Raw genomic sequence first — 54326 nt, 5'->3', positions numbered from 1 at the left:
CGCGCGACTCGTCTGCGGCGCAGAGGATTCGACTCCAAGCTGTTGGCGCAGCGTCTCGGCCTGTTCATCGAGCTTCGCCCTCTGCTCGTGGTTGCCGAGCCCGCCACCGAGGCTGAAGCCCTCCTTGAGGGCTTCAGCCTGCTGGTCTTGTACCTGTTTGAGCTCACCAGAAAGTCGCTTCCGCTCCTCGTCGGAGAGGTCTCCCGGCTGGCTCATGTCGATCCCCCTGGGGGTGGTGTCTCTGTTGACCCGCGGCCTTTTCGACTCTGCATCGTCATCGCGACGAAGCAGGCGAGGCTGAGGACTACAGTCCCGATGCCTGCGGTGAGAGCAGCTGCGCCGGACTCTCCGAAGCTGAGGGCGATGAGCACTACGCCCCCTGCGGCCAGCGCAAGAAACACCCAGCGCAGAATGCTGAAAGTGCGCAGAATCGAAGTGCTCCGCGGCTCCTCTTCGGCCGTCATCATTCCCCCGCCCGTTTTCAGCAGTTTCTCACAGCGTCGCCGAACCCGATGAAGGTTTCGAAGGCGTTCCATACGAACGTGCTTGCATAGATTCCTCCCGCCAGCAGACTCAGCCCGCCGGTCCTGAGAGCCGAAAGCGCGAGAGCCGTGATGGCAGATACACGCGCGGGGACAGCAGGGCCACGAACACTGCGGACGGCTGAGCAACGCAAGAACCTCAGTCCGAAGTAACTCAAGAATGTCCGGAGTCGCTCTGGAAATCACAAGTGGAGGGGCTGACGGGAATCGAACCCGCGCTGTCTGCTTGGGAAGCAGAAGTTCTACCATTGAACTACAGCCCCGTACCCGCATCCGAGGAGCAGGTGAAGGCCAGCCTACCCGCACGCCGCCCGATGGCCAAAGCAACGCGGCACGGTGGCGGCCTGGCAACTAGGCTGGTGCCGTGCTTCTCAGCGATCGCGACATCAGAGCAGAACTCGCATCCGGCCGCGTCGGCCTCGAGCCGCGCGAAGAGGGGATGATCCAGCCGTCGAGCATCGACGTGCGCCTGGACCGCTACTTCCGGCTGTTCGACAACCACAAGTACCCGTTCATCGACCCGTCGGTCGATCAGCCGGAGCTCACGCGTCTGATCGAGGTCGATCCCGAGGAGCCGTTCATCCTGCACCCCGGCGAGTTCGCACTCGGCGCGACGTTCGAGCAGGTCACCCTCCCGGATGACATCGCCGCCCGTCTCGAGGGCAAGTCCTCGCTCGGGCGCCTCGGGCTCATCACGCACTCGACGGCCGGATTCATCGACCCGGGGTTCACCGGTCACGTGACGCTGGAGCTCGCGAACGTCGCGACCCTGCCGATCAAGCTGTGGCCGGGGATGAAGATCGGGCAGCTCTGCTTCTTCCGGCTGACCTCACCTGCGGAAAGCCCCTACGGGTCCGGCCCCTACGGCAATCGTTACCAGGGGCAGCGCGGACCGACGGCCTCCCGGTCGTTCCAGAACTTCCATCGAACGGACGTCGGCGTGACCGACGTCGGAGCAGTCGGAGGCTGAGATGAGCGACATCAGCGGCACCACCCCGGAAGAACCGATCGAGCCTGAGGAGGGCGGGGTTCCCGAGGAGCCGCTGATTCCGCCCGCGGATGCGGTGATCCCGCCGCCCCCGCCCGACATCCCGATCCCGGACGGTCTGCTGGCCCCGCCCTCATCCGCAGCGATCCCGCCGGCGGACACGGTGATCCCGCCGCCTCCGCCGGAGACGCGCCGTCGCTCCGACCGCCCGCGCCCGACTCCCGCGATCCTCGATGGTGAGCCTCCCGCCGCCGTCGCCGACGACTGGGCCCAGCCGTCGGTCGCGCCTGAGGTTCCGACCTCCGGCGGCTACGGCGGCCTCACGGTGGCGATCTTCGTCTTCCTGTTCGTGCTCCTGATCGCCGCGATCGGGCTCGTGGTGTTCCTGCTCAACACCGTGAGCTTCCCCTGGGCGAGTAGCGACAGTGCGGTGTCGCTCGCCGTCGCCCTGCGGCTCTGAGGTCGCTCAGACCCGCGTCTTCCGCGGTCGCCGGCGCAGCGCGGCCGAAGCGACGGCGACGAGCGTGCCGACGGTCACCCCGATGATCGTCTCGATCGCGCGATCCTGCAGGAGCACGTCGACGGGCGTCGGCGCGGCGAGGTGCACCATGAGCAGTGCGAGCGGGGTGATGAACACCATCGCGATGCCGTAGTTGCGTCCGACGAAGAGTTCGGCGGCGGCCTGCAGCAGCACCACGAGGGCGATGACCGCGAGCGGCGGCAGGTCGAAGACGAGGATCCCGGCCGCGACGAGCACGCCGAGCAGCGTCCCGAGCAGACGCTGGATACCGCGGATCACGCGGGCGTTGAGTTGCGGCCCGCTGACGGCGGCGACTGCGCCGACGGCCGCCCAGTACCAGTGCGAGTCCATGATCAGCAGCCCGGCGAAGCCTGCCCCGATGATGGCGACGCCGACCGACAGGGCCATCTCTCGGGCGATCGGGCCCACGGGCTGCAGGGTCTTCGGCGGCACGTCGTCCGTGCGGCGCGTGAAGACCCCGATGAGCGCGGTGATCGCGAGTCCGAACAGGACGCTCGGTCCGCCGACCAACAGCACATCGCCGAACGAGGCGATCGTGGCCGGGATGGTCGCGCACGCCCCGACCGCGAACACCGGGAACAGCGGCCCCGGCGGGTGCCACCGCATCGTGTACGCGAGCAGGGTGACGGCGGAGGCGATGACGGCGACGACGAGGATGCTGACCGGGGCGGGGACGGCGAGAACCGACAGGGCGGTGCCGACGAGCATCGAGGCGAGGATGATGCCCCCGGCGCTCGCCTGCATCCGAATGCGATCGCGGAACACGTCATGGCGCCCGTACAGCGCGGCGAAGGCGCCGAAGCTCGCGTAGATGCTCAGGTCGAGGCGGCCCAGCATCCACAGCACGAGCAACGGCGCCGCCACGCTGATCGCCGCGCGGAGCGCCACTCGGTGATCACCGCGGTGCGGTTCGACGCGGAGGACGCCGGTCCATACTCTTCCCCGGGATTCCGCCACCGATCCAGCCTACGTCCGATGCCGAACCGCTCCGGCGCCGACTCCGGCTCCGGGTGTGCCGAAGGGCTCAGCCCGCCGTGGCGCCCCGCAGGAGCAGGAGGCGTGCCTTGTCGAGGACGCGGTTCAGGACCGCGGCCGCGGCGTCGGTCTCGTGCGGGTCGAGGTCCGCCCACAGGGGCCCTGTCAGGTCTGCGATCTCCCGGCCGATCTCGGCGACCCGTGCCTCGCCCGTCGGAGTGAGCGCGGAGCCGGCGAGGAGTCCACGGTGGCGCAGGTCCGTGAGGATCGGTCCGACCTCCGTGGCGGGGAGACGATCGGCCAGGAAGGCGTCGAGCTCCCCGGCGCCGTCGAACTGTGCGGTGAGCCTCAGCGAGATCCACTCGCGTTCGCTGAGGTCGTGAGGGGTGAGGACGGTCTGCAGGAGCGCGCTCAGCGCCTTCTCCGTCTGGCCGATGAGCTGGGGTCCGAAGGGGATCACGGCGTTTCCATTTCGTTGGTGTTGGTGTTGGTGTCTTCGCCGATGCCCCAGCTCGCCCCTCTGGCGACGAACGCGCCGAGAAGGGTGACTCCGGCGAAGACCAGCATCAGGAGTCGGGCGGCGTCGACGACGTCGGGCATCGCGAGGTTGACGAGCACCCCGGCCATCGCCGCACTGAACGCGCTCGCGATGATGAAGACCGTGTTCACGGCTGCGGCCGCCTTGGCGCCTTCCTCCTCGCCGGGCGTGCTGCCGAGCGCGGCGACGGTCAGATGGGGGAATCCCAGGCCGATGCCGGCACCGGCGAGGAAGAGAGTGGCGAACCAGAGCGCGATGACGAGCGCGGACGGGCCCTCGTGCTGGAGGAGTCCGTAGCCGGTGAGGCCGGCGGCGACCGTCACCGGGCCGATGGTGATGAGCAGGCGACGGGAGCGGACGCCGGTGGCGTTGGCCGTGAACACCTGCGTGACCGACCACCCGAGTGAGAGCGCGGCGCCGAGCAGGCCGGCCACGAAGGGCATCAGCCCGCCGATCTCCTGCCCGAACAACGGGATGAACGCCTCGGTGCCGATCGCGAAGGCCAGGACGGCGACGGTGATGTACACCCATCCGAGCGAGGACCCCGCGGCGAACGTGACGCGCGGCAGGATGCCGTTGCCCCCTCGCCGCTCGTGACGAAGGAACCACGCACCGAGGACGACACCGACGACGATGGCGACTCCCGTGCCGAAACCGGCGGGGACGATGCTCGCGACACCCACGGCGGCGACGCCACCGGCGAGGAGGACGAGGGATGTCCACGGGACGGACTCGCTCGATCGCATCCGAGTGGTCTGCGGCAGGGCGCGCACGACGACGATGCCGATCAGTGCCGAGACGACGGCCAATTCGATGAACGTCACGCGCCAGGCGTCCAGCTGCGCGAAGACGCCTCCCACCACCGGGCCGACGATGTTGCCGACGCCCCACATGGCCGACACGAGGGCGGCGGCCCGTGCCCAGAGGCGCTCGGGGAGGGTGCGCTGGATGAGTGCATAGCCGAGTCCGGCGAGCAGGCCGCCGCCGAGGCCCTGCACGGCCCGACCGCCGAGCAGTGCCCACATCCACGGACTCGCGGCGCAGAGCAGCGAGCCGAGTCCGAACAGGCCGAGTGCCCACAGGTAGGCCTGCACCGCACCCCGCTGCGTGAGGATCCGGCTGACCATCATCGAGCTGACCACGGAAGCCAGCAGGAAGGTCGTCATCGTCCAGGCGTAGAACTCCGCGCCACCGATGTCTCCGACGATCGTGGGGAGCAGGCTCGTCGTGAGATAGACGTTGCTCGCCTCGAGGAGCACGCCTCCCGCGAGCACGGAGGCGATCGGCGCGTAGCGGCTGCCGAGTAGTTCGCGCCAGCTTCCGGCGGGGTGCGTGCGGTGCGGTGTCTGAGTCATCGGCTGCCCTTCGTGGCGTCGGAGCGGGCGCTGGTCTCGCCCGTCGGCGCCGGTTCTCGGCGGCCGATCGTCACGCTAATACCTCGAGTAAACTCGAGGTCAAGAGGAGGCGGCGATGTCTTTGGAACCCGACGATCTGCTCGCCATCGGCGAGGTCGTCCGGCGCACCGGCGTCCCGGCGACATCCCTGCACTTCTACGAGCAACTGGGGCTGATCTCGTCGACCCGGACCGCAGGGAATCAACGCCGATACCGGCGGCACATGCTGCGGCGGATCTCGTTGATCGTGGTCGCGAAACGCCTCGGTATCCCCCTCACCGATGTGCACGAGGTCTTCCAGAGCCTGCCTGCCGATGAGTCGCCCTCTCAGCGGGACTGGCAGCGGGTCGCAAGGCTGTGGCGTGAGCAGCTCGACATCCGTCGCACCCAGCTCGAGCACCTCCGTCGCGAGATCACCGGCTGCATCGGCTGCGGGTGCCTGTCGCTCAAGGCCTGCCGGTTGCTGAACCCCGAGGATGCGCTCGCCGACGACGGTCCGGGCCCGCGCCGGATCTGAACCTCGTCAGAGGTCTGACGTCAGAGCCCGGATGTCAGGGCCCGGACGTCAGAGGTCGGAGGGCAGCAGGGGGCGCATGAACGTGCGCTCGTAGCGCAGCACGCAGCCGCTCTCATCCCGGATGCGGTCGGCCTCGATGAACTCCGGATCGACCCCGAACCTCGCCCGGTACACCTCGTAGTCGGCGAAGGAGGGGAAGGTGAACAGGGCGAGGGCCTCGTCGCTCGCTCCCTCGGACGGGAGGAAGTAGCCGTGGTGGACACCCCCGTGGCGTCCCACGAGCTCGATCCATGCGCGCGCGAACGACTCGAAGGCGTCGATCTTCTTCGGATCGATCGTGTACGTCACGACACACGTGATCATGCGTCCACCGCCGTGCGCTGTCGTCCTGCGTAGAGCGTCCCCCAGCGGGTGAGCTCGGTCAGCAGCTGCCCGGCGCTCGCACCCAGTTCACTCAGTCGATATTCGACCTTCGGTGGCACCTGGCGGTAGACGGTCCGGGTGATGAGGCCGTCGGCCTCGAGCTCGCGCAGTTGACGCGTGAGCACGCGCGGGGTCGGATCCTGCAGCAGCCGTCCGAGCTCGCCGAAGCGAAGCACCTCATGTTCGCCGAGGAGGGTGAGGATGCTGGGCTTCCAGGCGCCCCCGAGCACCGCGATCGACACTTCGGCATCGCACGATTCGGTCCACTCGCGGACGATCCGTTCCGTCTTCTCTCTCACCTATCGGCCTCCACAGTATCCAAAATGTCAGTACGTATCAGAAATGACCGTACTTGTGGCTCCTGTGTGTACCTTTGCAGACTGAGGGTGTGACCACAACCCCCATCCGTGTTCCGTCCCGTTCGTCCGTCCGCCTCTGGCTCGCGATGGTCCCGCTCCTGCTCGGGATCCTCATCGGCGCTCTCGCGATCAGCAGTGTCTCCACCGCCCTCCCTGCGATCCGGGGCGACCTGGGACTGACCGACATCGAGGGGCTCTGGCTCGTCGACGTGTACGCCCTCTCCCTGGCGGCGACACTGATCCTCGCCTCCCGGATCGGTGACGCGTTCGGACGCAAGAGCATCGTCCTGATCGGCTTGGCGGCCTTCGCCGCACTCAACGCCGTGGGTGGGATGGCCACGAGCGGCCTGCTGCTCATCGTCGTCCGTGCTCTGCTGGGGGTCGCGGAGGCCTTCGTGGTCGCGGGAGTGGTCTCGACGATCGGGGCCAAGTTCCAGGCGCGCGAGCGTGTCCTCGCCTACGGGTTGTGGACGGCGACGTTCGGCACGGGAAGCGCACTCGGTCCGGTGCTCGGTGGGCTGCTGGCCGAGGGGCCGGGATGGCGCTGGCTGATGCTGGGCAGCGTTCCGCTCGCGGTGATCGCCGGAGTGCTGGCCCTGTGGCTCGTTCCGGACTCACGCAGTGCCCTGCTGCCCTCCTGGGATGTGCTGAGCATCCTGTCCTCGATCCTCGCGCTCGGCGCTCTCGTCTTCGCGCTCCACGAGGCCCTCGCCGCGCCCTTCTCGGCCGGGATCGCGGCCCTCATCGCGACGTCGAGCCTGATCTTCTTCGTGCGTCGGCAGCGTCGGCTCCGCGATCCGCTCATCGACATGGAACTCTTCCGGATCCCGGGCTTCAGCCCTGCGATCATCCGCATCGTCGTGAGCAGCGGTGCGTCGGCGGCTTCCGTGCTGTTGGTGAGTCTGCACCTGCAGGACACCCGCGGGCAGAGTGCGGCCGAGGCGGGCATCGCGCTGCTGCCCCAGGCCGCGGCCATCGCGATCGGGGGCGTGCTGGCGCCGCTGGCGCTGCGCGTGCTGTCGGCGAACTCCCTCACGGTGCTGGCGCTCGTCCTGCAGGCCGTGGGGCTGGGGTGGCTCGCGCTCGACCCGGCCGTCGTGGCGATCCCGCTCGTGCTCGTCGGCCTCGGGTTCGGCGTCGGTGCGACACTCGCCGCGACGGCGCTGTTCGAGGCGACGACTGAGGACCAGGCCGGACAGGTGGGAGCGATTCAGGAAATCGGATTCGCGCTCGGAGGCGGGCTCGGGATCGCCGTGTTCGGCACCATCGCCGCCGTCCTCGTCACCGGCGGCTTCGCCGTGGCAGTGCTCGTGGCCGCTGTCGTGGTCGTGGCGGCCGCGGTTCTTCCGGTGGTGCGGCGCGGAGTCCGTCGACGGGACTGAGTCTCATCCGGTGCGATCGACCCGAGGGCATCGACGGCCTCGAGCCCGCCCGTCACCAGTGCGACGACCGCATCGAGGGTCGCATCCGCCGACAGCACGCGGGTGTGGCCGAGCCCTTCGGTGCGGAGCAGGCGGGAGCGCTCGCCGTGGCCTTCGTGCAGACGCAGGGAGTCGGAATCCGGCATCCGTCGGTCATCGCGATCGTGCACGACCAGCAGTGCGGTCTCCGTCGGAAGCGGATGCCGCGCGGCGTCGTAGCGCGCCGAGACCGTGGCCCGGTCCAGACCGAGCCGCCGATGGAATCGCTCCGTGAGCCTCGCGGTCGTCGCGGGATCGAGGCGGAGCTCTCTCGCGAACTCCGCGAGGAAGGCGTCGGGGCCGGCCGCACCGGCGATCGCGGCGACGGCGCCGGTCGGCACGGTCGACCGGGCCACGGTCAACGCGGCGAAGGCGCCGAACGAGTGCCCGACGATTGCGGCGAAGGGTCCGTGCGCGGCGTGCAGCTGCTCGGCGGCGTCCACCCAGTCACGCACATCGGTGCGACCGCCGCCGGAGGCGCCGTGCGCGGGTGCGTCGAACGCGATCACGCGGAACCCCTCCGCGACCAGTTCGCGCACGAGCGGGGCGAACTGCGAGGCTCGGCCGCGCCATCCGTGCAGGAGCAGCACCGCGTGAGGGCCGCCGCCCCACTCGTAGGTGGACACCTCGATGCCTCGCACGTGCAGGGTCCCGCGGCGCGCGTCGTCGAGTGTCGGGGCATCGGCCTCGCGCACCGGCATCCGCGGGGAGGTGGTGAAGAAGAGGCGGTAGGCGAGGTCGCCCGCGAGCGCGGGTGAGACGCGGGCGGCGGCATGGATGGTGCGGGTGAGCAGTGCGGGGAGGGACGGCATGGGAACTCCTTCGCCAAACAATACGAACGATCATACGTATACTAGGCGAACGATCGTTCGTATATTAGAGGCATGTCGATTCATGCGGTGCAGGACGGACGGCGAGCGCGTGGTGATGCCTCGCGCCGCATCGTGCTGGACAGTGCGACCGATCTCGCCTCCGTCGAGGGGCTGGACGGGCTGACCATCGGCCGGCTCGCCGAAGCCTCCGGGTCGAGCAAGAGCAGCATCGCCACGCTCTTCCGGAGCAAGGAGGGCCTGCAGCTCGCCACGGTCGAGGCCGCGCGGGAGATCTTCACCGCGCAGATCGTCGAGCCCGCCCGGGAGCATCCGCGGGGTGTCCACCGCCTCGCCGCGCTGTTGCGCAACTCCCTCGCGTACTCGAAGGAACGGGTCTTCGCCGGTGGGTGCTTCTTCGCCGCCACGGCAGCCGACGTCGACTCGAAGTCCGGGCCTGTGAGCGATGCGGTGCGTGCGGCACTGGTCGACTGGTACGGCTACCTCGAAGCTCAGATCCGCCACGCGGTCGCCGTGGGGGAGATCGATGCCGATGCGGAGATTCTCGCCTTCGAGCTGGTCGCCTTGAACGAGGAGGCCAATGCGCGCTCGCTGCTGATGGACGATGAGCGCCCCTACGCGCTCGCGGCCGCCGCGATCCGCGCTCGCCTCCGTGCTGCCGGCGCGGCGGAGTCCGCGGTGGCGCTCCTCGACCTCTGACGCCGGCCCCAGGCGCACGAGACGCCTCACCCGCTGTCGGATGAGGCGTCTCGTCGATGGTGGCCGGAGCGTCAGGCGTCGCGACCGCGGGTGAAGCCCGCCTCGAAGCCGCGTTCGAACGCGTGCTGCGCCATCCGTCCGGCGCGAGGGTGGCCGTGTCCGTGCGTGTGGGTGTGGGCGTGGCCGTGGCTCTGCGCGTGGGCGTGCCGTTCGCCGTGGCCATCGTCGTGACGGCATCCGTACTCGGCGTCCATGCCCGGGCCGAAGCCCCGGCGGAACGGGCGTCCGAAGCCGTGCCGGGCTCCGCGACCACGCCGGGGGCCGCCGAAGCGGTGCCGACGTCCGCGGGGCAGAGGGGTCTCCTCGTCCCAGCCGAACGCGCGCGCGATCTTCTCCAGCGACGCGAGGGTGGTGGCCATGTCCTCGGGGGATACGGCATCGGCGACCTTCGCGCGGATCTCGTCGACGATGGTGCCGAGGCGATCCTTCGCCGCGCGGCCTTCGTCGGTGAGTGTCCAGCCCTCGCCGTCGGCGGCGATCCAGCCGCGCTCGATCAGGTCGCGCAGCTTGTGCGCCTTGAGTGGGCGATCCGGGGCGACGGTGCCGTCGACGGCATTGAGCATCCGCCAGTCGCGGCGGTTCGCGTGCTCGCGGTCGAAGGCGGTGGCGAACTCGGCCGCCATGAGGCGGTCGGCGGCCTTCAGCCAGTAGCCGAAGGGGCGGCTGGTGTTTTCAGGGTTCTGTGATTCAGAGGTGTTCATGGAAAGTCCTTCATTGTCGGGGTGCACGTGTATGTCACAGTGCATGTGCATGTAGTGTGACATGCAGTAACGATGCATGTCAAGTCGCATGTAAAATCGGAGGGTGACCACCGACAAGAACGAACCCGCGGAATCGGATCCGGCCGAAGCCATCGCGCAGGCGCTGTCCCGCCTACGAGGGCGTCGTCCGGGCGATCGGGGGCACGGCGGGAGAGGCGGTCCCCACGGTCGGCACGGCGGGCCGCAGGGGACTCACGGCGACGACGTGCACGACCACTTCGATCACCACCGCGGCCATCCGGGCATGCCGCCGTGGATGGCCGACCCGTCCGGGCGCCTCGGTGGTCCTGCACGCATGCGGATGCTCGAGGCGCTGGCCGCGGCGGCGACTCCCCTCAGCGTGAGCGATCTCGGCGCTGCGATCGGCGTCGATCAGCCGCGAGCGTCACGGCTCGTCCAGCAGGGCGTCGAGCGCGGCTATGTGCGCCGCGAGGCCGACCCCGACGACGCGCGGCGCACGCGTATCGCACTGACCGACGAAGGCCGCCGCCTCGCCCGCGGCATGCGTGGTGAGCGTCGCGAGATGCTGACGACCGCGCTCACCTCATTCACCGACGAGGAGCGGGTCGAACTCGCTCGGCTGCTCAACAAGCTCGCCGACAACTGGCAGCGCTGAGCCGGTCAGGCCGACGCGAACCTGACCGACGGTCCCGACCGACGGTCCCGACCGACGGTCCCGACCGACGATCCGTGCACAACTCAGGAAGAAATCGGCGACCCGCCGTCTGAACGCCCCTGAAGGTGCGGTTTCGGTCCGTTTCTCCGGAGTTGTGAACGGGGCCTCCCGTCAGCGCGGCGCTTTCACCGGCAGCAGCAGGAGGAAGCCGGCGAGCAGCACGATCACGATGCCCAGGATGCCGAAGGCGGTCTGACTCGTCAGCACGATCAGCAGGGTCCAGGCGCCGGAGGCCATCCAGCTCGCCGCGCGGCCCGTCGTGGCGTACAGGCCGAAGATCTCGCCCTCGCGTCCGGCCGGGGTGACCCTGGCCAGGAACGACCGGGCCGCTGCCTGAGCCGGTCCGACGAATGCGCACAGGATGAGGCCGCCGACCCAGAAGACCATCGACCCGGCGTCCCGCAGGAAGAACACCGCGAGACCCGCGACGATCATCGAGCCGATCGAGGCGAGGATGATCCGCTTCGGTCCGAGTCGATCGTCGAGTCGTCCGGCGGCGATGGTCGAGACTCCGGCGATCAGGTTCGCCGCGATGCCGAAGATGATGATGTCCTGCGTGCCGAAGTTGAAGACGGCCGTCCCGATGATCGCACCGAAGGCGAAGACGCCGCCGAGTCCGTCACGGAACACCGCGCTCGCCAGCAGATACCAGAAGGTGGGCCGGGTCTCCTCGTTGCGGTAGAGACCGGCGACGTCCTTGACCAGGAGGGGGTAGGAGGCGAAGAACCCGACCTTGCGCTCCGGGCGTCCGAGCGAGGGTTCCGGCACGTTGAGGAAGATCGGGATGCTGAAGATGATCGCCCACACCGCGCAGCCGACCGCGATCAACCGGTAGGCGAGTCCGTTGTCTGTGGACATCCCGAACCAGTCGAAGGTGTCCAGCACCACGACGATCACCAGTGCGATGATGCCGCCGAGATAGCCGAAGCCCCATCCGAGACCGGAGATGCGGCCGACGTTCCGAGGGGTGGCGATGCCGATGAGCATCGCGTTGGAGTTCACCGCTGCGATCTCCTGGAACACGGTCGCCGCTGAGATGAGCGCGACGCCCAGCCAGAACAGACTCGGGGCCGGCTCCACGAACCACAGTCCCAGCATGCAGAAGATCAGGGCGCCGGTGCCGATCCCGAGCCAGAGCTTCTGCCGACCCGCGGCATCGGCGCGCTGTCCGAGCACCGGCGCGAGGAGCAGGATGCCGAAGGCCGCGATGGTGGATCCGAGGCCGAGCCCGGATGCGAGGTCCGCCTCCGCCGCGAGTCGGGCCGGATCGTCTTCGCTCAGAGCCGCGATGTCGGCGGGGAGGAAGGACTCGCTGACCAGGTAGAGCGCGGTGAAGACGAACGTCAGGATGACGGTGTTGAACGGTTGAGTCGCCCAGTCCCACAGCGCCCACGAGTAGACCTGCTTCCTGGGGGCGGGGGTCTCGCCGCGCAGATCGAGGCCGACGACGGCGACGGCACCACTGTTGGCGGTCGCTGCGGGCTCGGGGACGCCAGGGCGAGATTCGGGTTCGCTCATGGGGGAAGTCTGGCGGCCTCCGATGAACGTCCGGTGACGGCGCGCCGCGTCGACACGCCCGGTGCGGGATCAGAAGTGCGCCTCCGACGGCCCGCAGCGGCGCGTTTTCGAGCCCGCACCGGTGCGGGTGCCGCGCGGAGGGGGCTCAGTCCGTACGGAGGGGGCGGAGCGTACGGGCGTAGTCCTCCTTCAGGACCGCCAGGTGGAGCCAGGCTTCGATCCGCGTGACGCCGGGCAGCGCGCGCAGGCGTTCGAGGCTCGCATACAGCGCACCGGCCGAGGGCTCGACCAGCGTCGCCACCGCGTCGAACCGCCCGAGCGTTCGTGCGGCGAAGTCCACCCCGCGCCCGCGCCGGAGCTCGTCGATCACGGCCCCGTCGTCGTCTCCGAGCGTCATCCCGACTCCCATCGACAGCTGCCGGTGCGCGAGCCCGCGTGCCTCGACGGCGCTGATCTTGATGACCCCGGCGTCGATCAGTCGCTGCACCCGGGTGGCGACGGCCGAGGGGGAGAGGCGCACCTCCTCACCCAGAGCGCGGAAACTCTCCCGCCCGTCCGCCTGGAGTCGCTCGATCAGGGCTTCGTCGATCACGTCGAGGGTGACGTCACCGTGGTACTCGGAGACGAAGAAGCCCTTGATCACGGTCGAGTAGATGATCGTGCTGATGTCGTGCACGCCGTCGATCGCACGGATGAGCGCGAGCAGATCGTGCAGCTCCGACATCGACCCGACGCGCACCTCGGTGACCACGTCGTGCGAGCCCCCGACCGCCGAGACCAGCACGGTCTCGCTCATGTCGCGCAGGTGCTCGGCGACGTGTTCGACCGTGCCGTCGGTGCGGAGGGAGACGTGGGCGAGCACGTGCTGCCCGAGGAAGACCGGATCGACGGCCGCGACGACCCGGACCGTGCGGTCGGCGAGCATCGTCCGCAACCGCGCCGCGACCGCCGCCCGCGACTGTCCGAGCCGTTCGGCGAGTGAGAGGATGCTGGCACGACCGTCTTCCTGCAGCGCGCGGATGAGTTCGGCGTCGAAATCCATGGTCGCCCTCGATTCGTCAGATTCCCGCGAACGCACGGATCGCCGCGCGCTTGTTCAGTCTAGAAGCGTTTGTGCCGTCGAGAAGGGAAGCATTGCATGGTTTTATGATCAGAAATCCAGTGAATGCTCATTCTCGCTGGAGTTCTGACCTTGCCGACGGCTCCGCACGTCCGTAGCATCCTTCGCTATCCGACATCTTCCGCAAAGGAGCGGGCACCCTCATGACCTCCACACCCAGCACCGGTACCCACAGCCGGGCACGACGCGCCGGCATCGCCGCCTTCGTCGGCACCACGATCGAGTGGTACGACTTCTACGTCTACGCGACCGCGGCGGCGCTCGTCTTCGGTCCCCTCTTCTTCCCGAGCGGCGACCGACTCGCCGAGACCGCAGCGGCCTTCGCGACCTTCGCGGTCGCCTTCCTCGTCCGCCCCCTCGGCGGCATCATCTTCGGCCACATCGGCGACAAGCTCGGACGCCGGGTGTCGCTCGTCATCACGCTGCTGATGATGGGCGCGGCCACGGTGCTCGTGGGCTGCCTGCCGACGTACGAGAACATCGGCATCCTCGCCCCGATCCTCCTGATCCTGCTCCGTGCGGTGCAGGGCCTCGCGGTCGGCGGCGAGTGGGGCGGCGCCGTGCTCATGAGCGTCGAGCACGCCCCCGAGAAGTCCAAGACCTTCTACGGCGGCTTCACGCAGCTCGGCAACCCGGCTGGTGCGCTGCTGGCGTCGGGAATCTTCGCCGTCATGACGCGCATGGGCGACGACTTCATCATCAACGGCGGATGGCGCATCCCCTTCCTGCTCTCGATCGTGCTGGTCGGCGTGGGGTTCTGGGTGCGCTACCGCGTCGAGGAGTCCCCGGTCTTCGAGGCGAAGATCGAGGGCCGCAAGCAGTCGATGCCGCTCGCCTTCGCGCTGCGCACCAACTGGCGTCCGATCCTCCTCGGCATCGGCATCCTGCCCATCTCGACCGGCGGCTACTACCTGGCCACCACCTTCGCCACGGCGTACGCCACCGGCGACACGGTCGCGATCAGCGAGCAGGTCATCCTCGACGCCATGACGATCGCCTCCTTCGTGGAGTTCGTGGTGACGCTTCCCGTCGCCTGGCTGGGCGACAAGTGGGGCCGGAAGAACGTCATGTACCTCGGCCTGCTCACCTCGGTGCTCACCTTCGTGCCGTTCCTGCTGATCCTGCCCGGCCGAGTCGAACCGCTCATCTTCCTGTTCGCCTCCCTGGTGCGCATCGCGATGAGCGCCACCTACGCGCCGATCGCCGCCCTGCTCTCGCAGATGTTCCGTCCGCAGGCCCGCTATACCTCGATCGCGCTGTCCTACGGCGTCGGCGCGGCGGTCTGGGCCGGGTTCTCCCCGTGGTTCGCGACCCAGCTCATCGCCTGGACGGGCAGCATCTGGTCGGTCATCGCGATGTTCATCGGCATGGCTCTCATCGCCGGTATCTGCACGCGTCTCGCGCCGCAGCACTCCGACGAGGCCCCCGTCACCGCCTCCTTCACCGCCCGCACCGACACGACCGCGAACAGGCTGCCATGAGAAAGCTCACCCCCTTCGACCGCTCCGCGCAGGAGACACCCGTCCTCCTGACGGCGCAGGCGATCCACACCGCGGATGCCGCAGCCACCACGGCCACGGCCATGCTGACCGACCGGGGACGGATCCTCGCGATCGGCACCCCCGCGGAATGCGAGGCGGCGGTCGAACGGGCAGGGCTCTCCCCGGAGCGCATCGACCTCGGTGACGCGGTCGTGGTCCCCGGGTTCGTCGACGCCCACGCGCATCCGCTCATGTTCGGGCAGATGATGACCTGGGTCGACTGCGGACCCGAGAAGGCCGGCAGCATCCCCGAGATCGTGGCACTGCTGAAGGCGGCGGCCGCCGACCTGCCCGCAGGACGGCCGGTGCGCGGCTACGGCTACGAGCAGCGGAACCTGGCGGAGAAGCGGCACCCCACCCGCTTCGAGCTCGATGAGGTCGCGAGCGATCGCGAGGTGTATCTCATGAACGCCTCCGGCCACGGCGGCGTCGTGAACTCGTACACCCTGCAGGCGGGCGGCGTCGACCAGGACACCCCGAACCCCGACGGCGGCGAGTTCTTCCGCGATGCGGAGGGCGAGCTGACGGGTGAGCTGTCGGACGCCGCCTGCAACATCCTCACGGGCGTGCACGGCGTGAAGATCGGCCACCACGGTCCGAACTTCCACCTCGCGGATGAGCCGGAGGAGCACCTGCGCCAGCTGGATGCCGCGACGCAGCGCTTCCTCGCCGGCGGTGTCACCTCGATCGGCGACTGCCAGGTCACGCGCCGCGAGTTCGATATGTACCTGCGTCTCGCCGAGGCCGGGCGCCTCGAGCTGCGGGTGTCGATGTACCTGCTGTCGCACCTGCTCGACGAGGCGCTCGAGATGGGGCTCGTCGGTCAGTTCGGCAACGCGCACCTGAGCTTCGCGGGCATCAAGTTCTACGCCGACGGGACGCTGGGCGGCTGGACCGCGTACTTCCCGGACGGCTACGTGGGTGACCCCTGCCGCACCGGGCAGTTGTACCACGAGCCTGCCGAGTATGCCGGGCTCATCCGCAAGGCGCACGCCGCGGGCCTGCAGACGGCCACGCACGCGCAGTCGCCCACCGCGATCGAGATGGTCGTGTCGGCGATCGAGTCCGCGCTCGCCGAGCATCCGGATGCCGATGCCCGGCACCGCATCGAGCACTGCGGTCTGCCGACCCCCGAGCAGATCGAGCGGATGGCGGCCTCGGGCATCCGTCCGGTCAACCAGACGCAGCACTACTTCAACTGGGGCGAGGGCGTCGAGGAGGCGATCGGCACCCCGGGTGAGCGCTTCAACCCGCTCGGGGAGTTCGAACGGGCCGGCGTGCCGATCACGATCTCCTCGGATGCGCCGGTCGCGGAGCCGATCCCGCTCGAGGCCATCCAGACCGCCGTCACCCGCGTCACCCGGCGCGGACACACGCTCGGACCGGATGACCTGCGGATCTCCGCGCTCGCCGCCCTGCGCGCCCACACGATCGAGGGCGCCGCGTCGATCGGCCGCGAAGACGATCTGGGCTCCCTCGAAGTCGGGAAGTACGCCGACTTCGCGGTGCTGTCCGGCGATCCGCTGTCCGTTCCGGCCGAGGAGATCTCGGCGATCACCGTGCGCGAGACCTGGGTCGACGGCGTTCGTCGTCACCGGGTGTGAGGATGATCCGATGAACTCCGACACCACGACGGCCGAGCAGTACGCCGACACCGCGGGCCGGGCGGTCCTGGAGACCATCCGTGCCTATGGAGTGACCGCGATCTTCGGCATCCCCGGCACCCACAATCTGGAGCTGTACCGGCCGCTCGCCGAGCTCGGGATCCGTGCCGTCACGAACCGTCACGAGCAGGGCTCCGGCTACGGGGCCGACGGCTGGGCGCAGCAGACCGGACTCCCCGGCGTGGTCATCACCACGTCCGGCCCCGGCCTGCAGAACGCCATGAGTGCGATCGGCACCGCGTTCTGCGAATCGCGACCCCTCATCGTCCTCTCCCCGGGAGTGCCGCTCGGCGCCGAGTTCGCCGATGTCGGCACGCTCCACGAGACGAAGGATGCCACGGCCATGGTCGGCGCGATCGCCGAGTGGTCGCGGCGGGTGACCAGTGCCGCCGAGGCGGTGGATGCCGTCCATGATGCGTTCACGCTGTTCCGCACCGGGCGTCCCCGGCCCGTGCACATCGAGATCCCCCTCGACGTGCTGGAGGCGCCGGCCGAGGTCTCCGCCGAGGCGCGCCGGCCCCGCCCGGTCGCGGCGCGCGCGTCCGGGGATCCGGCAGCGCTCGCCGAGGCGGCACGTCTGCTCGTCGCCGCGAAGACCCCGGTGATCGTCGCCGGTGGGGGAGCGGTGGATGCCGCGCACGAGGTCACGACCCTCGCCGAGCGACTCGGCGCTCCGGTGCTCACCACCCTGAACGGCAAGGGCGTGGTCGATGAGCAGCACGCGCTCTCGCTCGGCTCGAATCTGCGCCTCGCTGCGGCCCGCACCGTCGCGGAGGATGCCGATGTGCTGCTCGTGGTCGGCTCGAAGCTCGGTGAGGCAGAGCTGTGGGCACCGCGGCTCGAAGCCCGCGGATCCGTGATCCGGGTCGACATCTCGCCGACGCAGCGCGACAAGAACCTCGCCGCGACGGTGGGCATCACGGGCGACGCGGCTGCCGTCGTGGAGGCGCTGCTGGCCGTCGTCCCTGACGAAACCCGCCCGCCGCGCGACCTCACCGCCGAGCGGAGCGCGATCGCCGCCGAGATGCGCGAGACCGCGCCCGAGGCGGTCGCCCTGGCCGAGATCATCGCCGACGCCCTTCCCGAGGATGCGATCGTCGCGGGCGACTCGTCCCAGATCGTCTATCTGGCGCTCGGCAGCGTGCTGCAGTCGGCCCATCCGCACTCGCTGCTCTATACCCCCACCTATGCGACGCTCGGCTACGGCCTCCCGGCGGCGATCGGCGCCAGAGTCGCGCAGACGGAGCATCCGGTCGTCACGGTGATCGGCGACGGCGCGCTGATGTTCTGCGTGAACGAACTGGTCACCGCGGTCGAGCAGCGTCTCGACGTCACGATCGTGTGCGTCGACAACGGCGGCTACGCCGAGATCCGTCAGAACGAGGTCGATCGGGGCATGACCCCCATCGGCGTCGATCTGGTGCAGCCCGACTGGGCGGCGCTCGCCACGGCCTTCGGCGCGACCGGGCGCCGGGTGGAGCGCCGCGAGGACATCGCCTCGAGCATCCGGGCCGCGATCGCCGAGGGCGGCGTGCAACTCGTGCACCTCCCGCAGAGCGCCCTCTGAACTCCGTGACCTCCCTCTCTTGACCTCCCCGACGAACAGGAACGAGCCATGACCGAGAACGTGGGCCCCATCGACGCGTCCGTGAACCCCCGCTACTCCGGTATCGCCACCTTCGCGCGGCTGCCGCGGATCGAAGATGTTCCGCGCGCCGACATCGCGGTCGTGGGCATCCCGTTCGACTCGGGCGTCAGCTACCGACCGGGCACGCGGTTCGGTCCGTCGCACGTGCGCGAGTCCTCGCGACTGCTGCGGCCGTACAACCCCGCGCAGGACGTGTCGCCGTTCGCGATCGCACAGGTCGTGGATGCGGGTGACATCCCGGTCAACCCCTTCGACCTCACGGAAGCCGTGACCGAGGTCGAGCGCGCGGCCCTGGCCCTCGGCGAGCAGGTGCAGCGCATCGTCACGATCGGCGGGGACCACACGGTCGCGCTGCCCCTGCTGCGCGCGGTCGCCGCGAAGCACGGCCCCGTCGCCGTGCTGCACTTCGACGCACATCTCGACACGTGGGACACCTACTTCGGGGCACCCGTCACCCACGGCACCCCCTTCCGCCGCGCGAGCGAGGAGGGACTGATCGACCTCACCTCCAGCTGCCACGTCGGCACGCGAGGCCCCCTGTACTCGAAGCAGGACCTGGAGGACGACGAGCGCCTGGGCTTCTCGATCGTGTCGAGCGAATACATCGAGGAGCACGGCGTCGAGGCCGGCATCGCCCGCATCCTCCAGCGCATCGGCGACAAGCCGCTGTACGTGTCGATCGACATCGACGTGCTCGACCCCGCCCACGCGCCCGGCACCGGTACGCCCGAGGCCGGGGGGCTCACGAGCCGGGAGCTGCTGAGGATCCTGCGTGCCCTGACGTCGCAGAACATCGTCGGCGCGGACGTGGTCGAGGTGTCACCCGCCTACGACCACGCGCAGATGACCGGCATCGCCGCGAGCCATGTGGTGTACGAGCTCGTGACGCTGCTGGCCGCCCGCGTGGCGTCTGACTCTCAGTAGAGCGCCGCGAGCAGCTCGGCGAACAGTTCCTCGGGGTCGGCGTCGACGCGGCGTCGGGTGAACCAGTCGCAGATGTTCACGCAATCGCGATGCAGCAGGTCGAGTCCCTGCGGGTTCGCGATGACGTCGACGATCTGCGGCAGGTCGATCACCCGCACCCGGCCCTCATGCACGAGCAGGTTGTATGCGGAGAGGTCGCCGTGGGCGAAGCCGGCTGCGGCGAAGATCCGCATCAGATCGACGACCTGCGCGTAGCACTCCTGAAGCGCGGCACGGTCGCCGCGTGTCTGGGCGAGTCGGGGTGCGGCCGTGCCGTCGGCGTCGCCGAGGAACTCCATCAGCACCTCGGTGCCGTTCACCTGCACGGGGTACGGCACCGGCGCGCCGAGCTCCCACATCCGGCACAGCGCCTCGAACTCGGCGAAGGACCACTGCGCGGCTGCGACGTCGCGACCGTGGCTCGACTTCTTGGCGAGGGCGCGGGTGTCACGGGTGTTCCGGGTGCTGCGCCCCTCCGTGTACGTCGAGGACCGGTGGAAGCTGCGGTGCTCGGCGCTGCGATAGCGCTTCGCGGCGAGCAGGGTGTGCTGCGCCGGATCACCGGGCACGGCGCGCTCGATCAGGAACACGTCGGCCTCTTTGCCGGTCTTGAGGACGCCCCGTTCGGTGTCGAGCGCACCGGCCGAGGTCACCACCCACGCGGGCCACGGCTCGGGCCCGCGCTCGGACGGGGTGATCGCCGGCCACGTGGACCAGCGCTGGCCCTCACCGGGGTCGACGTCGGCGAAGGAGAGTTCGGTTTCGAGGGTTTCGAAGGAGGAGGCGTCGAACGACGCGGCTTCCGAGGAAGCGGAGGGATCAGACAAGTGTGGCTCCAGGAGGGGAGGCCACGCCAGGATCAGGAGCGGGTGGCCTCGAGGGGAAGGTGGTCGGCGGAAAGCGCGACAAAGACCGTGTTCATGTCTTCGGCTCCTTCCGCTCGGGCTTCCCGGGCGCGTCCCGGTGCGTCGTCGAGCATAGGGCGTCCCCGGCGAGCGTGTCCAGAGGCGGAGGTCAACGCCCGACCGGCGGAGTGAGCCGGACGAGCACGCCGTCGCCTTCTCCGCCGGTCGCGACGATCCAAGAGCCACCCGTCCACGCGGCGGCGTTCGCGCCGCACAGGAACGGCAGCGGATGCTGTCCGGCGGCATCGGCGAGGCGGAGCCCGTCGCTGCTCGGCGCGGTCGCCGGGCAGTCCCTGCGGTCCTCGACGGCTGCCCGCGCTTGCGCGGAACCACCTACGATCACGCTCTGCGCTGCGGTCTGCTCCGGCGCTCCGCCCCACCACAGCGCCGTCCCGTCGGGAGCGACGGCGACCAAAGGACGGTTCGCGACCTGGGGTTCTCTGCGCAATTCCGTCCCGTCGGCGGCGAGCACGATCCGTGCGGAAGGGGTCGCGAGATACACCCGTCCGGCATCGTCGACATCGATGCCGATCGGAGGGACCCCGGGCCGGGCGCCCGGTGCATCATCGAGTTCGATCGGTTCGCTGTGCAGCAGGCTTCGTGCGCCGCTGTCGAGGTCGACGCGGAGCACCTCGTAGTCGAGGTACTCGGTGGGAGGGCGCGGCTGGTACCGCACCACGATCGCGTCGCCGTCGTGCACGGCCACGTCGCCGAACTCGAAGTCTCCATAGTCGAAGTCGCCGTCGTCGCCCACGTCGTCGCCCGGCAGGTCCCGTGTCGTCATGGTGGTCGTGTCCACCACGGAGATCACCGGCATCACGTGAGCGCGATCACCGCGCAACACCACGAGCTCGGTCGCCGAAAGCGGGGCCATCGCCGAGACCGTCGTGAGCGGGTCGTCGGGTTCGGTGTCGAACCGGGCGAGCGTCTCGCCCTCCGCCCCGACGTGCAGCCACGACCCGGCAGATGCGGTCCAGAATCCGCCCTCCCCATCGGCCGACAGCACGTGCATCCCGTAGGCCAGATCGATCGGGTGCCCGGCCGGCTCACCGTGCGCCCCGGGTCCGGTGAAGGAACTCTGGAACGGGATGGGCTCCAGCGCCCAGTCGTCCGGACCGACCACGGGTTGCGGCGTGCAACCGGCGACGAGCATGATCCCCGCGACGGTCAGGGCACCGCGCACCGTCCGTCGCCGTGCTCCGCCACCCCGTTCCTGCATGCCGACCACTCTGCGGGGTCCGGCTGAGAACCCGCCGGGATCGCTCCGGACGATCGGTCGGATGCCGCGGACGCCTGGTCGGGCGGCGGCATCCGGATCCTGCGAGCGTGGAACCATGACCACGACAGCCCCCGTTCCCACCGTGTCTTCCTCTGCGGCGCCCCGCATCCGCTATGGCGGGTTGATCGTGCTCATGCTGATGGGCTTCCTGCTGGTCACGGCCGAGTTCCTGCCCAACGGTGTGCTCACCGAGATGGCCGACGGCCTCGGGGTCACCCCGGGCCAGGCAGGACAGACCGTCACCGTGACCGCGCTCGTCGGACTCGTCGTCGCCCCGACGGTCGGACTGATCTTCCCGCGCCTCGACCGCCGGTCGCTGCTGCTGTGGATGGCGCTCGCCGCGGCCGTGTCGAACCTCATCGTGGCGATCGCGCCGAATCTGATCATCGTGCTGCTGGCGCGCTTCCTGCTGGGCGCCGCGATCAGCGCGTACTGGGCGATGTCGATCACCGTGGCAGCGCGCCTCGCGGGACCCGCGAATCTCGGCCGCGGCGTCATGTTCACCTCCGCCGGGGTGTCGCTGGCGACGGTCGCGGGCGTGCCCCTCGGCGTCATGCTCAGTGAGCTCATGGATTGGCGGACCGTCTTCGCCCTCGCGGGCGTGCTCATGGTCGTGCTCGCGGCCGTGCTGCGGTTCGCGCTGCCGTCCGTTCCGGCGGAGCAGGCGTCGAGTCTGCGACTGCTCGTCGACACCCTGCGCCGCCCGGGCATCGGCCTCGGCATGGTCGGGCATGTGCTCGTGGTCCTCGGGCACTTCCTCGCCTACACCTACGTGCGCCTCGCGCTGGAGCGGATCCCCGACGTCGACGCCTCGACCATCGTCGTGCTGCTCGCGCTGTTCGGCGTCGGCGGTCTGCTCGGCAACATCACGATCGGACTCGTCATCGACCGCACGTTCGCCTTCTTCGCGGTGTTCGCGCCGTTGGTGATCGCCGTGTCGGTGACCGCGATGATCCTCTTCTCCGGATCGATCGTCGGCGTGGGCATCGTCGTGCTGGTGTGGGGCTTCTTCTTCTCGTCCTGGCTGATCGTCGTGAACACCTGGGTCGGACACCGGATGCCCGATCGGCTCGAAGCCGGGGGCAGCCTGGTCGTCGTGGGGTTCCAGGGTGCGATCACGCTCGCCGCAGGCATCGGTGGGCTGCTCGTCGACACTCTGGACGTCGAACTGGTCTACGTGATCGGTGCCGTCGCGCTGCTCGCTGGCGCGGTGCTGTTCGGCGCATCGAATCGGGTCAGCAGCAGAGCTTGACCCGGGCGGGTGCCGCTCAGGCCGGGACGGGAGTGCGGTTGGCGAGGCGCCAGGACGAGGGGGTCTGCCCGGTGCGGCGTCGGAATGCGCGGCTGAATCCTTCGTCCGAGGCGTAGCCCAGCTCGCGGGAGATGTCCGAGACGGAGCGTCCGGCATCGAGCATCCGCTTCGCCGCATCGACCCGCACCTCGGTGACGTAGTCGGCGGGTGAGCGTCCGACAGCGCTGCGGAACCGCTCGGCGAAGGTCGAGCGCGACATCGCCCCGATCCCGGCGAGGCGCTCGACCGTCCAGTCGCGGCCCGGCTCCTCGTGGATGGCGTCGACCACGCGGTCGAGGAAGGGGTCGCTCGACAGGGAAGGCCAGCCGGTGGGCGCGCAGCCGTTCGCCGCCCAGGCGCGGATGACCGACAACAGGACGGTCGTCGCCATCAGGCGGCAGATCACCGGGTCCCCCTGGCGGGCGGGTGTGACCGTGTGGTCGATCACCCCCATGTTCAGGGCGAGGGCGGCGGCGGCGGGCTCCACGGCGTCGAAGCCGGTCACGGTGAGGAACGGGGGCAGCAGTGCGGGGAGGGGCGACGCGACATCTGCGAGCTCGATGTCGGCGATCATGAGGATCGTCTCGTCGTGTGCCTCGAGCGCGAACGGCGACCGGCCGAGGGTCAGGAACGCGTCGCCCGTCACGAGCAGGTCACGGCGCGCCTCCGTGTTGTCGAGCCGGAGTCGCCGCGAATCGGGGTCGACGTCGAGACGGCAGCCGTCTCCGAGCGGAGGATGCCCCCGCACGGCGCCCGCGACGATGTAGACCAGGGTGATGGTGTCGGTGGGGATCGGCAGCAGTGCTCCCGCGGTGAGCGAGGATCGGCGTCCGATGCCAACGCGGAGATCGACCGCACCGAGCACGTGCGAGAGCGCATCCGCATCCACTGTCACCATGCCTTCGGCAACGTCGTCGCGCGGTCTGCTATTCCGCCGTCGGTGCGCGAGACGGGTCGCACCGTCTTGACGGACTCAACCATTCGGTTGATTCGAGGGGGATGACGGGACGGATACGGTGGAAGCACCCCACCCGAGGAGTACCGTGTTCCGCACCCCCGACCGTCTGTACCGAGTCCTCGCGATCGCGGAGGCGATCACCTGGACGATCCTGATCGGCGCGATCATCGCCCGCGCCGTCGGCGCCCCCGGCGTGGTGGTGACGGTGGGCGGAGGTATCCACGGATTCATCTTCCTGAGCTATGCGGCGACGGCGATCCTGGTCGCCCTGAACCAGCGCTGGCATGTCGGGGTCGGCGTGCTCGCCGTCGCGAGCGCCGTCGTGCCCTACGCGACCATCCCGATGGAGATCTGGCTGCACCGCACCGGCCGGCTCACCGGAGCCTGGCGCCTCGCGGCGACTGAGGATCCGCGTGATCGGCGGTGGTACGACCGGCTGATGCGGTGGTTCCTGCAGCGGCCGTGGGTGCTCGCGGTGCTGCTCGTGGTCGGCATCGTCGCGCTCTACGTCATCCTGCTGCTGATCGGTCCTCCCGGCGGCAAGTGAGCCCGCACACGTTCAGTGCGTGATTCCGCTCAGGCGCGTCGGACAGGCTGCTGCAGTTCGGTGACCCAATCGGACTGGTCGTCGCCGACGGCGCGGACGTAGAGCTCCCTGCAGGGACCGTCGTGCACGAGGCCGCGAGCGAAGATCTCGGCGTGGATCGCCTGCCAGCTCTCCGCGATGTGCTCCATCGAGCCGAGGTGGATGCCGCAGACGGCTTCATCCGCCGCAGGGAGCTCGATGATGTCGAACTCCTCACGCGCGGGGCCCGCATAGGTGTAGCCGACGATGACCTCCAGTCCGTCGTCGAGCGTCGTGTACTGGGCGATCGGTGTGGTCAGGGGGTGTTCGCCGCCGATGGTGTCCGCGACCGCGTCGAAGGCGGAACCGACCACAGTTGCGACGGCCGGCTGATCGGGGACGACCGTGCGGACGGCGGCGAGCCGGACGGCGGGGAGGGGCTTCTCGACGATCTCGATCCGTGACATGTGCTTCTCTCTCTCGATGAGGTGGAGGCGCCTCTCCACGTCGACGAGTCTCTCCGCGGCGATCCGATGCTCCTGCTCGACCTCTGCGCGGCGGATCCGCAGCAGGGAGGCGATGCGCTCGGCATCGACTCCCTGTTCGAGGATGGCCGAGATGTCGTCGAGGCCGAAGCCCAGCTGGCGCAGGGCGACGATCCGATGCAGCCTTTCCAGCTGCGACGGGTCGTAGGAGCGGTAGCCGTTGAACTCGTCCACGTGGGCGGGCACGAGCAGTCCGGCCGTGTCCCAGTGCCGCAGCATGCGGTGGGTCACCTGGCCTATCTGCGCGAACGCTCCGATGGACAACATGTGTCTGTTCTCCCGTCTGCCACCGTGTCAGGGTCAAGTATCGCCTCGGTCCGGTCTGAGGTCGGCTCGTCCAGGGCCGAGGCGAATGTGCTCCCAGCCCCATTCCGGTATCTTGGTTTTCGGCGCTGATCTGGGTGTTTCAATGTCGGTGGTCCCTGGTTCACTGAAGGTATGACAGCGCTGGCGGATGCGACCCTCGAGCAGGTGGATGCTCTCGCCGCGCTCACCGAGATGCTCGTCGAGGTCGAGCGCACGATCAGCAGTCTGCAGGCCGCGCGAGACGGCATCCTGGCGGTCGGGTCGCGGCTCGCGCTCGACGTGGCCGCGCAGGCGGGGCATCCCGATCACGGAGACATGTCGGCCCGCACGATCGCCGCGGAGTTCGCCACGGCCCTGCGGGTGAGTGATCGAACGGTGCAGCGCCGGATGGCCGACGCGGCCTGGGTCGTGGAGCACTTCCCGCTGGTCTGGGAGGCGCAGGGGGCGGGTCGCATCAGCGCGGCGCACGCCCGAGTCGTCTGCGAAGCGGGCGAGCACCTGCCCGATGCGGCGAGCCGCGCCGCCTATGCGGCTCAGATCATCTCCTTCGCCGAGATCGAGTCTCCCGCTCGTGTCGGCCGAATGGCTCGGCGGGTGGCCGAACGGTTCCAGGCGCGGTCGATCGATGAGCGGCACCTCGATGCGCGGGAGAAGAGATCCGTGTGGGTGAAAGACGTCGGAGACGGGATGACGCAGCTCGGCCTGCTCGGTCCGTCGGCGCTCGTGCACGGGGTCTTCGAACGGCTCACGCAGATGGCCGAGGCGGTGCAGGGGCACGAGTCCCCGGAGCATGGGTCCACCGAGCGTGAGTTCACGGAGCACGAGTCCCCGGGGCATGAGTACCCGGAGTATGAATCCCCGGAGCTCCCGGCTCCGGAGCCGGACGAGCGCACCCTCGCGCACCTCCGCGCCGATCTCGCTCTCGACCTGCTCCTCACCGGCGCTCCGGCCGGACACGATCGCGGCGAGGGGCTCCTGGCGGCGATTCGCGGAACGGTGTCGATCACGGTCCCCGTCACGACGCTGATCGGCGAGGGCTCGACTCCGGCCGAGCTGAACGGCCGCGCTCCGGTCGACCCCGCGACCGCCCGCCGGATCGCCGGCGCGGCGGCGGGGTGGGACCGGATCCTCACCCACCCCATCACCGGCGCGGTCCTCGCGGTCGACCGCTATCGTCCCGGTCCGGATCTGAAGCGGCATCTGAGGGCGAGGGATCAGCGGTGCCGATTCCCGACCTGCGGGTACGCGTCCGTGGACTGCGACATCGACCATCATCACGAGGCCGCGCTCGGGGGAGCCACCGAGGAGTCGAACCTCGGTCACCTGTGTCGTCGCCATCACGTGCTCAAGCATCATTCGCCGTGGGTGGTCGAGCCCCTGGGTGGTGGCGTCTACGCCTGGACGAGCCCGACCGGCAAGGTCTACGTCGACCGGCCCCCTCCCCAGAACACCGTCACGTTCACGGAGGATCCGGCGATTCTCGCGCCCTTCTGAAAAAGTTGAGTCGACTCGTATCAAGTTGATTTGACACCTGCGGAGCGCCGGCGTACAGTTGAGTCATCGCGACTCAGGTTTCCCTGATCGCCGCAGATTTCCGATCCCAACGAACTTCCAACAAAGGAGAGAACACATGGCACGTGCTGTCGGTATCGACCTCGGAACCACCAACTCCGTCGTCAGCGTCCTCGAGGGTGGCGAGCCCAAGGTCATCGCCAACGCCGAGGGCTTCCGCACGACCCCCTCGGTCGTGGCCTTCACCAAGGACGGGGAGGTGCTCGTCGGTGAGACCGCGAAGCGCCAGGCCGTCACCAACGTCGACCGGACGATCGCTTCCGTCAAGCGCCACATGGGCACCGATTGGAGCTTCGACGTCGACGGCAAGAAGTGGACGCCGCAGGAGATCTCCGCGCGCATCCTCATGAAGCTCAAGCGCGACGCCGAGGCTTACCTGGGTGACACGGTGACCGACGCGGTCATCACCGTCCCCGCGTACTTCAACGACGCCGAGCGTCAGGCCACCAAGGAGGCCGGGGAGATCTCGGGTCTCAACGTCCTGCGCATCATCAACGAGCCGACCGCGGCCGCTCTGGCCTACGGCCTCGACAAGGGCAAGGAAGACGAGCTCATCCTGGTCTTCGACCTCGGTGGCGGAACGTTCGACGTCTCGCTGCTCGAGGTGGGCAAGGACGACGACTTCTCCACGATCCAGGTGCGTGCGACCGCCGGTGACAACCGTCTCGGTGGAGACGACTGGGACCAGCGTCTCGTCGACTACCTGATCAAGCAGTTCAAGGAGACCACGGGCGTCGACGTCGCGGGCGACAAGATCGCGCTGCAGCGCCTCAAGGAGGCCGCGGAGCAGGCGAAGAAGGAGCTCTCCTCCTCCACCTCGACGAGCATCAACCTGCCGTACCTGTCGCTGACGGAGTCCGGCCCGGTCTCGCTCTCCGAGACGATCACCCGCGCGAAGTTCGAGGACCTCACGAAGGACCTGCTCGACCGCACCAAGAAGCCGTTCGAGGATGTCATCCGCGAAGCCGGCATCAAGGTGTCCGAGATCGACCACATCGTGCTCGTCGGTGGTTCCACCCGTATGCCCGCGGTCGCCGAGCTCGTCAAGCGCGAGACCGGCAAGGACGCGAACAAGGGCGTCAACCCGGATGAGGTCGTCGCCGTCGGCGCCGCTCTCCAGGCCGGTGTCCTCAAGGGTGAGCGCAAGGATGTCCTCCTCATCGACGTCACCCCGCTGAGCCTCGGCATCGAGACCAAGGGCGGCATGATGACCAAGCTCATCGAGCGCAACACCGCTATCCCGACCAAGCGCAGCGAGACCTTCACCACGGCAGACGACAACCAGCCGTCCGTCGCGATCCAGGTCTTCCAGGGCGAGCGCGACTTCACCCGCGACAATAAGCCGCTCGGCACGTTCGAGCTCACGGGCATCGCTCCCGCTCCCCGCGGCATCCCGCAGATCGAGGTCACGTTCGACATCGACGCCAACGGCATCGTGCACGTGTCCGCCAAGGACAAGGGCACCGGCACCGAGAAGTCGATCGTCATCTCCGGCGGCTCCTCGCTGTCGAAGGAAGACATCGAGCGCATGGTGCGCGAGGCCGAAGAGCACGCGGCTGAGGACAAGGTGCGCCGTGAAGCCGCCGAGGTCCGCAACCAGGCCGAGACGCTTGCGTACTCGATCGACAAGCTGATCACCGAGAACGACGACAAGCTGCCCGAAGACGTGAAGACCGAGGTCAAGGCCGACGTCGAAGCGCTCAAGACGGCGCTGGCGGGCGAAGACGACGAGGCCGTGAAGACCGCGTTCGACAAGCTCAACCAGTCGCAGTCCAAGCTCGGCGAGGCCATCTACGCCTCCTCGCAGGCGGATGCTGCTGCCGACGCTTCGGCTGACGGCGAGGCCCCGACCGGTGACGCTCCCTCCTCCGACGAGGACGTCATCGACGCCGAGGTCGTCGACGACGAGGACGAGAAGAAGTAATCATGACGGACAAGAACTTCGACGAGAACCAGAATCCTGAGTCCGCCGAAGGTCGCAGCGAGGGGTCGGACGCTCAGGCGTCCGGCCCCGCGCCGCAGAACCCGGACTCCACCGAGGCGAAGGCCGCCGAGGGGTCGGACGAGACTCCTGAAGACGGTGTCGATGACCTCACGGTCGATGACATCCTCGGAGCGACGCAGACCGGTGAGGCCGCGGCGGAGGACGCCGTGCTCGCCGACCTCGAGTCGACGCTGCTGAACGACCTCAAGCGCCTCCAGGCCGAGTACGCGAACTACCGTCGTCGCACCGAGGAGCAGCGCCAGGTCGAGATCGAGCGGGCGAAGGGCGAGGCCGCCAAGGGCCTCATCCCGGTGCTCGACGACCTCGACCGTGCCGCTCAGCACGGCGACCTGGTCGAGGGCACGCCCTTCGCCGTGATCGCCGAGAAGGTGCGTGCGGTCGTGGAGCGTCTCGGGGTGGCCGCATACGGCGAGAAGGGTGAGGAATTCGACCCTCAGCGCCACGAGGCCATCTTCCAGCAGCCGACCCCCGGCGCCGAGAAGACGACGATCCTCGAGGTCGTCGAGGTGGGCTACCGCCTCGGTGACATCGAGCTGCGCCCCGCGAAGGTCGTCGTCGCTGTCCCTGCGGAGTAGGTGATCGATGGCCAGCCAGGATTGGTTCGACAAGGACTTCTACAAGACCCTCGGGGTCTCCAAGGACGTCAGTGATGCGGATCTGAAGAAGACGTATCGCAAGCTCGCGCGGAAGTACCACCCGGACTCCAATCAGGGTGATGCCAAAGCAGAGGCGAAGTTCAAGGAGATCAGCGAGGCCTACTCGGTGCTCTCCGACGCCGAACAGCGCAAAGAGTACGACGAGATCCGCGCCATGGGCTCCGGCGCCCGCTTCACGGCGGGCGGCCAGGGTGCCGGCGGCTTCGAAGACGTGTTCAGCCGGTTCGGCCAGCAGGGCCGAGGGCAGACGGCCGACTTCGAGGACATCTTCGCGATGTTCAACCAGGGGCAGGGTGCGAGCTTCGGAGGCGGACGCTTCGGGCAGCCGAGCGGTGGCTACCGCGGCTTCGGCGGACCGCAGCGTGGTGCCGACGTCACCGCCCGCACGACGCTCGACTTCGTCACCGCCGTGCAGGGCGAGACCATCTCCCTGCAGGGCGATGACGGCAAGCCGTTCAAGGTGAAGATCCCTGCCGGTGTGGCAGACGGACAGAAGATCCGTCTGCGCGGTCGTGGCCGTCCCTCGCCCGACGGCGGGGAGAGCGGCGACATCGTGGTGCAGATCTCGGTGCGCCCGCACCCCGTCTTCACGCGTGACGGGCTTAACCTGCGCGTCGTGGTCCCGGTGACCTTCACCGAGGCGACCCTCGGCGCGACGATCGAGGTCCCGACGCTCAGCGGTGACGTGGTCAAGCTCCGCGTCGCTCCCGGCACCCCCTCCGGGCGGGTGCTGCGCGTCAAGGGCCGCGGTGTGGCGACGGCGAAGGGAACCGGAGACCTGCTCGCCGAACTCCAGGTCGCCGTGCCCACGCACCTCGACGACGCCGCGCGGGAGGCCCTGGAGAAGTTCCAGGAGCTCGAGCCCACGGAGAATCCGCGGGCGGAGCTGATGGCGAAGGCGCGTCGATGACCGAGCGTCGAAGTGGGCACCGGGGTCGGAGGCGTTCATGATGAACGCTGACACCCCGGTGTTCGCGATCGCGGCGGCGGCCGAGCTCTCCGGTCTCCACCCGCAGACCCTGCGGCAGTACGACCGCATCGGACTCGTGGTCCCCGGACGGACGTCGGGCGGCTCGCGTCGGTACTCCGCCCGCAACATCGAACAGCTGCGCGAGGTCGCCCAGCTCTCTTCGGAAGGTGTGAGCCTCCCCGCGATCGCGCGTCTGCTCGACCTCGAAGACGAGAACCGGGCGCTGCGCAACCGCATCGCGGTACTCGAGAGCGCTCTGCGCACCGAGCGCGAGAACCGCCCCGGCGTGCGGGTGTTCGCCGCCGGATCCGCGGGGGTGGTGCCCGTGCCGAGCGGCCGTCGCATCCGCCGCTCGACCGACATCGTGCTCTGGGATCCGCGCGGACACGCCTAGACACCGATCTCGTGGTGTGTATCCTGTCAACAGTTAACAGGAGGTCACCATGACGCAGACCGTCACGCGCGGAGAATCCCTCGGCGCCCAGGTGGCACGGGTGCTCCGCCAGCGCATCGTGCGCGGCGAACTCGCCCCCGGCGCGCGGATCACCGAGGAAGCGCTCGCCGAGGAGTTCTCGGTCAGCCGTGGCCCCGTGCGCGATGCGCTCACCCAGTTGAGCTTCGAGAAGCTCGTCGAGGTGCAGCGTCCCCGCGGCGTGTACATCGTGGGACTCACGGGGGATGACGTCGATCAGCTGTACAGCCTGAGGGGTGCGCTCGAACAGCTCGCCCTCGCGCGGGCCATGCGTGTCGACGACGAGGCGCGCTGGGCCGCGATGGCGGCGGCCGTCGACCGCATGGGCGAGGCCGCGGACCGCGGCGACCATGCCGCATTCGTCACCGCGGATCTCGAGTTCCACTCGCAGATCTACGCGCTCGCCGATCACCCGCGTCTCGAGGGTGCATGGAATCAGTACCTCCCGACGTTCACCGCGCTGCTCGAGGTCACGATCAACCATGACGAAGACCTGCACGAGTCTTCCGATGATCACGTGACGCTCATGCAGGTGATGCGCACCGGCACGCCGGCGCAGGCGGCGAAGGTGCTGTCCGAGCATCTCGACGGTGCTCGTCGACGCATGCTGAGCGAGATCGCCACCCACGCCTGAATGCGGAGCCGTGCCTGCGGCCCTCGCGGCGCACGTTTCGTCCGAGTGTTGACTGTTAACAGTCAACACTGCTACGGTCGGGGGAGTCGACAACAAGGTCGACCCACGTAGAGGAGCAAAGATGCCCCGCAAGCGCATCACCCGGGCGGCTGCCGCGATCGCCGCCCTCGCAGCCACCGCTCTCATCGTCTCGGCCTGCACCAAGGTCGAAGAGGGCGAGGGCGCCGAATCGACCTACCCGGAGAAGGACATCCGGCTCATCATCCAGGCCAACCCCGGGGGAGGATCAGACCTCTCGTCGCGCGCACTCGCCACGGAGCTCGAGAAGATCCTCGACGTCAGCGTCATCCCCGAGAACATGCCGGGTGCCGCCGGAGCGCTCGCGATGGAGTACGTCGGTGCGCAGGATCCCGACGGCTACGTGATCGGATTCGCGCCCGTCGAGATCGCGATGCTGAACACCACGCAGAGCGCGGACGTGCTGCCGGACGACTTCGACCTGCTCGGCCAGATCATGCTCGCCCCCGGTGTCGTCACCGTCGGCGCGAACAGCGGGATCGAGACGCTGGAAGACCTCGTCGCCCAGGCGCAGTCCGGTGCCGTCACGGTCGCGAACTCCGGCGCCGGCTCCATCTGGGAGGCGGCGACCCTCGGACTCGGTGCCGCGACCGACGCCGACTTCACTCCGGTGCCCTACGACGGCGGAGCGACGGCCGTCGCCGCAGCCGCATCCGGCGAGACCGTCGCGGCCGTCTCCGGCCTCGGCGAGGCTCTCGCCCAGGGCGACGCGGTGCGCATCCTCGCCGTCATGAACGACGAGCGCCATCCCGACGCGGAAGACGTCGAGACGGTCGAAGAGGCCATCGGCGAAGACGTCGTCTTCGGAGGCTGGGGCGGCATCTACGCGCCCAAGGGCTTGCCCGACGACGTGAAGTCGACGCTCGAAGCCGCCGTCAAGGAGGCCGTCGAATCCGACAGCTACCAGAAGTTCCAGGCCGACGCCGGAAACCTGGTCGTGTACCGCGACTCCGCCGAATGGACGACGTTCGTCGACGAGCAGTTCGACCTCTTCAAGGACCTCCTGGGCTGAGGAGCCCGGTAGAGAAGACTGCGGGGCCGGGCTCATCACCGGCCCCGCAGTGCTCTCCTTCAGTTCTCGGATCACGAAAGGAGCATCATGTCGACCTCTGCATCGGATGCCTCCGCAGCGGACGGCTCCGCATCGGACGCCTCCGCGGGCGATGTCTCCGCGGGCGATGTCTCCGCGGGCGACGAGTATCAGGGTGCGACCGCGTCGCGACCGCTCGAGATCGTCTTCGCCGTCCTCGCTCTGGCGTTCACGGCCGGATATCTCTTCCTCTCGACGCAGATCCCGCTGCGCCGCGAGGCTGCTCCGGGTCAGATCGATGCCCGCTTCTGGCCGCTCGTCATCGGGGTCACCGGAGTCGTCGTCGCCATCGCGCTGCTCGCCATCGCGATCACCCGCCCCGCACCCGGTCGTGACGACCTCGAGCGCATCCAGCCCGGAGGCTACCTGCGCGTGATCGCCACGCTGGTGATCACGGGCGCCTTCATCGCGCTGTGGTCGCTGGGGTCGGTCATCCTCTTCGGGTACCGCATCGAGGTCTTCCCGATCGCCGCAGCCCTGCTGATGGCCTCCCTCATGCTCCTCTACGGTCACCGCCGCTGGCTGAGCCTGATCATCTACTCCGCCTCCGTCACGGCGTTCGTCTACGTCGTGTTCGGGCTGCTCCTGAGGATCCCCCTGTGAACGCGCTCCTGGAGGGGCTGAACTCGCTCCTCGACATCTCGATCCTGCTCTACATGCTCGTCGGGCTCATGCTGGGCTTCATGGTCGGCGCCTTCCCCGGCATCACCGCGACCATGGCCGTCGCCCTCGCCGCGGGATTCACCATGACCCTCGAGCCCGTGCAGGGCCTCGCCGTGCTGCTGACGATCTACGTCGCGGCGAACTTCGGCGATCGGGTGCCGTCCATCCTCATCAACACTCCGGGAACGCCCGCCTCCATCGCCACCACCCTCGACGGCTATCCGATGGCCAAGCAGGGCAGGGCAGGTCTCGCACTCACCATCTCCGCAATCGTCTCGGCCGTCGGGATCCTCGCCTCGCTGGTGCTGTTCGCGGTCGCGGCCGTCCCGATCGCCAGCTTCGCCCGCGACTACTTCAAGTCCCCCGAACTGTTCGCCCTCGTGGTGTTCGGCATCTCGATCATGATCGGCATCTCGTCGAAGTCGATGCTCAAGGGCATCCTCGCCGGGCTCTTCGGCCTCATGCTCGGCACCGTCGGCACCTACGCCGCGACGGCCGATCAGCGCTTCACCTTCGGGGTGCTCGACCTCGTCGAGGGCGTGAACTTCATCGCCGTGATCATCGGCCTCTTCGGCATCGCGGAACTCTTCGACCAGTTGCTCACGCATCGCGCGTCCCGCGTGCGCCCCATCTCCAGCCTCGGTCGCTGGCTGCCGAACAGGTCCGAGCTGAAGCAGAGCGGTCGTGCCACGGCGGTCGGCGGCGCGGTCGGACTCGGTGTCGGTCTCATCCCCGCCGCGGGCGGTGACATCGCCGGTCTCATCGGGTGGGAACGGGCACGCAAGGTGTCGAAGCGTCCGGAGATGTTCGGCAAGGGATCGATCGAGGGCGTCGCCGCGTCCGACAGTGCTTCCAGCGCGACCTTGGGCGGCTCCCTCACCACGACCATGGCACTCGGCATCCCCGGCGACTCTGTGATGGCCGTGATGATCGGCTCCATGATCATCTGGGGCATCACACCCGGACCCACCCTCTTCACGAACCGCCCCGACCTGGTCGTCTCGATCGTCGGCATCATGCTGATCGCGACGATCCTGTCCCTCGCTCTGAGCCTGGTGCGGATGAAGGGCATGGTGAAGCTGCTCGACGTGCCGCAGCCGTACCTGTGGAGCGGCATCCTGATCTTCTGCATCATCGGCACCTACGCCACCTCCAACAGCCTCTCGACCGTGGTGACGATGCTCGTCTTCGGTGTGATCGGGGTGATGCTCAAGCGCATGCAGGTGCCGGCCGGCCCCGTGGTGCTCGGGCTCCTGCTCGGACCGCTCGCCGAAGAGAACCTCGCCCGCACTCTGGCCATCCTGCCCACGCGTCCGTTCTTCGAGGTCGTCAGCCCCATCGCGCTCGTGCTCCTCGCCCTGGCCGTGCTCTCGATCGTGATGCCGGCGATCCGTGCTGCTCGTCGCCCCCGTGCCGAGCGCGGCTCCCTCGCGGATTCGATCCTCCACGACGACAGCATCCAGCAGATCGAGAAGGCGCACGACGAGCTCGCCGCGCAGCCCGACCTGCTCACCTCCACCGTCCGCAACATCGACGCCCCGAAGCGTCGAGCCCGCACGTCCCGCAAGAACTCCGAGGAGACCGAGAAGTGACCCGCTACGACATCCTGACCGCCGTGCCCACCGCGTTCCACCGCGACGGCACCCTCGACATCGAGGGTTCGCGTGCGATCTTCCGATTCGTCGCCGACTCGGGGAACGAGGGGGCCTTCGTGCTCGGAACGACGGGGGAGTTCCCCGCTGTGGACGCCGGCGAGTTCGCGGCCATCGTGGAAGCCGCTCTGGCCGAGTTGAAGGAGCGGATGCGCGTGGTCGTGCATGTCGGTCGGCCCAGTACCTTCGAGGCCGTGCGCCTGACCCGCATCGCCCGTGAGCTGGGCGCCGTCGAGTTCGCCGCGCTCACGCCCTACTACCTGAAGGCGACGGACGACTCGATCTTCGAGTACTACCGTGCGGTGTCGGACGCCGTCGGCGACGGGCGCTTGTACGTGTACATCTACCCGGCGCGGAGTGGAAACCCGGTGTCGCCGGAGCTCCTCGTGCGGCTCGCGGAGCTGCCCAACGTCGTGGGAGCCAAGATCAGCGAGCTCTCGCTCGACGACATCGCCGCCTACCGTGCCGTCGTGCCCGCCGACTTCGAGCTCTACACCGGCGCCGACCGCGACCTGATCGCCGCCGTCGAGGTGGGCGCCCAGGGTGTCGTCTCCGGGGTGTCATCCGTGACGCCGAAGCCGTTCCGCGCCCTCGCCGACGCCGGGCGGTCGGGGGATGCGGCAGCCATCACCGCTGCGCAGGCCGCGGTCGACGAAGTGGTCGCCCTCATCGGCGGCGACATGGCCCGCATGAAGGAGGCCTACCGCGTGCTCGACGTGGTCGACACGCACTGCCGCATGGCGATCGCCGAGCCGAGTGCCGCCGAGCGCACCGCCGTCGCCGAGGTGGTGGCCGCGCACCGGTGAGGCGGCTGCCGGTGAGACGGCTGCCGGCGCGCACGCGCAGGCGGAGAGCTCTCGGTAGCGGCTTTGCGACCCTGGCATCGATTTCACCCGCGCAAGGAATTCCGGTTCCCGCGCGATACTGTTGCAGCACCGGCCGCGGTCGGTGGGAGTAGGTGTCAGCGGGGAGCAGGGGAGCGCATGGCAACGATCTACGACGTCGCCGAACTCGCGGGGGTCTCGCCCGCGACAGTCTCGCGCGTGTTCAACGGGACGAACGTGTCCGAGGAGAAGGTGGCGGCCGTGCGCAACGCCGCGGAGAAGCTGAAGTTCACTCCCAATCGCACCGCCCGCACGCTACGGCGCCAGAGTTCCGAGGTCATCGCGCTCGTGATCCCCGACATCGAGAATCCCTACTTCACCGAGATGGCGCGCGGCGTGGAGGATGTCGCCTCCGAGGCCGGATACTCGGTCGTGCTCTGCAACTCGGACGCGCAGGTGGAGAAGGAGGCCACCTATCTGCGGATCGCGATCGCCGAGAACATGTCCGGAGTGATCATCGCGACAGCCGATGAGCGCTCCGACCTCGACGGTGTCCTCGCCACCGGCCGCCCTGTCGTGGCCGTCGATCGCAGCACGAGCTACGACATCGACAGCGTCATGATGGCCAATCGGTCGGCGGGGACATCAGCCACCCGGAGCCTGATAGACGCCGGGCACCGCCGCATCGCCTACATCGGGGGCCCCGCGCACATCGACACCGCCGCTGAACGCGCCGCGGGCTGGCGCTCTGTGCTCGCCTCGGCGCACCCCGGTCACGCCCTCGACGAGCTCGAGCGCTTCACGACGTTCCGCGTCGACGGTGGTCGGTCGGCGATGGAAGAGCTGCTCGCGCTTCGCGAACCGCCCGATGCGGTCGTCGCGGGCAACAACCTCATCGGTGTGGGAGCTATCCAGGTGCTCACCGAGCATGGGCTCACTCCGCCGGACGTCGGCGTGGCGGTCATCGGTTCTCTGCCGTTCACGACGCTTTCTCCGACAGCCGTGACCGTGGTGCGCTTGCCCGCGCGGCATATGGGCGTGACCGCGGCGCGGATGTTGCTCGATCGGATCGACGGCGATACGCAACCGGCTCGCACTGTCGTGCTGCGCAACGAGGTCCAGCCGGCCAGCGCCACCCGGCGCTGAGCGGACCGCGACCGGAAGGGTCGATGCGGGAGCGCGCACGCCCTTGCATCATGAAATCGATTTCGCGTACAGTGTCGAACAAGCCACGGACTCGGTCGTCCCGGCAGGAGGAGGACTCCATGCGCTGCACCCTCGGGGTGGACATCGGCACGTCCAGCAGCAAGGGCGTGCTGGTGGGGCCCGACGGCGTCATCGCGGCATCCGCGACCAGGGCGCATGACGTGGAACGACCGCACTCCGGCTGGGTCGAGATGGACGCCGCGATCTGGTGGGAGGAGTTCGTCGCGATCGTGCGCGAACTGCTCGCCGGAGTCCCGGAGGCCGAGATCGTGGGGGTGGGGGTCAGTGGCATGGGACCCTGTGTCCTGCTCGTCGATGAACGGGACGCCCCCGTGCGCCCCGCGATCCTGTACGGGGTCGACACCCGTTCGACCGCGCAGATCGAGCGCCTCACGCATGAGCTCGGTGTCGAGGAGATCACGCGTGTCGGAGGGTCGACTCTGACCTCGCAGGCGGGCGGACCGAAGATCGCGTGGGTTGCGGAGGAGGAGCCCGAGGCCTGGGAACGCGCACGACGTCTGTACATGCCGGCGTCCTGGCTCGTCCGTCGGCTCACGGGAGCGTACGTGCTCGATCACCAGTCCGCCAGCCAGGTTTCTCCTCTCTACGACATCGAGGGGGAGCGGTGGCACGACCCGTGGTGGGAGCGGTACGCCGGGGGCATCGAGCAGCCGCGCCTGCAGTGGGCGGGGGAGATCGCCGGAGAGGTGACGGCTGAGGCAGAATCGGTCACCGGGATCCCTCTGGGAACGCCCGTGATCGCGGGGACGATCGATGCCTGGACGGAAGCTGTCAGCGTCGGCGCGCACGAGCCCGGCGACCTGATGCTGATGTACGGCACGACCATGTTCCTCGTGGCCACCGGTGAAGAGACCCTGCGGACCCCGTCCATGTGGACCACGGCGGGGGCCTTCGCCGGTACGCGCAACCTCGCCGGCGGGCTGTCGACATCCGGGGCTCTGACCGCCTGGCTCAAAGGGCTGACCGGTGCCGACTATCCTGAACTGCTCGCCGAGGCTGCCGCGTCGGGTGCCGGAGCGCGCGGCCTTCTCGTGCTGCCCTACTTCGCGGGCGAGCGCACGCCGATCCAGGACCCGGACGCCCGGGGCGTGATCGCCGGGCTCACACTCGAGCACACGCGCGGCGACCTCTACCGAGCGATGCTAGAAGCGACCGCACTCGGTGTGCGGCACAACGTCGAGACCATGCGGGCGGCCGGCGCCGACATCCGCCGCATCGTCGCGGTGGGGGGCGGAACACAGGGTCGGCTTTGGCTCCAGGTCGTGTCCGACGTCACCGGCCTCGTCCAGGAGGTGCCTGCGACCACGATCGGCGCGAGCTACGGAGCGGCCTTTCTCGCGGCGACCGCGACGGCGGTGCCCGACGAGCGCCCGGCGATCACGGAGTGGAACCCCATGTCAGAGCGGATCCGCCCGGATGACGGGTTGCGACCGTTCTATGACTCCCTGTTCGCGCGCTACCGGCGGCTCTATGAGGGATCCCGACCCGTGGTGCACCAACTCGCGGCCGCACAGCGAGGCGGCTCCCCGCTCACCCCGACCCCAACACCGGAGGAATCATGACCACCTACACCCTGCCGGCCCCGGCATCGCGTCCGGCTGCCGCCCCGAAGACGGCCTACCTCATCACCTCGGGCGATCTGCGAGAGTCGGCGAACGTCGCGGGCTGGCCCACCCAGGTCGAGCTCGAGATCGGGGTCACCGGTGTGCTCGACGACCTCGGGTGGCAGGTGATCCGTCCCTTCGGCGTCGACCCCGCCACCGGTCACGGGTTCATCTCCAGCCAGCGCATGGGGCTCGAGGTCTTCCGGAGCATCCCGGTCGACGCGCCTCTGATCGTCGCGATCGCCAACTGGCAGTACTCCCACCATGTGCTCGCCGGTCTGCGCACCCACGAGGGCCCGATCCTCACGGTCGCGAACTTCGCCGGCGATTGGCCCGGCCTCGTCGGCCTCCTCGGCTTGAACGCGGGCCTCACCAAGATGGGCAAGCCGTACGCCACGACATGGTCGGTCGACTTCACCGACGAGTGGTTCCGCAACGGCATCCGGGAGTGGACCGAGACGGGCTCCATCGCGCACGACGCCTCGCACGTGCGTCCCCTGCCGGAGCTGCCGGACAGCCCCGAGAAGCAGCTGGGCGAGGCGCTCGCCGCGGAGCTGCTCGCCGAGAAGGCCATCATCGGCGTGTTCGACGAGGGCTGCATGGGCATGTACAACGCGATCTTCGACGACGAGCTGCTCAACAAGACGGGCATCTACAAGGAGCGGCTGTCGCAGTCGGCGCTCTACGCCGAGATGCTCACCGTCACCGAAGACGAGGCGGACGCCGCGTACGACTGGCTGATCGATGCGGGCATGACGTTCCGCTTCGGGCCGGATGCCGCCACCGAGCTCACGCGCGAGCAGGTGCAGTGGCAGTTGAAGATGTACATCGCCGCGCTTCGTATCGCGGACGACTTCGGCCTCGACGCCGTCGGGATCCAGTACCAGCAGGGTCTGAAGGACCTGGTACCGGCGTCCGACCTGGCCGAGGGCATCCTGAACTCGACGGAGCGCCCGCCGGTGAGGTCGCGCGACGGTGCCCGGGTGCTGCACGAGGGACGCGCCTTCCCGCACTTCAACGAAGCGGATGAGGGCGTGGCGGTCGACGCGCTGGTGACCGACCGCGTGTGGCGTGCGATGGGACTCGTGCCGGACAACACGCTGCACGACGTGCGGTGGGGTGAGGAGTACGACGGGGAGTTCGTGTGGGTCTACGAGATCTCCGGCTCCGTCCCCGCCTCGCACCTGGGCGGGTGGCAGAACGCGGAGGGATGGCGTCAGGGCCACGTGTTCTTCCCGGCGGGCGGTGCGACGATCAACGGGGTCTCCCAGCCGGGGGAGATCGTGCTGTCGCGGGTGTTCATCGCCGACGGCGTCCTGCAGGCCGACATCTTCCGTGCCTCGGTCGTCGAGCTCCCGGCCGACGAGACGCAGCGCCGGAAGGATGCCACGAACCCGGAGTGGCCGATCGCGCACGTGGTGCTGCACGGCGTCTCGCGGGATCAGTTCATGGCCCGCCACAAGGCCAACCACGCGCAGCTCGTCTACGCACCGGATGCCGAGACGGCCGACCGGGCACTCATCGCGAAAGCCTCGATGTTCGCGGGGATGGGCATCCAGGTGAATCTGGTGGGCGACGTCACCCTCTGAGAGATCAGGGGAAGCCCGGAGGGGTCACTGCGAGCGCCAGAACCGCACGGCGAGGTTCGTGAGCTCCTTGTCGAGGTCGTCGACCTTCGCCTCGATGCGGTCGAGGCGGTCGACCACGGCGTCGATGCGCGCGGAGAGCGTGCCGTGGATGCGATCGGTCTCGGCGCGGATGATGCGACTGAGCTGCGTGGTCATGAGCGTCATCCCGCCGAGCATGACGGCGGCGAACACTCCGATCAGCGTCCATACCTGCGGGTCGTTCAAGCGCATGCCTCCAGTGTCGTTCCGGACGGTCACGATGTCACGGTATTCCGGTTCCGGCGCGTGGAGAACCCGGCGCACGTGTACAACCCACGGATCGCTGACCGGGTGCAGGAACAGACAGGCGTCGTCCTTCGTCCGATCTGTACGGGCTTCTACTTAAGCGATATAGTCGGCGGCAGGTCGCGCTGATGCGGCCTGATCTCGATTTCGATGAAGAGGGAGACGATCTGCCATGAGTCGGCCACATTCCACGAAGCTTCACCGTCTACGACAGGGATTCACTGTCGCCGCGAGTGCGGTGATCGCGATGTCCTTCGTCGCGACCGCCTCACCCGCGACCGCTGCCGAGGGGGTGGAGGCGGACCCCCAGCTCGCCGTCTATGTCGAGGTGAACTCGAACGATTTAGTCAACGTCGCCGACTACACCCTCGCGGATTCCGGGCGCGCCGCCGTCGACCTCGCGATGATCTTCGCCGCCAACATCAACTACGACGGAGAGAAGGCGTATCTGCACCTGAATGATCGGGTCACCGAGACGCTCCAGGACGCGGAGAACCAGATCCGTCCGCTGCAGGCACAGGGCACGAAGGTGCTGCTCTCCGTGCTCGGCAACCACCAGGGTGCGGGTTTCGCGAACTTCACCTCGTTCGCCGCGGCGGACGCCTTCGCCGCAGAGCTGGCCGATGCGGTGACGACCTACGGCCTCGATGGGATCGACTTCGACGACGAGTGGACGAACTACGGCGCGAACGGCACCCCGCAGCCCAACGCGCAGTCGTTCGGCTGGCTGGCGACCGCGCTGCGCGAGCGCCTGGGATCGGACAAGATCATCAGCCTCTACGCGATCGGCCCGTCCTACACCACCACCGACTTCGATGCGTTCGACGTCGACGGCGTGATCGACTACGCCTGGAACCCCTACTACCCGACGTACGACGCCCCCACGGTGCCCGGGCTCGAAGATCGCACCCGCCTCGGTGCCGCTGCGATCGACCTGGCGAACACGAACGCGGCGACCGCCGCGGACTTCGCCCGCCGCACGGTCGCCGACGGATACGGGGTCTACGTGGCGTACAACCTGACCGCGACGGATCAGTCGGCGTACCTCTCGGGGATCACGCAGGAGCTCAAGGGGGAGCCGACCGAGTATCGCGCCGCTCCGCGGGATCGCACGGCTCCGACCGTGACCGTGAAGCCGGGGGAGGCGTTCACGACGGGATCTCCCGACGCGTACTCGAAGGTCAGCTTCAAGCTGTACGACGCCGGCAAGGTCGACAGGCTGTCGGTCAACGGTGTGCCGAAGGACCTGACCGACAACGCCTGGAGCGACCTGAACTTCGTGAAGCCGGGTGTCTTCGGTGCGGTGGCCGGAGCCAACGTGCTCGAGGTGTTCGACGCGTCGGGAAACCGCACCGAGGTGCTCTTCACCCTCACCGGGTGATCACGCGAGGTCGAAGAGCTCGATCTGACGGATCGTGACCTCGGACTCCGCACGCACGCGGAGCGCCGGGGTCACGGTCCGGTCGACCAGGGTGAACGGCGTCGTGCGGTCGGTCCGCAGTTCTTCCCGATGGGTCAGCGCCAGGGTCCGCCAGTGCCCATCCGGGCCGAGGGCCTCCCAGTGCAGGGCGGCCGAGGAGGCGGAGGCGGTCGTCGTCACCGTGACGTCGCTGATCCCGCGAGCCTCGGGGAACCGCCACCCCACCCAGTCGCCCGGGCGCAGGACGACGCCCGGACGACCCGAGGGGGCCCCGTCGTCGAACACCCGCTCGGGGTGGGCGACGAGAGCCGAGGCGATCACCTCGCCCTCGGTCGCGGTCAGATCGGCGCACCACGGGACCGCAGGGAGGACGGGAGAGCGCCCGGACTTCTCGAGTGCGAACGCCGGGTCGTCCCCGAACGTGAGGTCGAGGACGGCATCCTCCACGAGCGCATCGATCGGGAGGTCGGCGGAGACGAGGGGCACGTCGTCGAGAGATGCCTCCTGCAGGATGTGGGCCCCGGCGGACCGTCGCCGGGAGCGGATCCGGAGGGAGGAGCCGTCCCCCCGATCCACCCGGATGTCGTCGAAGAGCGGCGAGCCGATCCGCAGGTGGCCCGATGCGAGCTCCAGCGGGTACAGCCCGAGTGCGCCCCACAGCCACCAGGCGCTCATCTCCCCGTTGTCCTCGTCGCCCGGGAAGCCCTGACCGACGTGGGCCCCGGCGAACAGCCGCCCCGCGAACTCATGGACGAGCGGAGCCGACTGCCACGGGCGGTCGCTGAACGCGTACATGAACGGGATGTGGTGTGCCGGCTGGTTGGAGAGCGCGCACATCCCGGAGCGCAGGGCCCTGGCCTCCTGTTGCTCATGGATCACGGTGCCGTAGGCGCCGGCGAACCGTTCGTCCGCGGTCTCGGGTTCGGCGAACAGGGCATCGAGGTGACGGCCGAGTCCGACAGGTCCGCCGTGGAGGGCGGCGAGCCCGGCTCCGTCGTGCACCGCCCCCACCGACATCCCCCAGGCGTTCGTCTCGACGTTGTCCCCGCCCCAGGCCCGCGGGTCGAACTCCGGAGCGAACGCCCCGTGCGAATCCCGCCCGCGGAAGAACCCGGCGCCGTCGTCGAAGAGCTGACGATACGACCGGGAGCGGTTGGCGAAGTAGCGTGCGAAGCAACGGTAGCGAGCGACTTCCTCGGCCGGTCCGGCGCCGACGGCGAGCTGCAGGGCGAACCGGCCGAGGGCGGCATCGCTGAGTGCGTTCTCGATGCTCCAGCTCATGCCCTCGGGCGTCTCCGACGAGATGTAGCCGGTGAATCGGCCGCGTTCGATGCCCTTGCGTCCCCGTCTCGCATCCGGACCCGGCTCGCACGCGTTGCGCCATCCGCTGTCGAACGCGGTCTCGCGGTCGAAGCTCACACCCCAGCGCGCGGCATCGGCGAAGATCTGGTCGCTGGACGTGCCGACCATGCTGTCCACGTAGCCGGGCGCGCTCCACCGCGCCATCCATCCTCCGCGTCGATACTGTTCGAGCTGGCCGTCGAGGAGCCTGCCGGTCGATGCGGGATCGAGCAGGGCGAGCGCCGGCCACTCGGTGCGGTAGGTGTCCCAGTAGCCGTTGTTCACGACGAGTTCCCCGTCGGCGACCGTGTCGACGGAGTCGGAGAAGACATCCGCGAATCGCCAGCGCGGCACCGCCGCGGTGCCGACGTTCTCCCCGGCGCTGTTGGGGTACAGGTGCATCCGATGCAGTGCTGCGGCGATCCGGGCGCGGTGCTCCTCATCGGCGAGACCGCGGTAGGGGATCTCCTCCGCCGGCAGCGGGGGGATCGACACTCGGCCCAGCAGGCGATTCCAGATCGCGGCGCCCTCGGCGCGCAACTCCTCGAAGGGACGGGTCGGGGGCGCCTCGGTCTCCAGGGCGTGCCGGGCCTGGGCGACGGAGAGGAAGGAGATCCCGATCCGTAGTTCGAGCGATCCGCGTCCGCCCACATACCCGGCGACCCGACCGCGTCCGTCGTCATCGAGCGGGCCGCGCTCGATCACGCCGTCGTCCGTGCGGCGCAGGGCGGTGCCGGCGAAGAAGCACCGCGGCGCGTTGCCCCAGTCCGCCGAGCCCTCCGGGATCCATCCCTCGAACCCGTCTGCGCCGGTCCAGGCGAGCTGGCCCTCATCGGTGAGCTGATCGATGACGAAGCCGATCGGGGCGTCGGGGTCCGCGCACCGCACCCGGAAGGCGGCAGCGTGCATGGTCGCGGTCATCTCGACGGTCAGACCATCGCCGAGGTCCGCCGCGTACTCGTGCGGACGCGCGCGTTCGGACCCCGGCACGATCCAGCGCCGGCGTCGCTCGCGGCTCGACACAGGATCTGCCAGATAGGGCATCAGCTGCAGCACCGAGCGATCGCCGATCCAGGGACTCGGCTGGTGGGAGAACTGGAGGGCTTCGAGTCGGCGTCCCTGCGCGTCGTCGTGCACGAAGGGACGGTACGGCCACCGGGAGTCGGCTGCGTCGGTGGCCGGCGTGACGAAGGTGAACCCGTGCGGGAGAGCCACGGCGGGGATGGTGTTGCCCCGCGAGAAGCGCGGTCCCGCATGCGTGCCGCGTCGGGTATCGACGCGTTCGACGGGGGTGGGGGTGGGATCGCCCGGTGCGATCCGCTCCTCGACCAGGACCTGCACGAAGCCGGTGCCTGCGGCATCCGCCTCGTCGGACAGCGCGTCGGCGCCGAGCACGAGTTCGACCGTGCCGCGTCCTCCGGTGCGGGGAGCGAGCGAGACGGTGTTCGCATTCCACTGCTCCGGCATGCTCCAGCGCGCGGCGAACTGGGCATCGGCGGTGATCGGGAAGTCGTAGCGGTCGCGGACCGCGGAGTCGTCGCTCAGCCGTGATCCGTCGTCGAAGCGCACGTCGGCCGAGACCGCGAGGGCGGCGTGTGGCGCCAGGGTCGCTGCCGGGCCGTCGGCGTAGAAGGCCCAGTGCAGCACCGTGTGGGGTGTGATCTCGATGTCGGCGAGACCCGGGGCATCGATCCGCTGCACCCCGCCGGCCGGGTCGAAGGCGAAGGCGAACACCGCACACGGGAGCACTCCCGAGCGCGGGCGGGAGGACGGGGGATCGGCCGGCCCGTCCGCCGGGAGGAGCTGCACGGCGTTCACCCCTTGATCGCGCCCTCCTGCACGCCCTTGAAGAAGAACCGCTGCGTGAAGGAGAACATGATGACGATCGGCACGAGGGCGATCATGGTGCCGGCCGCGATGAGGCGCGGATCCACGGAGAAGCTGCTGTTGAGGTAGGCCATGCCCACCGTCAGTGTGTACTTCGAGGGATCGGACAGGACGATGAGCGGCCACAGGTAGTCGTCCCAGGCACCGATGAAGGCGAAGATCGCGACCACGGAGACCATGCCGCGGATGTTCGGCCAGACGATGTGGCGGATGCGCTGCCACGTGGTGGCCCCGTCGACCGTCGCGGCGTCCAGTACGTCCTTCGGGATCATGCGGCACGCGGTGGCGATCAGGAGCACGTTCATCGCGCTGATCGCTCCGGGGAGGAAGACGCCCCAGAGGGTGTCCGCGAGTCCCAGTGCGCGGATGGTGAGGAAGTTGCTGGTCACCGTCACCTCGCCGGGGAAGAGCAGAGTGGACAGGAGGATCCCCATCACGATCCACTTGCCCCGGAATCTCATGCATCCCAGCGCGTATCCGGCGAACGTCGACAGCACGACGTTGCTCACGACGGTCCCGACCGAGACGAGCAGCGAGTGCCAGGCGTAGAGGTAGACCGGGACGATGTCGGCGACCTTGCTGTAGTTCTGCAGCGTGGGTTCGCGGGGGATGAGCTCGGGTGGGAAGGAGTAGATGTTCTCCTGAGGGCCCTTGAAAGAGGTGGACAGCTGCCAGACGAACGGCCCGATCACGAGGAACAGGACGAACAGCAGCAGCGCATAGCGCCCGATCAGTCCGCCGAGGCTGGGTGTGCTGAAGTCTCCGGAACCGCGACGGCGGAAGATGCGCTCGCGCGTGGGCGACACAGGGCCGTCGGTGGACCGGGTGTCGTCGGCCGGGCGCTGCGGGGTGAGGGTGCTCATGCGGAGACCTTCGCCTTCTTCTCACGGTTCATGACGGCGATCGCGGCGAGGGGCACGAGGGTGAGCAGGAACAGCGCCACGCTGATCGCGGAGGCGTAGCCGATGTTCCCGTTCAGGCCGGACCCCACCTGGCGGATGAGCATCACGAGCGACATGTCGTACCCGCCGGGACCTCCGGTGCTCTTGGACAGCACGTCGAGTTCGGCGAAGACCCGCATCGCGGACACGGCGATGAGCACCGCGATGAGGAGCATGGCTCCTCGCACCGACGGGATCGTGACCGAGAGGAAGCGGCGGAAGGCCCCGGCTCCGTCGAGCATCGCGGCCTCGTGCAGCTCCTTGCCGACGTTCCCGAGCGCGGCGAGGTACACGACCATGTAGTAGCCCAAGCCCTTCCAGACCGTGAGCAGGATCGCGCAGCCCAGCAGCAGCCAGCGATCGACGAGGAAGGCCATCGGCTTGTCGATCAGACCGAGGAACTCCAGCGTCTGGTTGATGATGCCGCGGCTGTCGAAGAGCCAGGTCCAGATGAGGGCGACCACGACCACCGAGGCGATCACGGGGAAATAGAACGTGGTGCGGAAGAACGAGATGCCCGGGAGCTTCTTCTGCACCAGCAGGGCGAGGAGGAGGGGGAGGATCGTGAGCAGGGGCACGCACACGACCACGTAGATGAGGCACGTGGTCAGCGCATTCCAGAACATCTCGTCGCCGAACATGCGCTCGTAGTTCGCTCCCCCCACGAACTCCGGCGTCCGCAGCGGCCGGGCGTCGGTGAAGCTGAGGAAGACCGTGTTGAGGAACGGCCAGAGCGCGAACACCAGCACCCAGGCGACGGCGGGGCCCAGCAGCAGCCACGGAGTGAACCATCGGTGGGATCTCATCGACGATCCGCGGTCGCGGATGCCGGTGTTCGCGCGCATGGCTTACTGGTCCACGCGGTTGGCGTTGGCGTACTCGACGATCTTGTCGAGCTGGGCCTTGGCGTCCGCTTCACCGTTGACGGCGAGGGCGATCTGCTGGGTCATGTACGTCGCCATGTCGGAGGTCCACTGGAACGGCAGGGCCTTCGCATCCTTCATCGCGCCGAACACGGTGTCGATCGCCGCGAGCTGCTTCTCGTCGGTGACGGAGGACGCGATGTTCTCGACGACCTCATCCCCGCCGTCCGCGGTGCCGGGAGCCGTGCCGACGGCGAGCGACGAGAAGGCCACCTGGTTCTCCTGGTTCGTCGCGAACTCGGCGAACGCGAGTGCGGCCTCCTTGTTGTCGGAGCCGGCCGAGACGTTGAGACCCTGCACATAGAGGGGTGCGACCCCGAGGCGAGGGGTCGCCACCGTGTTCTCGAGCAGTGCGGGTGCATCCTTCTGCAGGTCGGTCGTGAAGCCGGTGCCGCCCGTCGTGAAGGCCACCTTCTCCTGGATGTAGGCTTCGGCGTTTCCGCCGTAGTCGCCGGTCAGGGCCTCGGCGGGCATGGCTCCGGCTGCGTAGGCGTCGGCGTACTTCTGGATGATCGCGGCGGCTTCGTCGGTGTTGAAGTCGAACTCGCCGTCGGCGTTGATGACCTCCATGCCCGCCGCCGTGAAGGTGTCGAGCGCGGGGATGGAGGACAGGAGCTGGACCTTACCACCGGATTCCGTGGCCACGTCCTCGGCGAGGGTGAGGAGCTCGTCGACCGTGGTCGGGAGGTTGTCCTCCGTGACGCCGTACGGGGCGAGCTGTGCGAGGTTCCACCACGAGGCGTCGCTGGAGAGGTACCAGGGCAGGCCGTAGGTGCCGTCGATGCCCGGGTACGCGCTGTACGCCTCCCACGCGCCGGCGTTGTAGGCGGACTCCAGCTCGGGATCGGCGGTCTGGAGGTCGACGAGCTTGCCCGCAGCGACCAGGGGATACGCGATGTCCGGCGGCAGGTTCAGCACGTCCGGGAGCGTGTCGGCGTTCGCCTGGCTCAGGATCTTCTCCTGGTAGCCGTCCCCCGGCTGGTCGAGCCACTCGACGGTGACGTCCGGGTGCTCCTTCTCGAACGCATCGATCAGATCCTCGAAGTACGGGGTGAACTTCTCGTTCTTGAGCGACCACGTCTGGAACTGGATCGTGCCGCTCAGCTCGCCGGACGTGTCGATGGGGCCCGAGGCGCCGGATGCCCCTCCGCCTCCCGTGCAACTGGTCAGCGCCAGAACGCCGATGCTGAAGGCTGCCAGAGCGACAATGCGTGTGGGAGATTTCATCGTGCTTCTTCCTCGAGGCGGGCGATTCCGCGTGGTGTCCGGTCGACGGACTACAACGCTTTAGCAGATGAAACCATCCGATTCTCCTTCTGTCAAGAAGTGTGTGCGATCGTCGGCGCTCAAGCGTTATAGTGGTGCAGATCCGTCCCCCCCTCGGGGCTTGTCCGAAAGGTCCTACATGACGCAGCGCGGCGCCCTCGATGCTCCCCTGAGGTTCGGGGCGAACTACACGCCGTCGAAGAACTGGATGCACTCCTGGCTCGACTTCACCCCGGACGATGTGCGTCGCGACTTCGCGGCTCTCGCGGAGCTCGGGCTCGATCACGTCCGGGTCTTCCCGCTGTGGACCGTGCTGCAGCCGAATCGCACCCTCATCCGCGAGAAGGCGGTCGACGACGTGCGTGCGGTGGTCGACATCGCGGGCGAGTTCGGGATGGATGCGAGCATCGACGTGGTCCAGGGCCATCTGTCGAGCTTCGACTTCGTGCCGTCGTGGCTGTACACGTGGCACGACAAGAACATGTTCACCGATCCCCGAGCGCTCGAGGGTCAGGTCGCGCTCGTCGACAGGCTCGGCCGGGCGCTGCGCGATGCCCCCAACTTCCTCGGGCTCACCCTCGGGAACGAGACGAACCAGTTCTCCGCGCACACCCATCCGTCGCCCTGGCCGGTGACGCCGGACGAGGCGGGCGGCTGGCTCTCCGCCCTGCTGTCGGCAGCCGACGCCGCAGCGCCCGGCTTCCCGCACGTCCACAGCGAGTACGACGCCGTCTGGTACATGGACGGCCACGGCTTCACGCCGGCCCACGCGTCACGCTTGGGTGCCATGACCACGATCCACTCCTGGATCTTCAACGGCACCGCCCAGCGCTACGGAGGACGATCGATCGCCTCCGACCGGCACGCCGAGTACCTGATCGAGCTCTCCCGCGCGTTCGCGACCGATCCGGACAGGGTGGTGTGGTTGCAGGAGGTCGGCGCCCCGTCGAACTGCCTGACGGAGGACGAGATGCCGGACTTCCTGGAGGCGACCGTGCGCTCCGCGCTGCGCACCGACAACCTCTGGGGCGTCACGTGGTGGTGCTCGCACGACGTCAGTCGCGACCTGGGTGACTTCCCCGAACTCGAATACACCCTCGGCCTGATCGATCAGAACGGTGCGGCGAAGCCCCTCGGTCGACGCTTCGCCGAGGTGATCCCCGAGCTGCGGCAGCGTGTCGCGGCACCGGCGCGGGAGACGGCGATCGTGGTGGAGGTCGACGAGCGCGAGGTGCCCGTGAGTCGGGCCGCGCTGAGCCCGGGTGGTCCCGTGTTCCAGGCCTGGGTCGACGCCTGCGCCGCGGGGCTGGACCCGGCCGTGATCACGTCGCGTGACGCGCTCGATCCCGCCGTGCGGGAGGCCCGTGGCATCCGCCGGCTCATCCGCCCCGATCTGCGGGCGGTCGCGGTCGATCCCTATGGGTCGGTCAACACCGTGGTCGACGCCTGACGTTCAGGACGCCTGACGTTCAGTCGGTGCGCGTGGGCGGGGCCGTGCTCTCGCGCGCCGTGAGCACAGGAGTCGGGCCTTCGACGCTCGGCAGGTTCGCGCCCGCTTCAATCTGCTGGAGCAGCAGGGTGGCGGCGCGCTCGCCGAGTTCGAAGGTGTCGCGCGTCATCGCCGTGATCGACGGGTTGATGAGCCCCGCGATGACCGAGTCGTCGAAGGAGGCCAGCGAGACGTCGCGGGGAACCCTGCGTCCCATCTCCTGTGCGACGCGGAGACCGGCGACCGCCATCACGTCGTTGTCGTAGACGATCGCGGTGGGCCGCCGCCGTCCGGAGAGCAGCGCCCGCGTCACCGCGGAGGCGCGGGCGGGGGAGAAGTCGGTGGTGATGACCTCGCCCTCCACGCCGTCGGCCGACAGGCGTTCCAAGACCTCGGCCCGCAGCCGGGTGTGTTCGAGCTCCGCCGGTCCTGCCACGTAGGCGATGTGCACGTGCCCGAGTGCGGCGAGATAGGAGTAGAGCGTCTCCGCCACCGTGTCGTCGCCGATCCACACGCTGGGCACCGTCCCGTCGGGAGACGGCTTCGACCCGATCATCACGGCGCGGGCGTCGAGGGCGGCGATGCGGTCGGCCCGGGGATCGTCGTCGCGCGGGTCGATGAAGATGAAACCGTCGACCTGGTTGGACGAGCGCCACTGCCGATGCACCTCCATCTCCTCCGCGATGTCCGCCACCAGACGCAGCTGCAGACTGACCTTGCTCTCGGAGAGACGCGATTCGATACCGGCGATGAGGTCGGTGAAGAAGGCCTCCGATCCGAGGGACCGCGCGGGGCGCGCGAGTGCGAAGCCGACGGTGTTCGCCCGCGCGCCGACGAGGGCGCGTGCCGCTGAACTCGGCTGCCAGCCGTTCTCCTCGACGACGGCGAGGATCCGTTGCCGGGTCTCCTCGCTCACTCCGGGGCGCCCGTTCAAGGCGAAGGAGACGGCGCCGGGGGAGACGCCGGCCATGCGCGCGATGTCGGCGATCGTGACGCGCTTCGCCGGACTCATAGTCCCTCACCCTACTTGATCGGTTTAGCCCCGTGGAAGGCGGATCGGGTGTGTTCTAGACTCTTCACTAGATCGTTTTAGTAAATCGGATAGCATTCATCACACGGGTTCGCGGCGACGTCCCGCGAACCTGCCCTCACCGTCGAGTCGGAGATCCCCTATGCATGACGACACCTCGCTCACCGTCGGCCGCGTCAAGCGTGTTCTGGAGGAGCGCATCCGCCCGTCGATCCACTCGGCGTCTGTGCCGCTGCAGGTCGAGATCCACGAACTGCCCGGGGAGCCGATCGCACCGGCGGAAGGGCTCGCCCTCGACTACACCGCCGGTTCCGTGGGCGCCCCGTGGGGACCGGCCTGGGGAACCACGTGGTTCAAGCTCACCGGGCGGGTGCCGTCCGAGTGGGCCGGCCGCAAGGTCGAGGCGCTGATCGACCTTGGGTTCGACGTGAACATGACGGGCTTCCAATGCGAGGCCCTCGCCTACCGACCGGGCGGCACGGGGTCCGACCCGATCCCGGTGAAGAGCATCAACCCGCGAAACCAGTGGGTCCCGATCGTCGAGACGGCAGCGGGCGACGAGCCGGTCGAGCTGTACCTCGAGGCGGCTTCCAACCCGGTGCTCCTGGACTACCACCCCTTCCTCCCGACGCAGGAGGGCGACATCCTCACATCCTCGAAGGAACCGCTCTACCGCGCCCGGCGGATGGATCTGGCGGTGTTCGAGCAGGAAGTGTTCGACCTGGCGCTCGACCTCGAGGTGCTCTTCGAGCTGCAGGCGGAGCTGCCGGCGACCTCGCCCCGTCGCATGCGCATCCTGCAGGCCATGGACGATGCGCTCGACGTCCTCGACCTGCAGCACATCGTCGCCACGGCGTCCGACGCCCGTGCCCGCCTGGCCGAGGTGCTGGCCGCGCCCGCCGAGGCGAGTGCGCACCGGATCTCGGCCGTCGGTCACGCGCACATCGATTCGGCGTGGCTGTGGCCCGTGCGCGAGACGATCCGCAAGGTCGCACGCACGACCTCGTCGATGACGGCTCTGCTGGAGGAGCAGTCCGAGTTCCGGTACGGCATGTCCAGCGCACAGCAGTACGCCTGGATCAAGGAGCACCGCCCCGAGGTCTGGGAGCGGGTCAAGGCCGCGGTCGCCGAAGGGCGCTTCCTGCCCCTGGGTGGCATGTGGGTCGAGTCCGACACCGTGATGCCGACGGGGGAGTCGCTCGTGCGGCAGTTCTCGCAGGGGCAGCGGTTCTTCGAGCGGGAGTTCGGCATCCGGTCCAAGGGCGTGTGGCTCCCGGACAGCTTCGGGTACTCGCCCGCCCTGCCGCAGCTGATGCGCCGCGCCGGGTTCGAGTGGTTCTTCACCCAGAAGATCTCGTGGAACCAGCAGAACGTCTTCCCGCACCACTCCTTCCTCTGGGAGGGCATCGACGGGTCGCAGGTGTTCACGCACTTCCCGTCGATGGACACCTACAACTCGCAGTTGAGCGGCATGGAGGTCGCGAAGGCCGCCCGGCAGTTCAAGGAGAACCGGGTCAGCTCGCGCTCGATCGCCCCGGTCGGCTGGGGTGACGGCGGTGGCGGCACGACCCGCGAGATGACGGGCAAGGCCGAACGCCTCCGCGACCTCGAGGGCAGCGCGCAGGTGGTGTGGGAGCATCCGGACGACTTCTTCGACGCCGCGAGGGCCGAGCTGCCGCATCCGGCGGTGTGGGTGGGGGAGCTTTACCTCGAGCTGCACCGCGGAACGCTCACCAGCCAGCACGCCACCAAGGCACTGCACCGCTGGGCCGAGCACGCGCTGATCGAGGCGGAGCTGTGGGCGGCGACGGATACGGTGCGCACCGGTGCCGCCTACCCGCAGGCCGAGTTCGACCGCTTGTGGCAGGCCGTTCTCCTGCACGAGTTCCATGACATCCTCCCGGGGACCTCGATCGCCTGGGTGCACCGCGAGGCCGTCGCCGTGCTGACGGACGTGCTCTCGGATGCGCAGGACATCGCGGGTGCCGCCCGACGCTCGCTCGCGGGCGAGGGCGATCGCGAACTGCGGTTCGAGCCGACCTCGGTCGGGCGCGCGGGGGGACAGGGGCACGCTCTCGGCGCGGCGTTCCTTCCCGAGGCGACCTCCGCTGCCGTCTCGCTCTCGCAGGAGGACGACGGCTGGCGGCTGGAGAACGAGCTCGTCTCGGTGCGCGTGTCCGCCGACGGTCTGATCGTCTCCGCCGTCGACAAGGCATCGGGGCGCGAGGCGGTCGCTGCGGGAAAGGCCGCGAACCTGTTCCAGCTCCACCAGGACTTCCCGAACATGTGGGACGCCTGGGACATCGATCGCTATTACCGCAACAGCGTCGACGACCTCACCGCCGTCACGTCGATCGAGGCGACCATGGTCGGCACCGTGGCGAAGATCGTGGTCGTGCGCCCGTTCTCGGAGTCGACCATCACGCAGACGATCCTTCTCGCCCCGGGCTCGCGGACCGTGCTGCTGCGCAATGAGATCGACTGGCACGAGACCGAGAAGCTGCTCAAGCTCGCCTTCCCGCTCGACATCCAGGCGGCGCACACCGATGCCGAGACGCAGTTCGGCTACCAGTCGCGGGTGACGCACACGAACACCAGCTGGGAGGCGGCGAAGTTCGAGACGTCGATGCACCGGTTCGTCCTGGTGCGCGAGCAGGACTTCGGCGTCGCACTCGTGAACGACTCGATCTACGGCTACGACACATCCCGCGAGGTGTCGGATGATGCGGTGACGACAACGGTGAGGCTCTCGCTGCTGCGTGCCCCGCGGTTCCCCGACCCCGACACCGACCACGGCCACCACGAGATCGAGGTCGGCTTCGTGATCGGGGCTGACGCCGAGATCGCGACGGCCGAGGGCATCCGGATCAACGCGCTCCCCACCGTCGTGCGCGGTGCGCGGGAGGTCGAACCCCTGGTGTCGGTCCGGGGCGAGGGGATCGTCGTGTCGGCGGTCAAGCTCGCCGACGACGGATCGGGTGACGTGATCGTGCGCGTGTACGAGGCGCTCGGGCGACGCACGGCCGGCGAGCTGACGGTCGGGTTCGAGCACCGCGGGGTGCGCGAGGTGAGTCTGCTCGAGGACGACATCGAGGACGCGCGTACCGGTGGCGACCTGAGACTGCGTCCGTTCGAGGTGCGCACGCTCCGCATCGCCCGCTGAGCAGAGATCCGCCGCGTGCGGGATCGAAAACGCGCCGGAAAACCGGTGCGGAGGAGCGGTTTCGATCCCGCATGCGGCGCGGGCACGTGCACGACACGCCCGGCGGTTGAGCCTGATTTGCCCGATCCCCGGGATCCGCGTAACTTATTACCTGTTCGCCCCAAACGGTTGAGCGGAGGTCCTCGGACCGGCTCCCGTCAAGCAGCTAACACCTCCCGAATCCCAGACACTCACTGAGTGAACAGGATGAAGGTGCTGACTCGTTCCCTCACTCAGGCCGAAGAAAATCGGACTTGACAACGGAGATGAGATCGGTAAGATAGAGAAGTTGCCCTGCGGGCCTGGTTGTGATGACTGGGTCGTGGGAGCATCCGATCCTTGAGAACTCAACAGCGTGCACTTGTCAAATGCCAAATTATCCTCGTCTAGCTTCGGCTGGG

General features: G+C 68.8%; 47 protein-coding genes, 1 tRNA gene and 1 pseudogene. 28 read left to right on the top strand and 21 right to left on the bottom strand.

Annotated features, from left to right (window positions below; translation table 11 throughout):
- On the bottom strand, nucleotides 1-216 hold a 216-nt coding region (locus tag E0W80_RS15030; protein WP_131493654.1), incomplete at its 3' end, for a hypothetical protein.
- Nucleotides 217-731: 515 nt separating this feature from the next.
- Nucleotides 732-805, bottom strand: a tRNA-Gly gene (locus E0W80_RS15025).
- 101 nt (nucleotides 806-906) lie between these two features.
- Here E0W80_RS15025 and dcd point away from each other — a divergent pair.
- Both dcd and E0W80_RS15015 read left to right on the top strand, forming a co-directional pair.
- Nucleotides 907-1512 (top strand): dCTP deaminase, encoded by a 606-nt coding sequence (dcd, locus tag E0W80_RS15020; RefSeq protein ID WP_047524231.1) that lies wholly within the window; start codon nucleotides 907-909, stop codon nucleotides 1510-1512.
- A 1-nt stretch (nucleotide 1513) separates the two neighbouring features.
- The gene (locus tag E0W80_RS15015; protein ID WP_131493652.1) at nucleotides 1514-1990 is read left to right on the top strand and encodes a hypothetical protein; all 477 of its coding nucleotides are present in this window, start codon (nucleotides 1514-1516) and stop codon (nucleotides 1988-1990) included.
- A gap of 6 nt (nucleotides 1991-1996) precedes the next feature.
- Here the strand turns inward: E0W80_RS15015 and E0W80_RS15010 are convergent, their stop codons facing one another.
- The 3 genes from E0W80_RS15010 to E0W80_RS15000 all read right to left on the bottom strand — a co-directional run bounded on the left by E0W80_RS15010 (nucleotide 1997) and on the right by E0W80_RS15000 (nucleotide 4939).
- Entirely contained in the window at nucleotides 1997-3028 is a 1032-nt protein-coding gene (locus E0W80_RS15010; RefSeq protein ID WP_131493650.1) for an FUSC family protein, read from the bottom strand.
- 67 nt (nucleotides 3029-3095) lie between these two features.
- Complete coding sequence (locus E0W80_RS15005) at nucleotides 3096-3506, bottom strand: hypothetical protein (RefSeq protein ID WP_131493648.1); 411 nt, start codon at nucleotides 3504-3506, stop codon at nucleotides 3096-3098.
- Nucleotides 3503-4939: an MFS transporter gene (locus E0W80_RS15000; RefSeq protein WP_131493646.1), complete on the bottom strand. Its 1437-nt coding sequence runs from the start codon at nucleotides 4937-4939 to the stop codon at nucleotides 3503-3505. Before E0W80_RS15000 ends, E0W80_RS15005 begins: the two co-directional genes overlap by 4 nt.
- Before the next feature lie 115 nt (nucleotides 4940-5054).
- On the opposite strand from E0W80_RS15000, the gene soxR reads away from it, so the two are divergent.
- Entirely contained in the window at nucleotides 5055-5495 is a 441-nt protein-coding gene (gene soxR / locus E0W80_RS14995; RefSeq protein ID WP_047524236.1) for a redox-sensitive transcriptional activator SoxR, read from the top strand.
- A gap of 48 nt (nucleotides 5496-5543) precedes the next feature.
- On the opposite strand, the gene E0W80_RS14990 is transcribed toward soxR, so the two are convergent.
- A complete protein-coding gene (locus tag E0W80_RS14990; protein ID WP_047524237.1) occupies nucleotides 5544-5858 on the bottom strand; it encodes an NIPSNAP family protein in 315 nt (104 codons plus the stop codon).
- Nucleotides 5855-6217 carry a helix-turn-helix domain-containing protein gene (locus tag E0W80_RS14985; RefSeq protein ID WP_052193813.1) on the bottom strand — a complete coding sequence of 121 codons (363 nt, stop codon included), beginning with the start codon at nucleotides 6215-6217 and terminating at the stop codon, nucleotides 5855-5857. The genes E0W80_RS14990 and E0W80_RS14985 overlap by 4 nt, the downstream gene beginning before the upstream one ends.
- Before the next feature lie 146 nt (nucleotides 6218-6363).
- On the opposite strand from E0W80_RS14985, the pseudogene E0W80_RS19420 reads away from it, so the two are divergent.
- Nucleotides 6364-7464 (top strand): annotated as a pseudogene (locus tag E0W80_RS19420) (MFS transporter); the annotation flags it as partial.
- A 23-nt stretch (nucleotides 7465-7487) separates the two neighbouring features.
- On the opposite strand, the gene E0W80_RS14975 reads toward E0W80_RS19420, so the two are convergent.
- Complete coding sequence (locus E0W80_RS14975; protein ID WP_131493642.1) at nucleotides 7488-8549, bottom strand: alpha/beta hydrolase; 1062 nt, start codon at nucleotides 8547-8549, stop codon at nucleotides 7488-7490.
- A gap of 72 nt (nucleotides 8550-8621) precedes the next feature.
- On the opposite strand from E0W80_RS14975, the gene E0W80_RS14970 reads away from it, so the two are divergent.
- Nucleotides 8622-9266: a TetR/AcrR family transcriptional regulator gene (locus E0W80_RS14970; protein WP_131493640.1), complete on the top strand. Its 645-nt coding sequence runs from the start codon at nucleotides 8622-8624 to the stop codon at nucleotides 9264-9266.
- Nucleotides 9267-9337: 71 nt separating this feature from the next.
- Here E0W80_RS14970 and E0W80_RS14965 read toward each other — a convergent pair whose 3' ends face one another.
- The gene (locus E0W80_RS14965; RefSeq protein WP_131493638.1) at nucleotides 9338-10027 is read right to left on the bottom strand and encodes a hypothetical protein; all 690 of its coding nucleotides are present in this window, start codon (nucleotides 10025-10027) and stop codon (nucleotides 9338-9340) included.
- A gap of 103 nt (nucleotides 10028-10130) precedes the next feature.
- Between E0W80_RS14965 and E0W80_RS19415 the strand changes: the two genes are divergently transcribed.
- The gene (locus E0W80_RS19415) at nucleotides 10131-10703 is read left to right on the top strand and encodes a MarR family winged helix-turn-helix transcriptional regulator (protein WP_240740547.1); all 573 of its coding nucleotides are present in this window, start codon (nucleotides 10131-10133) and stop codon (nucleotides 10701-10703) included.
- A gap of 171 nt (nucleotides 10704-10874) precedes the next feature.
- Here the strand turns inward: E0W80_RS19415 and E0W80_RS14955 are convergent, their stop codons facing one another.
- Nucleotides 10875-12281: an MFS transporter gene (locus E0W80_RS14955; RefSeq protein WP_131493636.1), complete on the bottom strand. Its 1407-nt coding sequence runs from the start codon at nucleotides 12279-12281 to the stop codon at nucleotides 10875-10877.
- Nucleotides 12282-12426: 145 nt separating this feature from the next.
- Nucleotides 12427-13323, bottom strand: a complete 897-nt coding sequence (locus E0W80_RS14950) for an Lrp/AsnC family transcriptional regulator (protein ID WP_047524242.1) — start codon at nucleotides 13321-13323, stop codon at nucleotides 12427-12429.
- Between the two features lie 221 nt (nucleotides 13324-13544).
- On the opposite strand from E0W80_RS14950, the gene E0W80_RS14945 reads away from it, so the two are divergent.
- Genes E0W80_RS14945 through speB form a run of 4 tightly spaced genes read left to right on the top strand, consistent with a single transcriptional unit; the run spans nucleotide 13545 to nucleotide 19178 of the window.
- Complete coding sequence (locus E0W80_RS14945) at nucleotides 13545-14882, top strand: MFS transporter (RefSeq protein WP_131493634.1); 1338 nt, start codon at nucleotides 13545-13547, stop codon at nucleotides 14880-14882.
- Nucleotides 14879-16546 carry an amidohydrolase gene (locus E0W80_RS14940; protein ID WP_131493632.1) on the top strand — a complete coding sequence of 556 codons (1668 nt, stop codon included), beginning with the start codon at nucleotides 14879-14881 and terminating at the stop codon, nucleotides 16544-16546. Before E0W80_RS14945 ends, E0W80_RS14940 begins: the two co-directional genes overlap by 4 nt.
- Nucleotides 16547-16556: 10 nt before the next feature.
- A complete protein-coding gene (locus E0W80_RS14935) occupies nucleotides 16557-18173 on the top strand; it encodes a thiamine pyrophosphate-dependent enzyme (protein WP_131493631.1) in 1617 nt (538 codons plus the stop codon).
- A 48-nt stretch (nucleotides 18174-18221) separates the two neighbouring features.
- Nucleotides 18222-19178, top strand: coding sequence for an agmatinase (gene speB / locus E0W80_RS14930; RefSeq protein WP_047519816.1), 957 nt, complete (start codon nucleotides 18222-18224; stop codon nucleotides 19176-19178).
- On the opposite strand, the gene E0W80_RS14925 is transcribed toward speB, so the two are convergent.
- A complete protein-coding gene (locus E0W80_RS14925; RefSeq protein ID WP_131493629.1) occupies nucleotides 19172-20044 on the bottom strand; it encodes an RIO1 family regulatory kinase/ATPase in 873 nt (290 codons plus the stop codon). The genes speB and E0W80_RS14925 overlap by 7 nt on opposite strands.
- A gap of 187 nt (nucleotides 20045-20231) precedes the next feature.
- A complete protein-coding gene (locus tag E0W80_RS14920) occupies nucleotides 20232-21341 on the bottom strand; it encodes a hypothetical protein (RefSeq protein WP_205802370.1) in 1110 nt (369 codons plus the stop codon).
- 115 nt (nucleotides 21342-21456) lie between these two features.
- Between E0W80_RS14920 and E0W80_RS14915 the strand changes: the two genes are divergently transcribed.
- Nucleotides 21457-22653 (top strand): MFS transporter, encoded by a 1197-nt coding sequence (locus tag E0W80_RS14915; protein WP_131493625.1) that lies wholly within the window; start codon nucleotides 21457-21459, stop codon nucleotides 22651-22653.
- Between the two features lie 16 nt (nucleotides 22654-22669).
- Here E0W80_RS14915 and E0W80_RS14910 read toward each other — a convergent pair whose 3' ends face one another.
- Complete coding sequence (locus E0W80_RS14910) at nucleotides 22670-23590, bottom strand: AraC family transcriptional regulator (RefSeq protein WP_131493623.1); 921 nt, start codon at nucleotides 23588-23590, stop codon at nucleotides 22670-22672.
- A 145-nt stretch (nucleotides 23591-23735) separates the two neighbouring features.
- On the opposite strand from E0W80_RS14910, the gene E0W80_RS14905 reads away from it, so the two are divergent.
- Nucleotides 23736-24197: a DUF3817 domain-containing protein gene (locus E0W80_RS14905; RefSeq protein ID WP_131493621.1), complete on the top strand. Its 462-nt coding sequence runs from the start codon at nucleotides 23736-23738 to the stop codon at nucleotides 24195-24197.
- Nucleotides 24198-24226: 29 nt separating this feature from the next.
- Here the strand turns inward: E0W80_RS14905 and E0W80_RS14900 are convergent, their stop codons facing one another.
- A complete protein-coding gene (locus tag E0W80_RS14900; protein WP_131493619.1) occupies nucleotides 24227-25027 on the bottom strand; it encodes a MerR family transcriptional regulator in 801 nt (266 codons plus the stop codon).
- A 171-nt stretch (nucleotides 25028-25198) separates the two neighbouring features.
- Between E0W80_RS14900 and E0W80_RS14895 the strand changes: the two genes are divergently transcribed.
- The 13 genes from E0W80_RS14895 (at nucleotide 25199) to E0W80_RS14835 (ending at nucleotide 40102) form a co-directional block, all read left to right on the top strand.
- The gene (locus tag E0W80_RS14895; protein WP_131493617.1) at nucleotides 25199-26560 is read left to right on the top strand and encodes an HNH endonuclease signature motif containing protein; all 1362 of its coding nucleotides are present in this window, start codon (nucleotides 25199-25201) and stop codon (nucleotides 26558-26560) included.
- 136 nt (nucleotides 26561-26696) lie between these two features.
- Nucleotides 26697-28562, top strand: coding sequence for a molecular chaperone DnaK (gene dnaK, locus E0W80_RS14890; RefSeq protein WP_047519808.1), 1866 nt, complete (start codon nucleotides 26697-26699; stop codon nucleotides 28560-28562).
- A 2-nt stretch (nucleotides 28563-28564) separates the two neighbouring features.
- The gene (locus E0W80_RS14885; protein ID WP_047519806.1) at nucleotides 28565-29218 is read left to right on the top strand and encodes a nucleotide exchange factor GrpE; all 654 of its coding nucleotides are present in this window, start codon (nucleotides 28565-28567) and stop codon (nucleotides 29216-29218) included.
- 7 nt (nucleotides 29219-29225) lie between these two features.
- Nucleotides 29226-30209, top strand: coding sequence for a DnaJ C-terminal domain-containing protein (locus E0W80_RS14880; RefSeq protein WP_131493616.1), 984 nt, complete (start codon nucleotides 29226-29228; stop codon nucleotides 30207-30209).
- Between the two features lie 40 nt (nucleotides 30210-30249).
- Nucleotides 30250-30663: a MerR family transcriptional regulator gene (locus E0W80_RS14875; RefSeq protein WP_131493656.1), complete on the top strand. Its 414-nt coding sequence runs from the start codon at nucleotides 30250-30252 to the stop codon at nucleotides 30661-30663.
- 49 nt (nucleotides 30664-30712) lie between these two features.
- Complete coding sequence (locus E0W80_RS14870; protein WP_131493614.1) at nucleotides 30713-31375, top strand: GntR family transcriptional regulator; 663 nt, start codon at nucleotides 30713-30715, stop codon at nucleotides 31373-31375.
- 121 nt (nucleotides 31376-31496) lie between these two features.
- Entirely contained in the window at nucleotides 31497-32465 is a 969-nt protein-coding gene (locus tag E0W80_RS14865; RefSeq protein ID WP_131493612.1) for a tripartite tricarboxylate transporter substrate binding protein, read from the top strand.
- A gap of 87 nt (nucleotides 32466-32552) precedes the next feature.
- Nucleotides 32553-33146 (top strand): tripartite tricarboxylate transporter TctB family protein, encoded by a 594-nt coding sequence (locus tag E0W80_RS14860; protein ID WP_240740546.1) that lies wholly within the window; start codon nucleotides 32553-32555, stop codon nucleotides 33144-33146.
- Nucleotides 33143-34798 (top strand): tripartite tricarboxylate transporter permease, encoded by a 1656-nt coding sequence (locus E0W80_RS14855; RefSeq protein WP_131493610.1) that lies wholly within the window; start codon nucleotides 33143-33145, stop codon nucleotides 34796-34798. Before E0W80_RS14860 ends, E0W80_RS14855 begins: the two co-directional genes overlap by 4 nt.
- Nucleotides 34795-35664, top strand: coding sequence for a dihydrodipicolinate synthase family protein (locus tag E0W80_RS14850; RefSeq protein ID WP_131493608.1), 870 nt, complete (start codon nucleotides 34795-34797; stop codon nucleotides 35662-35664). Before E0W80_RS14855 ends, E0W80_RS14850 begins: the two co-directional genes overlap by 4 nt.
- Nucleotides 35665-35841: 177 nt before the next feature.
- The gene (locus E0W80_RS14845) at nucleotides 35842-36828 is read left to right on the top strand and encodes a LacI family DNA-binding transcriptional regulator (protein WP_131493606.1); all 987 of its coding nucleotides are present in this window, start codon (nucleotides 35842-35844) and stop codon (nucleotides 36826-36828) included.
- A gap of 119 nt (nucleotides 36829-36947) precedes the next feature.
- On the top strand, nucleotides 36948-38471 hold the full coding sequence (locus E0W80_RS14840; RefSeq protein WP_131493605.1) for an FGGY family carbohydrate kinase: 1524 nt from the start codon (nucleotides 36948-36950) through the stop codon (nucleotides 38469-38471).
- Nucleotides 38468-40102, top strand: coding sequence for a fucose isomerase (locus E0W80_RS14835; RefSeq protein ID WP_131493603.1), 1635 nt, complete (start codon nucleotides 38468-38470; stop codon nucleotides 40100-40102). The genes E0W80_RS14840 and E0W80_RS14835 overlap by 4 nt, the downstream gene beginning before the upstream one ends.
- A gap of 24 nt (nucleotides 40103-40126) precedes the next feature.
- On the opposite strand, the gene E0W80_RS14830 is transcribed toward E0W80_RS14835, so the two are convergent.
- Nucleotides 40127-40372, bottom strand: a complete 246-nt coding sequence (locus E0W80_RS14830) for a hypothetical protein (RefSeq protein WP_047524493.1) — start codon at nucleotides 40370-40372, stop codon at nucleotides 40127-40129.
- A gap of 301 nt (nucleotides 40373-40673) precedes the next feature.
- Between E0W80_RS14830 and E0W80_RS19410 the strand changes: the two genes are divergently transcribed.
- Nucleotides 40674-41807 carry an endo-beta-N-acetylglucosaminidase H gene (locus tag E0W80_RS19410; protein ID WP_240740545.1) on the top strand — a complete coding sequence of 378 codons (1134 nt, stop codon included), beginning with the start codon at nucleotides 40674-40676 and terminating at the stop codon, nucleotides 41805-41807.
- Here the strand turns inward: E0W80_RS19410 and E0W80_RS14820 are convergent, their stop codons facing one another.
- Genes E0W80_RS14820 through E0W80_RS14805 form a run of 4 tightly spaced genes read right to left on the bottom strand, consistent with a single transcriptional unit; the run spans nucleotide 41808 to nucleotide 48165 of the window.
- Nucleotides 41808-45005 (bottom strand): GH92 family glycosyl hydrolase, encoded by a 3198-nt coding sequence (locus tag E0W80_RS14820; protein ID WP_131493601.1) that lies wholly within the window; start codon nucleotides 45003-45005, stop codon nucleotides 41808-41810.
- Nucleotides 45002-45937, bottom strand: coding sequence for a carbohydrate ABC transporter permease (locus E0W80_RS14815; RefSeq protein WP_131493599.1), 936 nt, complete (start codon nucleotides 45935-45937; stop codon nucleotides 45002-45004). Before E0W80_RS14815 ends, E0W80_RS14820 begins: the two co-directional genes overlap by 4 nt.
- Entirely contained in the window at nucleotides 45934-46860 is a 927-nt protein-coding gene (locus E0W80_RS14810) for a sugar ABC transporter permease (protein ID WP_131493597.1), read from the bottom strand. Before E0W80_RS14810 ends, E0W80_RS14815 begins: the two co-directional genes overlap by 4 nt.
- A gap of 3 nt (nucleotides 46861-46863) precedes the next feature.
- On the bottom strand, nucleotides 46864-48165 hold the full coding sequence (locus E0W80_RS14805) for an extracellular solute-binding protein (RefSeq protein WP_131493596.1): 1302 nt from the start codon (nucleotides 48163-48165) through the stop codon (nucleotides 46864-46866).
- 178 nt (nucleotides 48166-48343) lie between these two features.
- Between E0W80_RS14805 and E0W80_RS14800 the strand changes: the two genes are divergently transcribed.
- Entirely contained in the window at nucleotides 48344-49654 is a 1311-nt protein-coding gene (locus tag E0W80_RS14800; RefSeq protein ID WP_131493594.1) for a glycosyl hydrolase, read from the top strand.
- A 19-nt stretch (nucleotides 49655-49673) separates the two neighbouring features.
- On the opposite strand, the gene E0W80_RS14795 is transcribed toward E0W80_RS14800, so the two are convergent.
- Entirely contained in the window at nucleotides 49674-50705 is a 1032-nt protein-coding gene (locus E0W80_RS14795) for a LacI family DNA-binding transcriptional regulator (protein WP_131493592.1), read from the bottom strand.
- A 160-nt stretch (nucleotides 50706-50865) separates the two neighbouring features.
- Between E0W80_RS14795 and E0W80_RS14790 the strand changes: the two genes are divergently transcribed.
- Complete coding sequence (locus tag E0W80_RS14790) at nucleotides 50866-53886, top strand: glycoside hydrolase family 38 C-terminal domain-containing protein (protein ID WP_131493590.1); 3021 nt, start codon at nucleotides 50866-50868, stop codon at nucleotides 53884-53886.
- Nucleotides 53887-54326 lie beyond the last annotated feature (440 nt).

The organism is Microbacterium sp. PI-1 (assembly GCF_004337555.1).
Classification (GTDB): Bacteria; Actinomycetota; Actinomycetes; order Actinomycetales; family Microbacteriaceae; genus Microbacterium; species Microbacterium aurugineum.
This window is presented reverse-complemented; position numbering and strand designations above follow the sequence as displayed.

What these genes read in the sequence shown, in the direction of transcription:
- E0W80_RS14990 (WP_047524237.1), bottom strand. Translation starts at nt 5,858, where the DNA reads ATGATCACGTGTGTCGTGACGTACACGATCGATCCGAAGAAGATCGAC.
- E0W80_RS14815 (WP_131493599.1), bottom strand. Translation starts at nt 45,937, where the DNA reads ATGAGCACCCTCACCCCGCAGCGCCCGGCCGACGACACCCGGTCCACC.
- E0W80_RS14795 (WP_131493592.1), bottom strand. Translation starts at nt 50,705, where the DNA reads ATGAGTCCGGCGAAGCGCGTCACGATCGCCGACATCGCGCGCATGGCC.
- E0W80_RS14840 (WP_131493605.1), top strand. Translation starts at nt 36,948, where the DNA reads ATGCGCTGCACCCTCGGGGTGGACATCGGCACGTCCAGCAGCAAGGGC.
- E0W80_RS14860 (WP_240740546.1), top strand. Translation starts at nt 32,553, where the DNA reads ATGTCGACCTCTGCATCGGATGCCTCCGCAGCGGACGGCTCCGCATCG.
- E0W80_RS14915 (WP_131493625.1), top strand. Translation starts at nt 21,457, where the DNA reads ATGACCACGACAGCCCCCGTTCCCACCGTGTCTTCCTCTGCGGCGCCC.
- E0W80_RS14870 (WP_131493614.1), top strand. Translation starts at nt 30,713, where the DNA reads ATGACGCAGACCGTCACGCGCGGAGAATCCCTCGGCGCCCAGGTGGCA.
- E0W80_RS14940 (WP_131493632.1), top strand. Translation starts at nt 14,879, where the DNA reads ATGAGAAAGCTCACCCCCTTCGACCGCTCCGCGCAGGAGACACCCGTC.
- E0W80_RS15000 (WP_131493646.1), bottom strand. Translation starts at nt 4,939, where the DNA reads ATGACTCAGACACCGCACCGCACGCACCCCGCCGGAAGCTGGCGCGAA.
- E0W80_RS14835 (WP_131493603.1), top strand. Translation starts at nt 38,468, where the DNA reads ATGACCACCTACACCCTGCCGGCCCCGGCATCGCGTCCGGCTGCCGCC.
- E0W80_RS14875 (WP_131493656.1), top strand. Translation starts at nt 30,250, where the DNA reads ATGAACGCTGACACCCCGGTGTTCGCGATCGCGGCGGCGGCCGAGCTC.
- E0W80_RS14945 (WP_131493634.1), top strand. Translation starts at nt 13,545, where the DNA reads ATGACCTCCACACCCAGCACCGGTACCCACAGCCGGGCACGACGCGCC.
- E0W80_RS14900 (WP_131493619.1), bottom strand. Translation starts at nt 25,027, where the DNA reads ATGTTGTCCATCGGAGCGTTCGCGCAGATAGGCCAGGTGACCCACCGC.
- E0W80_RS14910 (WP_131493623.1), bottom strand. Translation starts at nt 23,590, where the DNA reads ATGGTGACAGTGGATGCGGATGCGCTCTCGCACGTGCTCGGTGCGGTC.
- E0W80_RS14950 (WP_047524242.1), bottom strand. Translation starts at nt 13,323, where the DNA reads ATGGATTTCGACGCCGAACTCATCCGCGCGCTGCAGGAAGACGGTCGT.
- E0W80_RS14920 (WP_205802370.1), bottom strand. Translation starts at nt 21,341, where the DNA reads ATGCAGGAACGGGGTGGCGGAGCACGGCGACGGACGGTGCGCGGTGCC.
- speB (WP_047519816.1), top strand. Translation starts at nt 18,222, where the DNA reads ATGACCGAGAACGTGGGCCCCATCGACGCGTCCGTGAACCCCCGCTAC.
- E0W80_RS14965 (WP_131493638.1), bottom strand. Translation starts at nt 10,027, where the DNA reads ATGAACACCTCTGAATCACAGAACCCTGAAAACACCAGCCGCCCCTTC.
- E0W80_RS14790 (WP_131493590.1), top strand. Translation starts at nt 50,866, where the DNA reads ATGCATGACGACACCTCGCTCACCGTCGGCCGCGTCAAGCGTGTTCTG.
- soxR (WP_047524236.1), top strand. Translation starts at nt 5,055, where the DNA reads ATGTCTTTGGAACCCGACGATCTGCTCGCCATCGGCGAGGTCGTCCGG.
- E0W80_RS14935 (WP_131493631.1), top strand. Translation starts at nt 16,557, where the DNA reads ATGAACTCCGACACCACGACGGCCGAGCAGTACGCCGACACCGCGGGC.
- E0W80_RS14880 (WP_131493616.1), top strand. Translation starts at nt 29,226, where the DNA reads ATGGCCAGCCAGGATTGGTTCGACAAGGACTTCTACAAGACCCTCGGG.
- E0W80_RS14805 (WP_131493596.1), bottom strand. Translation starts at nt 48,165, where the DNA reads ATGAAATCTCCCACACGCATTGTCGCTCTGGCAGCCTTCAGCATCGGC.
- E0W80_RS14885 (WP_047519806.1), top strand. Translation starts at nt 28,565, where the DNA reads ATGACGGACAAGAACTTCGACGAGAACCAGAATCCTGAGTCCGCCGAA.
- E0W80_RS14865 (WP_131493612.1), top strand. Translation starts at nt 31,497, where the DNA reads ATGCCCCGCAAGCGCATCACCCGGGCGGCTGCCGCGATCGCCGCCCTC.
- E0W80_RS14845 (WP_131493606.1), top strand. Translation starts at nt 35,842, where the DNA reads ATGGCAACGATCTACGACGTCGCCGAACTCGCGGGGGTCTCGCCCGCG.
- E0W80_RS14955 (WP_131493636.1), bottom strand. Translation starts at nt 12,281, where the DNA reads ATGAGCGAACCCGAATCTCGCCCTGGCGTCCCCGAGCCCGCAGCGACC.
- E0W80_RS14830 (WP_047524493.1), bottom strand. Translation starts at nt 40,372, where the DNA reads ATGCGCTTGAACGACCCGCAGGTATGGACGCTGATCGGAGTGTTCGCC.
- E0W80_RS19410 (WP_240740545.1), top strand. Translation starts at nt 40,674, where the DNA reads ATGTCCTTCGTCGCGACCGCCTCACCCGCGACCGCTGCCGAGGGGGTG.
- E0W80_RS14975 (WP_131493642.1), bottom strand. Translation starts at nt 8,549, where the DNA reads ATGCCGTCCCTCCCCGCACTGCTCACCCGCACCATCCATGCCGCCGCC.
- dnaK (WP_047519808.1), top strand. Translation starts at nt 26,697, where the DNA reads ATGGCACGTGCTGTCGGTATCGACCTCGGAACCACCAACTCCGTCGTC.
- E0W80_RS14970 (WP_131493640.1), top strand. Translation starts at nt 8,622, where the DNA reads ATGTCGATTCATGCGGTGCAGGACGGACGGCGAGCGCGTGGTGATGCC.
- E0W80_RS14810 (WP_131493597.1), bottom strand. Translation starts at nt 46,860, where the DNA reads ATGCGCGCGAACACCGGCATCCGCGACCGCGGATCGTCGATGAGATCC.
- E0W80_RS14895 (WP_131493617.1), top strand. Translation starts at nt 25,199, where the DNA reads ATGACAGCGCTGGCGGATGCGACCCTCGAGCAGGTGGATGCTCTCGCC.
- E0W80_RS14800 (WP_131493594.1), top strand. Translation starts at nt 48,344, where the DNA reads ATGACGCAGCGCGGCGCCCTCGATGCTCCCCTGAGGTTCGGGGCGAAC.
- E0W80_RS15015 (WP_131493652.1), top strand. Translation starts at nt 1,514, where the DNA reads ATGAGCGACATCAGCGGCACCACCCCGGAAGAACCGATCGAGCCTGAG.